Annotated in this window: 48 protein-coding genes, 4 tRNA genes and 3 pseudogenes (1 of these 55 running past the window's edge); 27 read left to right on the forward strand and 28 right to left on the reverse strand. The window is 59.0% G+C overall.

What is annotated here, in order from left to right; all coding sequences use genetic code 11:
- The first annotated feature begins 245 nt into the window (after positions 1-245).
- The 5 genes and pseudogenes from PMI34_RS08775 to PMI34_RS28340 form a co-directional block, all read left to right on the forward strand.
- Positions 246-1,154, forward strand: coding sequence for a peptidyl-prolyl cis-trans isomerase (locus PMI34_RS08775; RefSeq protein ID WP_008051951.1), 909 nt, complete (start codon positions 246-248; stop codon positions 1,152-1,154).
- Complete coding sequence (locus PMI34_RS08770; RefSeq protein ID WP_008051952.1) at positions 1,154-2,152, forward strand: HupE/UreJ family protein; 999 nt, start codon at positions 1,154-1,156, stop codon at positions 2,150-2,152. The genes PMI34_RS08775 and PMI34_RS08770 overlap by 1 nt, the downstream gene beginning before the upstream one ends.
- 39 nt (positions 2,153-2,191) lie before the next feature.
- Positions 2,192-4,408: a DUF3604 domain-containing protein gene (locus tag PMI34_RS08765; RefSeq protein ID WP_008051954.1), complete on the forward strand. Its 2,217-nt coding sequence runs from the start codon at positions 2,192-2,194 to the stop codon at positions 4,406-4,408.
- 407 nt (positions 4,409-4,815) lie between these two features.
- Entirely contained in the window at positions 4,816-6,291 is a 1,476-nt protein-coding gene (locus tag PMI34_RS08760; protein WP_008051956.1) for a DUF1254 domain-containing protein, read from the forward strand.
- Between the two features lie 52 nt (positions 6,292-6,343).
- A pseudogene (locus PMI34_RS28340) lies at positions 6,344-6,667 on the forward strand (tyrosine-type recombinase/integrase); the annotation flags it as partial.
- An 80-nt stretch (positions 6,668-6,747) separates the two neighbouring features.
- On the opposite strand, the gene PMI34_RS08755 reads toward PMI34_RS28340, so the two are convergent.
- The 8 genes from PMI34_RS08755 to PMI34_RS08730 form a co-directional block, all read right to left on the reverse strand.
- Positions 6,748-6,834 (reverse strand) — tRNA-Leu (locus PMI34_RS08755).
- 195 nt (positions 6,835-7,029) lie between these two features.
- Positions 7,030-7,129: transfer RNA gene (locus PMI34_RS28830), tRNA-OTHER, on the reverse strand.
- A gap of 352 nt (positions 7,130-7,481) precedes the next feature.
- Positions 7,482-9,383, reverse strand: a complete 1,902-nt coding sequence (locus tag PMI34_RS08750; RefSeq protein WP_032829776.1) for a potassium transporter Kup — start codon at positions 9,381-9,383, stop codon at positions 7,482-7,484.
- A gap of 162 nt (positions 9,384-9,545) precedes the next feature.
- Positions 9,546-9,827, reverse strand: coding sequence for an IS1182 family transposase (locus PMI34_RS08745; protein WP_008051960.1), 282 nt, complete (start codon positions 9,825-9,827; stop codon positions 9,546-9,548).
- 98 nt (positions 9,828-9,925) lie between these two features.
- Positions 9,926-10,318, reverse strand: a complete 393-nt coding sequence (locus tag PMI34_RS0127425) for a YkvA family protein (RefSeq protein WP_032829777.1) — start codon at positions 10,316-10,318, stop codon at positions 9,926-9,928.
- A 135-nt stretch (positions 10,319-10,453) separates the two neighbouring features.
- Positions 10,454-11,092: a LysE family translocator gene (locus tag PMI34_RS08740; RefSeq protein ID WP_008051962.1), complete on the reverse strand. Its 639-nt coding sequence runs from the start codon at positions 11,090-11,092 to the stop codon at positions 10,454-10,456.
- Positions 11,093-11,165: 73 nt separating this feature from the next.
- Positions 11,166-11,462 carry an AzlD family protein gene (locus PMI34_RS08735; RefSeq protein ID WP_008051964.1) on the reverse strand — a complete coding sequence of 99 codons (297 nt, stop codon included), beginning with the start codon at positions 11,460-11,462 and terminating at the stop codon, positions 11,166-11,168.
- On the reverse strand, positions 11,459-12,169 hold the full coding sequence (locus PMI34_RS08730) for an AzlC family ABC transporter permease (protein ID WP_008051966.1): 711 nt from the start codon (positions 12,167-12,169) through the stop codon (positions 11,459-11,461). The genes PMI34_RS08735 and PMI34_RS08730 overlap by 4 nt, the downstream gene beginning before the upstream one ends.
- Positions 12,170-12,291: 122 nt before the next feature.
- On the opposite strand from PMI34_RS08730, the gene PMI34_RS08725 reads away from it, so the two are divergent.
- The gene (locus tag PMI34_RS08725) at positions 12,292-13,203 is read left to right on the forward strand and encodes a LysR family transcriptional regulator (RefSeq protein ID WP_008051967.1); all 912 of its coding nucleotides are present in this window, start codon (positions 12,292-12,294) and stop codon (positions 13,201-13,203) included.
- A complete protein-coding gene (locus PMI34_RS08720) occupies positions 13,193-13,903 on the forward strand; it encodes an alpha/beta fold hydrolase (RefSeq protein ID WP_008051968.1) in 711 nt (236 codons plus the stop codon). The genes PMI34_RS08725 and PMI34_RS08720 overlap by 11 nt, the downstream gene beginning before the upstream one ends.
- Before the next feature lie 251 nt (positions 13,904-14,154).
- Here PMI34_RS08720 and PMI34_RS08715 read toward each other — a convergent pair whose 3' ends face one another.
- Positions 14,155-16,215 carry a TonB-dependent receptor gene (locus tag PMI34_RS08715; protein WP_008051969.1) on the reverse strand — a complete coding sequence of 687 codons (2,061 nt, stop codon included), beginning with the start codon at positions 16,213-16,215 and terminating at the stop codon, positions 14,155-14,157.
- Between the two features lie 306 nt (positions 16,216-16,521).
- Between PMI34_RS08715 and PMI34_RS08710 the strand changes: the two genes are divergently transcribed.
- Positions 16,522-18,174 carry a cyclic peptide export ABC transporter gene (locus tag PMI34_RS08710; RefSeq protein WP_008051970.1) on the forward strand — a complete coding sequence of 551 codons (1,653 nt, stop codon included), beginning with the start codon at positions 16,522-16,524 and terminating at the stop codon, positions 18,172-18,174.
- Positions 18,175-18,198: 24 nt separating this feature from the next.
- On the opposite strand, the gene fhuF is transcribed toward PMI34_RS08710, so the two are convergent.
- Entirely contained in the window at positions 18,199-18,879 is a 681-nt protein-coding gene (gene fhuF, locus PMI34_RS08705; protein ID WP_008051971.1) for a siderophore-iron reductase FhuF, read from the reverse strand.
- 208 nt (positions 18,880-19,087) lie between these two features.
- Between fhuF and PMI34_RS08700 the strand changes: the two genes are divergently transcribed.
- The 4 genes and pseudogenes from PMI34_RS08700 to PMI34_RS29370 all read left to right on the forward strand — a co-directional run.
- Positions 19,088-20,833 (forward strand): ABC transporter ATP-binding protein/permease, encoded by a 1,746-nt coding sequence (locus PMI34_RS08700; RefSeq protein WP_008051972.1) that lies wholly within the window; start codon positions 19,088-19,090, stop codon positions 20,831-20,833.
- Positions 20,834-21,087: 254 nt separating this feature from the next.
- Positions 21,088-22,221: an aminotransferase class V-fold PLP-dependent enzyme gene (locus tag PMI34_RS08695; RefSeq protein WP_008051973.1), complete on the forward strand. Its 1,134-nt coding sequence runs from the start codon at positions 21,088-21,090 to the stop codon at positions 22,219-22,221.
- A 544-nt stretch (positions 22,222-22,765) separates the two neighbouring features.
- Entirely contained in the window at positions 22,766-24,388 is a 1,623-nt protein-coding gene (locus tag PMI34_RS08690; RefSeq protein WP_008051974.1) for a DUF1254 domain-containing protein, read from the forward strand.
- A gap of 107 nt (positions 24,389-24,495) precedes the next feature.
- Positions 24,496-24,624: pseudogene (locus PMI34_RS29370) on the forward strand (transporter); the annotation flags it as partial.
- Between the two features lie 204 nt (positions 24,625-24,828).
- Here PMI34_RS29370 and PMI34_RS08685 read toward each other — a convergent pair.
- The 8 genes and pseudogenes from PMI34_RS08685 to PMI34_RS08650 all read right to left on the reverse strand — a co-directional run bounded on the left by PMI34_RS08685 (position 24,829) and on the right by PMI34_RS08650 (position 29,928).
- Positions 24,829-25,527 (reverse strand): ion channel, encoded by a 699-nt coding sequence (locus PMI34_RS08685; RefSeq protein ID WP_008051975.1) that lies wholly within the window; start codon positions 25,525-25,527, stop codon positions 24,829-24,831.
- A 146-nt stretch (positions 25,528-25,673) separates the two neighbouring features.
- Positions 25,674-25,826, reverse strand: a pseudogene (locus tag PMI34_RS08680) (VOC family protein); the annotation flags it as partial.
- Positions 25,827-26,037: 211 nt separating this feature from the next.
- Positions 26,038-26,111, reverse strand: a tRNA-Cys gene (locus PMI34_RS08675).
- 46 nt (positions 26,112-26,157) lie between these two features.
- Positions 26,158-26,233, reverse strand: a tRNA-Gly gene (locus PMI34_RS08670).
- 63 nt (positions 26,234-26,296) lie between these two features.
- Positions 26,297-26,857: a CDP-diacylglycerol--glycerol-3-phosphate 3-phosphatidyltransferase gene (gene pgsA, locus PMI34_RS08665; RefSeq protein ID WP_008051977.1), complete on the reverse strand. Its 561-nt coding sequence runs from the start codon at positions 26,855-26,857 to the stop codon at positions 26,297-26,299.
- A 32-nt stretch (positions 26,858-26,889) separates the two neighbouring features.
- Entirely contained in the window at positions 26,890-28,713 is a 1,824-nt protein-coding gene (gene uvrC, locus PMI34_RS08660; protein ID WP_008051978.1) for an excinuclease ABC subunit UvrC, read from the reverse strand.
- Between the two features lie 2 nt (positions 28,714-28,715).
- Positions 28,716-29,357, reverse strand: coding sequence for a response regulator transcription factor GacA (gene gacA, locus PMI34_RS08655; RefSeq protein ID WP_032829778.1), 642 nt, complete (start codon positions 29,355-29,357; stop codon positions 28,716-28,718).
- A 97-nt stretch (positions 29,358-29,454) separates the two neighbouring features.
- Positions 29,455-29,928: a GNAT family N-acetyltransferase gene (locus tag PMI34_RS08650; protein WP_032829779.1), complete on the reverse strand. Its 474-nt coding sequence runs from the start codon at positions 29,926-29,928 to the stop codon at positions 29,455-29,457.
- A gap of 654 nt (positions 29,929-30,582) precedes the next feature.
- On the opposite strand from PMI34_RS08650, the gene PMI34_RS08645 reads away from it, so the two are divergent.
- Complete coding sequence (locus PMI34_RS08645) at positions 30,583-31,662, forward strand: 3-deoxy-7-phosphoheptulonate synthase (protein ID WP_008051982.1); 1,080 nt, start codon at positions 30,583-30,585, stop codon at positions 31,660-31,662.
- Between the two features lie 57 nt (positions 31,663-31,719).
- Here PMI34_RS08645 and PMI34_RS08640 read toward each other — a convergent pair whose 3' ends face one another.
- Positions 31,720-32,784, reverse strand: a complete 1,065-nt coding sequence (locus PMI34_RS08640) for a hypothetical protein (RefSeq protein WP_008051983.1) — start codon at positions 32,782-32,784, stop codon at positions 31,720-31,722.
- 335 nt (positions 32,785-33,119) lie between these two features.
- Here PMI34_RS08640 and PMI34_RS08635 point away from each other — a divergent pair, with 335 nt between their 5' ends.
- The 12 genes from PMI34_RS08635 (at position 33,120) to PMI34_RS08580 (ending at position 49,248) form a co-directional block, all read left to right on the forward strand.
- On the forward strand, positions 33,120-34,001 hold the full coding sequence (locus tag PMI34_RS08635) for an esterase/lipase family protein (protein ID WP_008051984.1): 882 nt from the start codon (positions 33,120-33,122) through the stop codon (positions 33,999-34,001).
- A 107-nt stretch (positions 34,002-34,108) separates the two neighbouring features.
- Positions 34,109-34,390 (forward strand): peptidylprolyl isomerase, encoded by a 282-nt coding sequence (locus tag PMI34_RS08630; RefSeq protein ID WP_008051985.1) that lies wholly within the window; start codon positions 34,109-34,111, stop codon positions 34,388-34,390.
- A gap of 135 nt (positions 34,391-34,525) precedes the next feature.
- Positions 34,526-36,394 (forward strand): extracellular solute-binding protein, encoded by a 1,869-nt coding sequence (locus PMI34_RS08625; protein WP_008051986.1) that lies wholly within the window; start codon positions 34,526-34,528, stop codon positions 36,392-36,394.
- Positions 36,394-37,455 (forward strand): microcin C ABC transporter permease YejB, encoded by a 1,062-nt coding sequence (locus tag PMI34_RS08620; protein ID WP_008051987.1) that lies wholly within the window; start codon positions 36,394-36,396, stop codon positions 37,453-37,455. Before PMI34_RS08625 ends, PMI34_RS08620 begins: the two co-directional genes overlap by 1 nt.
- Positions 37,455-38,477: an ABC transporter permease gene (locus tag PMI34_RS08615; protein WP_008051988.1), complete on the forward strand. Its 1,023-nt coding sequence runs from the start codon at positions 37,455-37,457 to the stop codon at positions 38,475-38,477. Before PMI34_RS08620 ends, PMI34_RS08615 begins: the two co-directional genes overlap by 1 nt.
- Positions 38,478-38,490: 13 nt before the next feature.
- Positions 38,491-40,068 carry an ABC transporter ATP-binding protein gene (locus PMI34_RS08610; RefSeq protein ID WP_008051989.1) on the forward strand — a complete coding sequence of 526 codons (1,578 nt, stop codon included), beginning with the start codon at positions 38,491-38,493 and terminating at the stop codon, positions 40,066-40,068.
- A 139-nt stretch (positions 40,069-40,207) separates the two neighbouring features.
- Positions 40,208-41,623, forward strand: a complete 1,416-nt coding sequence (locus tag PMI34_RS08605) for a sigma-54 interaction domain-containing protein (protein ID WP_008051990.1) — start codon at positions 40,208-40,210, stop codon at positions 41,621-41,623.
- Between the two features lie 285 nt (positions 41,624-41,908).
- Positions 41,909-43,300 (forward strand): GntP family permease, encoded by a 1,392-nt coding sequence (locus tag PMI34_RS08600; RefSeq protein ID WP_008051991.1) that lies wholly within the window; start codon positions 41,909-41,911, stop codon positions 43,298-43,300.
- A gap of 7 nt (positions 43,301-43,307) precedes the next feature.
- Complete coding sequence (gene hbdH / locus PMI34_RS08595; protein WP_008051992.1) at positions 43,308-44,081, forward strand: 3-hydroxybutyrate dehydrogenase; 774 nt, start codon at positions 43,308-43,310, stop codon at positions 44,079-44,081.
- Between the two features lie 120 nt (positions 44,082-44,201).
- Complete coding sequence (locus PMI34_RS08590; RefSeq protein ID WP_008051993.1) at positions 44,202-46,157, forward strand: acetoacetate--CoA ligase; 1,956 nt, start codon at positions 44,202-44,204, stop codon at positions 46,155-46,157.
- Positions 46,158-46,366: 209 nt separating this feature from the next.
- Complete coding sequence (locus tag PMI34_RS08585; RefSeq protein WP_008051994.1) at positions 46,367-48,904, forward strand: PAS domain-containing hybrid sensor histidine kinase/response regulator; 2,538 nt, start codon at positions 46,367-46,369, stop codon at positions 48,902-48,904.
- Positions 48,905-48,972: 68 nt separating this feature from the next.
- Positions 48,973-49,248, forward strand: a complete 276-nt coding sequence (locus PMI34_RS08580) for a peptidylprolyl isomerase (protein ID WP_008051995.1) — start codon at positions 48,973-48,975, stop codon at positions 49,246-49,248.
- A gap of 140 nt (positions 49,249-49,388) precedes the next feature.
- Here PMI34_RS08580 and PMI34_RS08575 read toward each other — a convergent pair whose 3' ends face one another.
- From PMI34_RS08575 to PMI34_RS08540, 8 genes are all read right to left on the reverse strand, one after another.
- Positions 49,389-50,321, reverse strand: a complete 933-nt coding sequence (locus PMI34_RS08575) for a sugar kinase (protein ID WP_008051996.1) — start codon at positions 50,319-50,321, stop codon at positions 49,389-49,391.
- Between the two features lie 138 nt (positions 50,322-50,459).
- The gene (locus PMI34_RS08570) at positions 50,460-51,677 is read right to left on the reverse strand and encodes an amino acid deaminase (RefSeq protein ID WP_008051998.1); all 1,218 of its coding nucleotides are present in this window, start codon (positions 51,675-51,677) and stop codon (positions 50,460-50,462) included.
- Positions 51,678-51,716: 39 nt separating this feature from the next.
- The gene (locus PMI34_RS08565) at positions 51,717-52,481 is read right to left on the reverse strand and encodes an IclR family transcriptional regulator (protein WP_008051999.1); all 765 of its coding nucleotides are present in this window, start codon (positions 52,479-52,481) and stop codon (positions 51,717-51,719) included.
- A 187-nt stretch (positions 52,482-52,668) separates the two neighbouring features.
- Entirely contained in the window at positions 52,669-53,058 is a 390-nt protein-coding gene (locus tag PMI34_RS08560; RefSeq protein WP_008052000.1) for a RidA family protein, read from the reverse strand.
- Between the two features lie 30 nt (positions 53,059-53,088).
- Positions 53,089-53,883 carry an amino acid ABC transporter ATP-binding protein gene (locus tag PMI34_RS08555; protein ID WP_008052001.1) on the reverse strand — a complete coding sequence of 265 codons (795 nt, stop codon included), beginning with the start codon at positions 53,881-53,883 and terminating at the stop codon, positions 53,089-53,091.
- Positions 53,880-54,542 carry an amino acid ABC transporter permease gene (locus tag PMI34_RS08550; protein ID WP_008052002.1) on the reverse strand — a complete coding sequence of 221 codons (663 nt, stop codon included), beginning with the start codon at positions 54,540-54,542 and terminating at the stop codon, positions 53,880-53,882. Before PMI34_RS08550 ends, PMI34_RS08555 begins: the two co-directional genes overlap by 4 nt.
- A 9-nt stretch (positions 54,543-54,551) precedes the next feature.
- Positions 54,552-55,214 (reverse strand): amino acid ABC transporter permease, encoded by a 663-nt coding sequence (locus PMI34_RS08545; protein WP_032829783.1) that lies wholly within the window; start codon positions 55,212-55,214, stop codon positions 54,552-54,554.
- Between the two features lie 51 nt (positions 55,215-55,265).
- Positions 55,266-56,114 carry a transporter substrate-binding domain-containing protein gene (locus PMI34_RS08540; RefSeq protein ID WP_008052004.1) on the reverse strand — a complete coding sequence of 283 codons (849 nt, stop codon included), beginning with the start codon at positions 56,112-56,114 and terminating at the stop codon, positions 55,266-55,268.
- A 134-nt stretch (positions 56,115-56,248) separates the two neighbouring features.
- On the opposite strand from PMI34_RS08540, the gene PMI34_RS28835 reads away from it, so the two are divergent.
- Positions 56,249-56,455 carry a hypothetical protein gene (locus tag PMI34_RS28835; protein ID WP_157222732.1) on the forward strand — a complete coding sequence of 69 codons (207 nt, stop codon included), beginning with the start codon at positions 56,249-56,251 and terminating at the stop codon, positions 56,453-56,455.
- Here the strand turns inward: PMI34_RS28835 and PMI34_RS08535 are convergent.
- Positions 56,441-56,845 carry a MerR family transcriptional regulator gene (locus tag PMI34_RS08535; RefSeq protein ID WP_008052005.1) on the reverse strand — a complete coding sequence of 135 codons (405 nt, stop codon included), beginning with the start codon at positions 56,843-56,845 and terminating at the stop codon, positions 56,441-56,443. The two genes, PMI34_RS28835 and PMI34_RS08535, sit on opposite strands and share 15 nt — an antisense overlap.
- 76 nt (positions 56,846-56,921) lie before the next feature.
- Between PMI34_RS08535 and PMI34_RS08530 the strand changes: the two genes are divergently transcribed.
- On the forward strand, positions 56,922-57,671 hold the 5' portion of the coding sequence (locus PMI34_RS08530) for an NADH:flavin oxidoreductase/NADH oxidase family protein (protein ID WP_008052006.1). The gene runs 474 nt beyond the window's last position; 750 of the gene's 1,224 nt are visible here — the first part of the coding sequence; its start codon is at positions 56,922-56,924; its stop codon lies off the right edge, out of view.

Consider the following 57,671-nt stretch of genomic DNA (forward strand, 5'->3'; position numbering starts at 1 on the left):
TCGGCCCACTTTGGACAAGTGGCTGCCTCGATGATCGCGGCGAAAACCGGCAGTCCTTTCATTACTTGGACGCTCCGTCCCGGGCTGTATAGGTGAAAGACTGCACGGGCTCGGGGAATGGGTTAATCCGATTGCGACTAATGCTTAGTGCTTATGGTGATTAACCTCGGTGGAAAGTTCCGGCCCAGCAGCAATACTCCACTCTGTTTCGAAAACCATTCGAGAATAGCGTGGGGCAATAAGTCATGAACTTAAGCGTCTGCGAAGCGAAAGAATCTCGACTTTCGTTAATCAAGCGATGCCTTCGCCAGCCGTTACTGCACTTTTTAATCGCCGGTTTCGCACTCTTCGTGCTGTACGGAGGTTTGCACCGTTCAACGATCAATCAAGATCCTCAACGCATCGAAATTACTCCTGAAGTTGTTCAGCGGATCGCGATTTCCTGGCTGGCACGATGGCAACGCCCCGCCTCGGAGCAACAGTTGCAGGGCCTGATTGATGACTATGTGAAAGAGGAAATCCTCTATCGCGAAGCACTGAAACTTGGCCTGGATAAAGACGACACCATCATTCGCCGCCGACTGGCGCAAAAAATGGATTTCCTCGCCGAGGATTTAGCGTCACTTCGCGAACCGGCACCCGGTGTACTTGAGGCCTGGTACAAGCAGCATCAGGACCAATATGCCCCGCCCCCCCTGGCAACCTTCCATCATGTGTTCTTCGCCCTGGACAAACGCGGTGCGGATGCGCAGGCCCAGGCTCAGGCCGTGCTGAGAGGGCTGACTGACAAGAACAGCGGTGAAGGCGATGCGTTCATGTTTAAAAGCGCCTACACAGAGCAATCACAGGATCAAGTGGCGCGGGTCTTTGGTTCAACGTTCGCCATTTCATTGTTCCAGCAAACGCCGGGTAGTTGGGTGGGGCCTGTGGAGTCCGGTTTTGGCTGGCATCTGGTGTGGATTGATGCGCTGGCCAAGCCACCGGCACCGCCCTTCGAAACCGTGGCCCAGCAGGTCAAGTCCGATTGGTTGTCCGAGCAACGCAGCGAATCGAAACGCGCGAATTTCGATGCACTCAAAGCACGCTATGAAGTCGTGGTGATGATGCCTGCTTCCGCCGGTGGAATTACCGCCATACAAACGGAGCGGCCTTAATGAGGCGCAGGGTCTGGCTGCTGTTGTTTCTCGGGTTCATGGGGCTGAGCGCCATGGCCCATGAGTCGCGCCCCGCTTATCTGGAACTCAACGAAACGGCTGCCGGGCGCTATGACGTACTGTGGCGCACGCCGGTGCTTTCAGGCATGCGATTGCCGATTGCGCTGCGGTTTGCCGAAGGTGTGCGCACTGTCGTTGACCCGGTGGAAAGCGAACTGAACGACTCTCTGATCGAGCGCCGGGTCATTGATGCCGGTCCCGCCGGTCTGGTCAGGCAGCGCATCGAGTTTATCGGCCTGCAAGCGAGCATCACCGATGTGCTGGTGCGTATCTCGCGCCTGGACGGCAGCCTGACGACCACCCTCGTCCACCCTACGCAACCCTGGATAGAAATCGCTGCCACGCCGGGAGCGTTCTCGGTGGCCGGTGCGTTTCTGGTCCATGGCATCCAGCACATTCTGGGCGGCTTTGATCACCTGCTGTTCGTCTTCGGTCTCCTGCTGCTGGTGGGTAATGGCTGGATGCTGGTGAAGACCATCACCGCGTTTACCCTCGCCCACTCCATCACCCTGGCGCTCGCAGCATTGGGTGCGGTGCGGCTGCCCGGACCGCCTGTGGAAGCGACGATTGCGCTGAGTATTCTGTTGCTGGCGGTGGAAATCGCCCGCAAGAACCGCGGTGACGTCAGCTTCACCCTCCAATGGCCGTGGGTGGTGGCGTTCTGTTTTGGCTTGTTGCATGGCTTTGGTTTTGCCGGTGCGCTGGCGCAAATCGGCTTGCCCCAGCGCGACCTGCCGCTGGCGCTGTTCACTTTCAATGTCGGCGTCGAAATCGGCCAGTTGATGTTTGTCGCTGCCGTGCTGTGCCTGCGAGCGCTGTTGCTGCGTTGTCGGCTGCCACGGCCCGCGCTCTTATACGCCCGACCGATTGCTTCTTACGGGTTGGGAGCGCTGGCTGCCTTCTGGTTTTTCGAACGAGTCTCGAGTTTCTGGGCCTGAACTTCACCCTGTCACTGCCGTATTCCGGAGACGTGGAATATGAAACCCCTTACACACTTCACCACGCCGTCACTGCTCGGTTGCGCCGTGCTGACTGTCAGCACATTGGCATTGGCGGAAGGCAACCCGGACCGCGAGGTTTACTTTGGCCAGACGCACTCGCACAGCTCCTGGTCGATTGATGCTTACCTGATCGGCAACCATCAGGTCGATCCCGAACAGGCCTACCAATACTCGCTTGGAATGCCGGTCAAGCATCCGATGGGGTTTGAAGTGCAGCTCAAAGGCCGACCGCTGGATTTCCATGGCGTGACCGATCATTCGGAGTACGTGGGCGTGATCGCCCTGGCCAACGATCCGAAGTCAGACTTCAGCAAACTGCCCATCGCGCAAAAGCTGATTGCCAAGACTCCGGAGGATTTCAACCGGGTGTTCAAATGGATCGCCGGCAGCTTGAACAATCCCATCAAGGAGCTGATTGATCCGAAGGTGGCCGGCAACATCTGGCAGCAGAACATCGCCATCGCCGACAAGTACTACAAGCCCGGCAAGTTCACCACCTTCGTCGCCTATGAATGGACCTCGGCGCCCAACAATCAAAACATGCACCGCAACGTGTTTTTCCGTGACTCGAAGAAGGTGCCGGACCTGCCCTTCACGGCCCTCGACTCAAGCAAACCCGAGGACTTGTGGAGCTGGATGGACGATCAGCGGAAAAAGGGCAACGAAATACTGGCGATCTCCCACAACGCCAACCTCAGCAACGGCCTGATGTTTCCGGTGGACGTCGATGACCGTGGCCGCCCGATCGATGCGGCGTGGGCCGAAACGCGGATGCGCAATGAATCCCTCACCGAAATTCACCAGGTCAAGGGCACTTCCGAAACCCACCCGGAACTGTCGCCAACCGACGAATTTGCCAATTATGAAATCATGAGTTTCCTGATCGGCATCGACAACAGCACCTCGAAACTCAATGGCAGTTACATCAGGCAAGCCTGGCAAAACGGCATGGCCTTGCAGGAAGCCCGCGGCTACAACCCATACAAAATGGGCGTGGTCGGCGCCAGCGACTCGCACAACGGGGTGATTCCCTATGCGCAAAGCAACAACTTCGGCTCCCACGGTTTCACCGACAGCACCCCGGCGGCGCGACTTTCCGGCAAACAGAACTCGGGCATGATGGCCCTGCAAACCAGCACCTCCGGTCTGGCCGGTGTCTGGGCGGAAGAAAACACCCGTGAATCGATCTTCGATGCCATGAAGCGTAAAGAGGTCTACGGCACCAGCGGCGTGCGCATCCCCGTACGCATGTTTGGTGGCTGGGGCTTCGACGGCAGTCTGTGGAACGAAAAAGACTGGGTACATGCCGCCTACGCCAAGGGGGTTCCCATGGGCGGCGACTTGCCGGCAAAACAGGGCAAACAGGCACCGTCCTTCGTGGTATGGGCGGTCAAGGATGCCGACGATGGCAACCTCGACCGGATCCAGATCATCAAGGGCTGGACCAAAAACGGCCAGACCTTCGAGAAGGTCTACGACGTCGCCTGGGCCGGTGATCGCCAACCGGATCCGGTCACCGGCAAAGTCCCTGCGGTGGGCTCGACGGTCGATGTTTCCAAGGCGACCTACACCAATACCATCGGTGCCACCGAGCTGAAAAAAGTCTGGGTCGATCCGGACTTCGATCCGGCCCGGCACGCGTTCTACTACGCCCGCGCGCTACAGATCCCGACACCGCGCTGGAGCACCTATGACGCGGCCAAGCTGCAAGTACCGCCACCGGCCGACGTCTCGCCCACCGTCCAGGAGCGCGCGTGGACCTCACCGATCTGGTACACGCCGACAGCCGAGGACAGCAAGACTGTCGCTGGCGGCAAAACCATTGATCAACTGAAAACCGAAGGCGCCAAAGCGCTCACCAACGAGCAGTTGCAAACCTTCGTGGTGGGTAAAACCATCAAGGTGCGCAATACCGTCACCGGCCAGACATTCGAAATCGTCTATGGCACCGACGGCCAACGCCTGGTCGCCAGCGTCGATGGCAAACCGCCCGCAGAGGGGGAATACCTGAACATGCTGCATGGCGGTCAGTTCGGCGTGCCGGCCAAGTATGAAATCAAGGACGGGCATCTGCTGACAACACTCGGCGGCACGCCCTTCGAGGCCACGGTATTCGAGCAGAACGGCAAGTACGTGGCGGCTCGCAGCAACGAATTCGGTTATGTGAATTATGAGGTTGAAGAGGTCAAGTAGCGCCGAGGCCAGCACCAATGTTCTGCATACATCGGTACCGGCAGATTGTCGCGCAACGACAGATGTTTGCGCAGCTCAAATAGAAAGCTGTTCGCGAATCGGCCCTAATGAACATTGATGACAGAAAGGACAATTTTTTCGAAAGCAGGCATCGATGGACCGCATTGGGCTTTCTGTCCTTCACGACGGGCAGAAATCGGCCGATTCTGTTGAATTCGCTTCAGCAGTCTGTTTGTCCCAAAGAAAAAGTTTACCTCCGCTGTTGGCTGCCCCCCCCCAGTCAATAGCGGAGGTTTGCTTCATGGCCTACGCTCAGATTCGGCAGTAAACCAGCTGGAGTCTCGGCGTGTTCAAACGCTGATCAAGACGTCCAGGGCAGAGAGGATCTTGGTCGGGAGCGAAAAAGGATGAAACCGGAATATTCATGCATGAAATGGATCGCCATCGCTGCCGTTTCGGTGGCGCTTGTATCAGGCTGTGCCAGCAAGAACGACCCCGTGGCCCAGGCCGAAAAAGCCGACGCAGCCAAGGGCATCGCCGCGCCCAGTCTCACGGAAACCAAGGCCATCGCCGAAGAGGCCTTCATCTACGGACTGCCGATCGTCATGAACTATGCGGTGATGTATGAGTACGCCGTGGACAAAAGCGGCCCGCAGTTCAAAGCTCCGTTCAATCAGATCAAGAACGAACCCCGTGTCTTCACTTACCAGGATACGGCCATCGTCACGCCCAACAGCGATACCCCCTACTCCTTCCTCTGGATGGATCTGCGCACCGAGCCCATGGTGCTCACGGTACCCGCAGTGGAAAAGAAACGTTATTACTCGGTGCAACTGATCGACGGCAACACCTACAACTACGGCTACATCGGCAGCCGCACCACGGGCAACGGCCCGGGTAACTACATGGTGGTCGGGCCTGACTGGAAAGGTTCCATGCCACCAGGCATTAGCCAAGTCTTCTATTCGACAACGCCCTTCACGGTGGCCGGCTACCGAACCCAGCTTTTCAATCCCAAGGACATGCCGAATGTGATCAAGGTGCAGTCCGGCTACAAAGTCCAGCCGCTGTCGGCGTTTTTGAAGCAACCGGCGCCGCCTGCTTCGCCGGTTATCAATTTCCCTCCAACCACCGCCGCGGGGATCAAGGAGAACTTCTTCGAGTATCTTGATGCCGCGCTCCAGTATGTTCCGCCAACACCGGAAGACAGGGAAATTCGCGCTCGAATCGCGAAAATTGGCATTGGACCAGGCAAGAGCTTCGAGTTCAAAGACCTCTCGCTCGAACACAAGGCCGCTGTCCTGCTGGGCATGAAGGAAGGTGACGAGAAGGTGGACAAGTGGTTGTCCGGCGGACTCAAGAATGTCAATGGCTGGGGCATCGGTTCGTACTTTGGCGACCGCCATTTCTATAATGGCGACTGGTTGAAGCGCGCGGGCGCGGCCAAAGGCGGTATATACGGCAACGATGCCGTGGAAGCCACTTATCCCATCACCCGCACGACCGCGACCGGCGAGCCACTGGATGGCAGCAAGCATAACTACACACTCTCCTTCCCGGCGGGGCAACTACCTCCAGTCAACGCCTTCTGGTCGGTGACCATGTACGACGGCAAAACACAGCTCCTGATCAAGAACCCGATCAACCGCTATCTACTGAACTCGCCCATGCTGCCCGGCATGAAGAAGAATGCCGACGGGTCGCTGACCCTGTACATCCAACGGACCTCGCCTGGCAAGGCGCTGGAAGGCAACTGGCTGCCCGCACCCGACGGCCCGATTTATTTGGTGATGCGCCTCTATTGGCCCAAGGAGACGCCTCCTTCAGTCCTGCCGGCTGGCGAAGGAACCTGGAAGCCGGCAGGCATCGTGGTATCGAAATAGACCTCGCGCAATTCCCCCGGCATTTGCCGGGGGGCTCCTTTCTTCAGGATGGCAAAATGCGATGGACCTAGCCTATCGAACCGGTCAGCGCGTGACCGATACCCGATTACTGGACGAACGGGATGTCCGAGACGACCAAATCCGGGTCCTGCAAGGCAAGACGAATGCAAAACGTCGGATTGAAATAACTGGCGAACTGAAAGTTTTGATTGATCGAATCATGTCCCGAAAAAAAGAACATAGGGTCCGCTCGACACGGCTGATCGTTTCGGAGACTGGCACACCAATGACGGTGGCAATTGGGCATACTACCGTTGTCATGACCGAGCAATACATCCGCAATCGCATAGGTAAGAAAGTCTCGCCTACCAAGTGAATTGCGACCCAAAGCCAGAATTGCGACTCAGAAACAAACAAGGGCTTGCTTAGCTTTCGCCCGCAAACCCTTGATTTATATGGTGCCCGAAGCCGGAATCGAACCGGCACGCCCTTACGAGCGGGGGATTTTAAGTCCCATGCGTCTACCAGTTTCGCCATTCGGGCGGTAGCGCGGTGAAGCGTCCAGGTTTTGCCAAATAACGATCTGGCAGTTCTGACGCTTGTGCAGCAGAGGTGGAAATATATACATCCCGCCCCGGTGAAGCAAGTTCGCAAATACCCTTTTCAAGACTAAATCTTGCAGGCTAGTGCAAATAAAAAAGCTCCGTAAATCATAGATCTACGGAGCTTTTTTATTAGTGGAGGCCGCGGTCGGAATCGAACCGGCGTAGGCGGATTTGCAATCCACCCACAAAGCTAAGTAGATCAATAGGTTAGCACGTCACCCATTCCGCAAGCCACTGATTTTAAACAAGCTGTGCCCAGCGGTTTGGAAGGGTCGGATTCTGAGTTGTGGAACCATTTTCTGGCGCCAGGCGCACTCAACCTCGTCAAGATTTTCCTTGGGACGATGACAGAAAACAGCGAGCTACTGGCAAAGCATCCGCTTTGGGGTCTGATCGCGCGGCCCCCAAGGAGTTTGCACGGAGGATTTGCGGCGCCTGACTCAAACCTGCTCCCTTCCCTGCTCTTCAAGATCAATGCAAACCAACTTGCCCTCGAAGCGGTCATTCTGGAACTGCCAAACCGGGTTGAAGCACGCGGATCAGGCGATGTCGCTGACAATGTACGGACGCCTTGACCGCAATTCCTTACATCTCAACCTGTGTACCCAGTTCTATCACCCGATTCAAAGGCAACTTGAAGTATTTCAGGTTGCTGTTGGCGTTCTTGAGCAAAAAGGCGAACAGGCTTTCTCGCCAACGGGCCATACCAATGCGCTTGGTCGGGATCACCGTTTCCCGGCTCAGGAAATAAGTGGTGCGCATCGGACTGAAGTCCAGCTCAGCCAAATGACAGAGACTCAACGCCAAGGGGACATCGGGTTCCTCAATAAAGCCAAAGTGCAGACTGACCCGGAAGAACCCTTCGCCATACGTTTCAACCTCAAACCGGCGGCCAGAACTCACACGAGGACTGTCCTCAGACACCACTGTGAGCAACACCACTTGCTCATGCAAAACCTGGTTATGCAGCAGGTTGTGCAACAACGCATGCGGAACGGCATCGGACCTGGCTGTCAGAAATACCGCCGTACCTTGTACGCGATGAGGAGGCTGCGTACGAATGCTAGCGATGAACAGTGGTAGAGGCAGCGCGGTTTCGTCCAGCCGCTCAACAATGATCTTGCGGCCCCGCTTCCAAGTGGTCATCAAAATGAACAGGCCAATACCAGCAATCACCGGGAACGCCCCCCCCTGGAAGATCTTCGGCGCATTGGCCGCGAAGTACAGGCTGTCTACCAGGAGAAAACCGAGCAGCACCGGAATGGCCAACCAGCGCGGGGTTTTCCATAGCAGCAGGACGACCGCCGAGGACAGGATGGTGGTGATCAACATGGTGCCCGTCACAGCGACCCCATAAGCAGCGGCCAAAGCACTGGACGACTCAAAACCAAGTACCAGCAGCACAACACCGACCATCAACGCCCAGTTAACCGTGCCGATGTAAATCTGTCCCTGCTCCTGGCTGGAGGTGTGCTGGATAAACATACGAGGGACATACCCCAGCTGGATGGCCTGGCGCGTCAGGGAAAATGCGCCGGAGATCACGGCTTGAGAAGCGATGATGGTCGCCAGTGTGGAGAGCGCGACCATCGGCAGAAGTGCCCAGCCAGGCGCGAGCAAATAAAATGGATTACGCACCGCCTCAGGGTTCTCCAGGATCAAGGCACCTTGGCCAAAATAATTGAGCACCAGCCCTGGCAACACCAGAATGAACCACGCGCGGGCAATGGGCTTACGACCAAAGTGACCCATGTCGGCATACAGTGCCTCAGCACCGGTCAAAGCCAGCACCACGGCACCCAAAATCGCAACGCCGATGCCTGGATGAACCATGAAAAACTGCACGCCCCAAGCAGGGTTGAGCGCTTGCAGCACTTCCGGCCGCTGGAAAATGCCATAGATCCCCAGCGCACCCAACACGACAAACCACAGCACCATCACTGGGCCGAACAGGATACCGATGCGAGCCGTGCCGTGTTTCTGGATCAGGAACAGCGCCACCAGCACGACCACTGACAAAGGCACAACCCAGTGTTCAATTCCGTCAAACGCAAGCTGTAGCCCTTCAACCGCAGAGAGCACCGAAATAGCCGGGGTGATCATGCTGTCCCCGTAAAACAGTGCCGCACCGAAGAGGCCAAGCAGAACCAGCACCTTACTCATGCGCGGAAATGGCGCTGCCGCACGGCGGGCCAAAGCCGTCAACGCCATGATGCCGCCTTCGCCCTGGTTGTCGGCACGCAGGATGAACAACACGTATTTGATCGAGACGACCCAAATCAGTGACCAGAAGACCAACGACAGAATGCCCAACACGCCGTCATGGTTGACCTGAACTCCGTAGTGGCCAGAAAAGACTTCTTTCAGCGTGTAGAGAGGGCTGGTGCCAATATCCCCGTAAACCACTCCGACCGCGGCGACGAGCAAGCCCAGACCTGACGTTTTGGATTGCGGATTTTCATGTGCACCGGTCGCTGCTTCACTCAAGGGTCGCTTCTCTCTAATTGCGGGGGGAAGGGAGTGCATGCCGTCCTTGGGCAAAACGATATGCCCAGGCCACTGGAGTCACAAGGCGCATGGACGATCTAAAAAATCGCGGCCAGTATCTTTGAGGGCGGAATCAGCAGTCGTAAAGAAAGCGTAAAAAATTTACGGCAGATACGAACAATCCATTCGAATCATCAGATCTAGCGTCGACTGGATGCGGTTGAGATAGCCGTAGATGTAGATCTTCAGCAAGATCGCGGGGTGGTAAGCAGGCCGGCCAGTATCGGCTGGAACGGCACCTTCAAAACCCGGATTGACCAGGTCAAGTTCGTCGACAAAGACGCCGACTACGCGCGCTGGACTGGTATCGCTGACATAGTCGTCGAGGCTCTCGGGAAGCAAGGTGCTTTGGCCTCGATGCTCACCTTGAATAAAGCGTTTCATGGGCGATCCTTGCGATGAAGCCCTCAGAAATCATAGCAAGGGTTCGCAGAGGCGTTTTTACACACTCCGGGCCAGAAGAGGTCATGAGGACGCGACTTCTATTCAAAGAAAGTACCCCCCCCCCAAATCCCCGCAGCAACGAACCAGATCAATACAACGATTACCGCAGCAAATCTGTTCTCTGGCCGCTTCGAACGGCTGTTCTCCCACTCATTCGCTTTGACCTGACACTCCTCGAGCACCTGCGCAGGCATCAAGCGAATAGCGAGCACAATGCCAATAGGCAAAATAATCACATCGTCCAGATATCCAAGCACAGGAATGAAATCAGGAATGAGGTCGATTGGACTCAGCGCATACGCCACGACAAATACCGAAATCCACTTGGGCAACCAAGGTGTTTGCGGATGTCGGTAGCGAAACCAGAGAACCATCGTTTGCCGTTTCAGGTTTCTGGCCCAGCCACGTAAACGATCAAATATGTGTTTCATATCGGAATTGTCTGTACCCAAAGGAGCGTGCCTACGAGCGTAGCGCCTTAGGTGATTGACTGCTATGGGGGCAGATGCAGCCCTTGGCGACAGACAGAAATCGGCCAAAAACGGTCATTCTTCAACACTCATTTCTTAGGCCGTTTGCCTACGTATAGCGAGAATCGCAGCACCAAATCCGATGAACGTTACCCCAACCACCCGGCTAACCCAGCGGGACAGTTCGGGTCGTACCAGCACGCCTTTGGCGCGCGAGGCCAGCGCGGCATACAGGCTCAACGACGACACCGAGAGCGTCATGAAAATCGCGGTCAGGATCAGAAATTGCGGGAACAGCGCTGCGCCTTGATCGATGAACTGCGGGAATAACGCCGTAAAAAACAGCGTCGCCTTGGGGTTGGAGAGCGCGGTAAAAAACGCCGATCTGTAAAGTTTTAGCCGTGTGGGCCGCAGGCGCTGCCCCTCCTGAATGCCATCAGCCAGCAGCGGCGTCTTGTTGAGCAGCTGCCGCACCCCCAGGTAGAACAGATACCCGGCGCCGACGATCTTTACCATGTTGAACAACCCTTCGGAGCTGGCAAGCAGCGCCCCCAACCCCAGCATCGCAGCCGCCGACAGGCAGAACAGGCCACTGGCATTGCCCAGCGAGGACCACATTGCGCTGCGTTGGCCATGGGCGAGGCTGTTGTTGATCGCCATCAATGTTGCAGGCCCCGGGCTGGCGATGGCAATCGCAGCGACCAGGGTAAAAGCCAGCATCGTGTTCGGGTCCATGGTTCCAGGCTCGTAGAAAATTGAGGGCATACTACCGAAAACTTGTTACCTGATGATGCAAATTACTCATCACCTATAGGAGCAACCGGAGCCCCGCCAGCGACCCCACGGCAATCGCGACGGTGAACAGCATCGGCAAGCGCCACGCGGCAACCAGCGTGATGCCCAATGCGATCAACTCTTCAGGATGAGGCGAGACGAAGTGTGGAGCGATCACCGAGATCAGCACGCACCCCGGCGCTGCCTCCATTACTGCGCGGGCACGCGGCCCGAGCTTGCGTTTACGCAGCAGCAGATACCCCCCCAGGCGAGTCGCATAGGTGGCTGACGCCATGCCCAGTATCGTCAGCAACGCCGCCATGCTGATCATGAGTCCATCGCCCGCAGATAAGTGAACAGCATGCCGGCGATGACGCCGGCAAATACGAACCAGGCGCCGGGCACCGTGAGGTAGACCAGGATCGCGACCAGCAGGCTGATCAACCAGGAACAAGCCAACCGCGGGCCTTTCCACATGCCCCTGAGCAGCACGATGAAGACCGCCGGAAACGCCATGGCAAAGCCATAGGCTTCGATGTTGCCCAGTGCCGGTCCGATCGCTGCGCCGATCAAGGCAAAACCAACCCAGACCGGGTAGAAAGGCAAGCAAACACCCCAGTAGTAGGGCCAACTGAAGGCCATTGACTGCTGTGCCGAAGACCGTCGCAAGGTGTCGGCATAGCTGATCGCCCAGCCCTCGTCCGCCATGAAGAACAAGGCCGGGATCACCTTGCGTTTGGGTAAGTGCTGGAGATAAGGCGCCAGCGCTGCGCCCATCACGATATGGCGGCTGTTGATCAGCAGTGTGATGAGCACGATCGTCAACATCGGTGGCACCGCAGCCCACAGCTTGATGGCGGCGAACTCCGAACCGCCGGCGAAGTTGAGGCCGGTCATCGCCCCCACTTCAACCAGCGACAGGCCGACCTGGGAGGCTTGCGCACCGAGGACCATGGCATAGGGGGCGACCGCGAACATGACCGGGAGTGCGTCCCTCGTCCCTCGCAGGATCTCGCTTCTCGTGTAGGGGTGGGTCATTGGCGGCTTCTCACTGCGTCGCTATTGCTGTCGTTGTGGCGACAAGTGTGAATGCCCATCCATCGCCAAGAAAAGCGAATATCTGTTATACAAGGCATTCGATTATCGAATGTCTGGACACGATGATTCATTCCAAGGATTTACAGATCGACTGGTTGCGCACGTTTTTGGCAATCGTGGATACCGGTTCCATGACCGCGGCGGCGCGTCAGGTCGCCCGCTCCCAGTCCGCGGTGAGCATGCAGCTGAAGAAGCTGGAGGACAGCCTCGGTCGGCCGCTGTTCAAGCGCGAGCCGAGACAACTGACGTTGACCCCTGCCGGGTATGACCTGCTCGGCCACGCCCGCAAGCTGCTCGAAGCCCACTCGACGATGGTTGATGCGATGCACGGGGGCGCGGTCTCCGGGCGCGTCACCCTGGGTGCGCCGGATGACTATGCCCTGACCTACCTGATGCCGGCCCTGCGCGGCTTCATGACCCGCTTCGGCGAGGTCGAGGTCACACTGGTCTGCGAAGACTCCGCAAGCCTCTGGACAAAGGTCGACCGTGGCCAGATCGACCTCGCCCTGGTCACCCGCGACGGCCCTTCACGGGGCGAGTTGCTGTTCAGGGAAGCGTTGGTATGGGGCGGCGCCGAGCAGCATGAAGCCTGGAAGCGCAGCCCGTTGCCGATCGCCGTGCACGGGCTCAGCGAATGTTTGCGCACGGCAATACTTGCCGCTATCTCTGGGTTGGGCCGTGAGTACCGAGTGGTCTACAACAGCCCCAATGTCAGCGGCCAGTTGGCGGCGATGGAAAGTGGCCTGGCGGTGGCCGTGGTAACGCGTTGCAGCCTGCCGGCGCATCTCAAGGTGCTGGATGCTCGGCACGGTCTGCCAGAATTGCCGGTAGCGGAAGTCGTGTTGACCCGAAGCCGGGACTCGACAGGCTCACGCGCTGTAGATGCGCTGTACGCACATGTTGCAGGGGCGTTGCGCGACCCGCTCTGTGATGCACCAACCCACGTCTCCGGGGGTGACAAACATGTCCTCTGAAAGTGCTCTGCCATGGGTACTGATTCCCGGCTTCATGCTCGACGAATCGCTTTGGGATGACGTGATTGAACACCTACCATCCACTCAAGCCATTCACCTTGCCAACCTGCTTGAAGGACAGACGATCCCGCAGATCGCGCAGCACATTGCATCATCTGCACCGCCAAGGTTTGTCCTCGTAGGGTTTTCCCTCGGTGGCTATGTAGCAAGATCGCTCGTGCAGCAGTTCCCTGATCGCGTGGCTGCCTTGGTCCTGATCGCCACCTCGTTACGTGCGGATTCACCCGAGCAGCGGCGAATCAAGCAAGCCTCTATCGATGCCTCGGCACAAGGACAATTTCGCGGTTTGAGTTTCACGACTATCGCGAAGTCGGTGCATCCGCAACGAGCTAATGACATGGCCCTGATTGGTAGAATTCGAGAGATGGGCGCCCGCATGGGGCATTCGGTATTTGCCACTCAGTCCTTGCTGGATAGAGCGGATGTGCCATCAGGCCAGATTCAGTGCCCGACGCTCATCATTGCAGCTGTACAGGACAGGCTGAGGCAGGCAGAAGAGGCACAGGAGTTGTGTGTGCAGATCCCGGCAGCACGGCTGGAGGTGATTGAAGGATCGGGGCATATGGTCCCGCTGGAGCAACCCGAAACGCTGGCACGGTTGATGTCGCAGTGGCTGGCTGCAAACGGGGTGACGAAGTAGTCGTACCAATTTACGAACTGCCCCAGAGTGAGATGGGTATCGAAACCCGTTTGATGACTTCGTTGGGACGGACTATCTATATTGGGTTGTTTACAGCCCATTGCGACAGGCAACAATCGGCCATTAGCAGCCGATCAAGAGAATGCTTACCCACTCACAGATTGTTCGCGTCACTGCACCCGTCTTTCTCTTTTGAGGGTGACGACCGCCTTGAAACCGGAAGCGGGGATTCCTTCCCCGCTTCCATGGGTTTACATGTCGTAGCGCAGGATCAGGCCCAGCGTGCGCGGGGCGCCAACATCAATGATGTCGCCGCTGCGGTTGTTAGTGATGTATTCCTTGTCAAAGGCGTTTTTCACGTAACCGGATACGGCGACGTTCTTGGTGATCTTGTACTCGGCGTTGAAGTTGGTCAGCCAGTAGGCGTCGGACTTGCGCTCATCAATGACCTGACCCGCTTCATCGAATTCATACTCCGACGGTGAGGTGCTCTGGTAAATGACGTCGGTGTTCAGGGTCAGACGGTCATTCCAGCGATAGGTACCGCCCAGCGCCATCTTGTACTTGGGCGAATAGAGGAAGTCCTCGCCGCTCATGTCCCGGCCATCGCTCGCGACGAAGTCCTTGTACTTGCCATCGGTAACGGAGGCACCGGCCGTCAGGGTCAACTGTTGGGTGAAGTCCTTCTCGACGGAGACTTCCAGGCCCTTGATGTCACTGCGACCGGCGTTGAACACGTGAAGGAACTCGGTGTTCGGGTCCAGCACACTGACCTGCTGGTCTTTCCAGTCGGTGTAGTACAGGTTGGCGCGGGTTCGCAGGGTCTGGTCGAAGAACGAGCCACGGTAGGACAGCTCGTAGTTGGTGGTGTATTCCGGATTGTAAGCTTCGTGACCGGAGCCGGAACGAACGTTGACGCCACCGCCGCGATAGCCTTTCTGCACCATGAAGCCGACGTACTGATTCGCAGCCAGTTCATAGTCGATACCCAGCTTCGGCAGCACGGCATCGAACGACTTGCTGGTTTTGCCCGAGGTGGAGAAGTCGTCCTGCTCGATGTCGGTGTCGTTCTTCTCGTGGTCGTAGCGCAGCCCGGTGATCAGTGTCCAGCGCGGGGCGAACGTCCAGTTGATTTCACCGAACACCGCCTTGTTTTCTATCGTCGTATCGCCCTTGACGGTGCCGACCAGTTCGTTGTCAAACAACAATTGGTCGTGGAAGTTGTTGGTGTTGTGGCCGTAATAGACACCCGCGAAGCTCTTCACCGTGTCGCCGGTGTAGTTCAGGCGCAGTTCCTGACTGAACAGGTCGCCATCCTGCTTGCGCAGAACGACTTCGTTGGCATCGGCGGTCTGGTCGAAATCCAGGCGGGCGTCATAGTCCGAGCGGGTGTTGGCGGTGAGGCTGGTAATGGACCAGTTGTCGTCCAGGCGGTAATCCACCTTGGCGCTGACGGTGTCTTGTTCGAGTTTGTCGAAAGCCTTGGTGTCGGACGACACGTCGTAGTAACGGACCTTGCCGTTTTCGCGCATGACCGAGTTGTCGCCCTTGCGGCTTTCACCATGGGCGTAAGTCAGCAGCACATCGAGATCGTCGTTGGGCAGGATCAGCAACTTGCCGCGGGCATTGGCGGTGCGGGTCGGGTTGGCGTCGTCATCAAGTGCGACGTTGTCGATGTAACCGTCACCTTCCTGGTAATCCACGGCGATGCGGCCGGCAATCTTGTTATCGACGATCGAGCCGCCACCGGCAATCGCCCCGCCGCTTTCACCGTAGTTACCCACGTTGGTCTGTGCCGAAAGGCTCGGTACGAAAGTCGGGTTTTTAGTCTGGATGACCACGGCACCGGCCAGGGAGTTACGGCCCTGGGTGGTGGACTGCGGACCGAGGAACACTTCGACCTGCTCGACGTCCCACAGCGGCATCGGGCTGAGGGTCAGGGCGCGGTTGGGTTGCACAGCGCCGTCGACGAACACCGAAACCGCACCGTTGAGCGTGGCCGGGCCCTGGTCTTCGAAACCGGACACCGGGACGCCACGGATGCCCCAGTTCTCGTTACCGGACTGGTTGTAGACACCCGGCGTACGGGCGAATACATCGACCAGGTCATGGTCTTCCTTCTCGCGCAATTGCTTGTCAGTCACCACGACGACACTGGACTGGGTCTGCTCCAGGGTGCGGTTGATTTTTTCGCCCGTCACCGTGATCGGAGCGATCTCCATCGTGTTCGACTGTTCAGCTGCCCATGCGCTGTTCGACAGGCAGACCGCCGCCCCCACAGCCAACGCAATTGTATTCTTTTTGAAATTCACGCCCCGCTCCCCTGCGACAGATATTTTGTGATTTTTCTTACGTCGATAACGCCACTTTCCTACGGCTGGCGGGAGTCTAATCTAAAGAAATGCTTATTTAAACGCTTTTGATAACTCATCTCATTTGTATTTATCGTGCCGACATGTATCAGACCGAATACAATCCGTGTCAGTATTTTGAGGCGTTTTCTGCCGTACTCTCAGCGTTGGTCGCTTTCCACTCGCAGTGGTTAAGCTGATCGGTAGCTTTGCAGCGGCAACGGGTTGCGCGCCTTGCGGCCATCATCACTTGCGGAGCGGCTTGAAATGGATTTGCTGATACTCATGGCCAAACGCTCATGGCTCGCGCTTTTGATCGCGAGCCTGACGGGCCTGATTTGTGGGCTGGCGGCAGCGGGCCTGATTGCCTTGATCAACCACAGCCTGGAAGTGTTTGATCAGTTGCGTCCCGCGGATGGTCTGTATTTTGTCGCACTGGTGGGGTTGGCAGTCGTGTCACGGGGGGCATCAGATGTAAGCCTGCTGCGACTGGGACAGGGTGCCGTCCACGATATGCGTCTGCACCTGAGTGCCAAGCTGATCGATACGCCTTACGCGCAGTTGCAACGCCTGGGCAAACACCGTCTTCTGACCATGCTGACCGACGACACACAGACCATCAGCCAAGCGGTTGAGCTGGTTCCAATCTTGCTGGTCAACACCGGGATCATCACCGCTTGCCTGGCCTATCTGGGTTGGCTCAGTTTGCCGCTACTCGGTTTGACGCTATCGCTGATCGTCCTGGGCAGCCTCAGTTTCAATTGGCCGCAGCGTCAGGCACTGACGTCGATCGCGCGCGCTCGTGAGCTCAAGGATCAGTTGTTCGATCAATACCGCCTGCTTACCGACGGCAGCAAGGAATTGCAGCTCAACCACCCGCGTCGACAACACTTCTTCACTCGCCTGCTGCTACCTGTAAGCCAGCAATACCGTCGGGATTTCGTGCGTGGCATGAGCATTTACGCTGTCGTGCTCAACTGGGGAAATGCGGTGTTCTACTTGCTGATCGGCGGGGTGCTGTTCGCTGCGCCGCGCTTCATCGACATGAATGCCAGTCTGGCCACCGGCTATATCCTGACCATCCTCTACATGATTACTCCGCTATCTGAGCTGATGCATGCCTTGCCCATTCTGGGCCGTGCCAGCATCGCACTGAACAAGATCCGCGCCCTGGAAGGCGAACTGCGAACCGTCAGCGATACCGCGCAGAGGCCCTCCCAGCCCCAGGTTCGCAGCCTGGTCTGCCGGCAAGTCACCCATACCTATTATCGCGAACGCGAGGACGGTCATTTCACCCTTGGCCCCATAGACCTCACCCTCAATGCCGGCGAAGTAGTGTTCATCACCGGCGGCAATGGCAGCGGAAAAACCACCCTGGCCTTGTTGCTGACCGGCCTTTACCGGCCGGAAAGCGGTGACATCGAGCTCGACGAACAAGTGTCTTCAGCCAGCAGCAATCATCATTACCGGCAGCACTTCTCGGCGATTTTTACCGACTTTTGCCTGTTCGAAGATCTGTTGAACGGCGATGACCCACAGCGGGTGCAGCAGGCTCGGGAATACCTGATTGACCTGCAACTGGACCATAAGGTGCGGATCGAGAATGGACAGTTGACGACCTTGGCGCTGTCCACCGGACAACGCAAACGCCTGGCCTTGCTCAGCGCCTGGCTGGAGGACCGTCCTTGCTACCTGTTCGATGAGTGGGCGGCCGACCAAGACCCGGTGTTCAAGCACTTCTTCTACAACAGGATCCTGTCGGACCTGCGAGAGCGTCAAAAACTGGTGATCGTTATCTCCCATGACGATACTTACTTTGGCCTGGCAGACCGACTGATCCGCATCGAAAACGGGATGCTCAGTGACATCACACCGAGCAACGATGCGGACGCACCGGCACTGGCCAAGGTCTGTCCATAAAGAAAGGATCGCACGGTGAGTCGTTCAATCGTCCGCATAGATGTAGTGCAGGTAACTCACCTGTTCTGCCACCGGCAATCGATGCAGCTTGGGGCACGACTCGCATAGCACGGGTGGCTCACTTTCAATGGGCTCGTGCAACTGGTAGTGCAGGCAGCAATGTCGACGCAATGGAAGTTGGGCACAAATGTCCGGCGCAGGTGACTCGACCATGCGCTGCAGGCTCCGCAACTTCAGGCGCCCGTCATTCACCGTGGCCGACTCCAGCCACTGATGCGCCTCGGCGAATCCATCCCTGGACAAATTGGCATCCATTCTCGCAAAGGCACCGTCCCAGATGGCGACCATATTGCCCCACAATACTTTCGGGGCCAGGCCACCGGCGGCAGCCAGGGTGGTGAAAACCGGTGCCAGATGCTCGTGGGTCAACCGCGACCAGTAGGCTGCTCGGTCTTCGGGGGGCAGGGTCGGTAAATGGGCGGCCAGCCCCAGTGCCTGTGGTTGACCGTCATCGTGAAACAGCACGGTCTCCTCGCCCCAGAAATCGATCGCGTGATGACGCGTGAGCACACAGGCCAGGGCGGCGGGCAGGACGATGCTCATATAGTTCATCGACCACTGTGAAACTACGGCTGCGCGGTTCACTCCGGGATAAAGCAGGGCGAATCGGGTCAGCAGTGGTTGCAGCACGACGGGGTCGGCCATTCGGCTCAAGCGTATGAAAGGCGGGTCACCATGATCACTACGGATTACCCGCTGTATCGGCGGCCAGGTCTGGTTAAGCCATTCTGGGAATTCGATAACGGCTCTCCCGCGACTTTCCCTAATTATTGCAAACGATTAGCATTGGCGAATCCTACCTCCCCGCCCTTTCAAACTCAACGTCGCCAGCGACCTGGCTCCCCAGGACCACATGCACACACTCCGCAATTTCTGGCGTCTCGCTCGACCTTTCTGGTTATCCGAACAAAAGTATCCGGCCCTGCTGCTGCTTGTCGCTACGGTGCTGATGACACTGTGCCTGGTGGGTATCAATATCCTCACCAACTTCTGGAACCTGCACTTTTACAATGCCTTGCAGGACAAGGACTACCAAGGTTTTATCCTCGGCGGCCTCCAGTTCATCCTGCTGCAAATCGGTACCGCCACCTTCACCGTGGCTGCGTTTCACTTCCAGCAGAAGCTGACATTGCGCTGGCGCCGCTGGGCCACACGGAACATGCTCGATCAATGGCTGGATAGCCAGCGTTACCAGAAAATGAAGCTGACCGGGGCCGACGTCGACAACCCCGATCAGCGGATCGCCGAGGACATCGATCTATTCATTGTCAAATCGCTCAAATTGAGTTTGGGACTGTTGACATCCGTGGTCTCGCTGTTTTCCTTCCTGCATATCCTCTGGCAGGCTTCCGGCCTGGTCAGTATTCCGTTCGCCGGCCAATCCGTGGTCATTCCGGGGTTGCTGGTATGGATCGCCCTGGTTTACGCGCTATTGGGCACGGGCTTCGCGTTCTGGCTGGGACGCGCATTGCCACGACTCAATTTCATGCAACAGCGGCGCGAAGCGGATTTCCGGTTTTCGCTGATGCGTCTGAGAGAAAATGCCGATTCGGTCGCTCAATACCGAGGCGAAACCGTGGAAAACCTCCGTTTCAATCAACGGCTGGAGGCGGCCCTGGAAAACTTCTGGGCGCTGGTAAAAAAACAGAAATTGGTCATGGGCTATTCGACGTTCTACTTGCGCAGTGCCACCGTCATACCGATGTTCATCATGGCGCCACAGTTTTTTGCCGGCGCATTCTCACTCGGCCGCCTGACCCAGATAAGCGCCGCCTTCGGCGAAGTGCATGCGGCCATCGCTTATCTGGTTGAAGTGTTCCCGGAACTGTCCGAGTGGAAATCGGTGATCGACCGGCTGGTCGGTTTCCAGGAGCGACTGGATAGCGTCGAGGTCGAGTCGAAGGTCATCGTTGGTCAACAGTCCAAAGGCTTCCATATCAAGGACCTGGACATCTGGTTGCCGAATGGCCGGCGCTTGCTCACAGGCTTTAATCTTTCACTCCAACCCGGCGACAGTCTGTTGATCAATGCCCCGTCCGGCTACGGCAAGTCGACGCTGATTCGTGCGATCACAGGGCTTTGGCCTCATGCCAGCGGTTCAACCGCTTTCGACCGAGAGCGGACCCTGACACTCTCGCAAAAACCCTATCTGCCGCTGGGCAGCCTTCGAGAGGCTCTCTGGTATCCCCATCCGCCCCATCACGAAAAAGACACTGCCCTGCGCTTGGCCATGCAGCAAGTCGGCCTGCAACACCTGAGCGAACACCTGGATCAGGAACTTGACTGGGCTCAGACCCTGAGCATTGGCGAATTGCAGCGTTGTGCCTTTGTACGGGCGTTGATGACCCGCCCCGAGCTGCTGTTCCTCGACGAGAGTAGTTCGGCGCTCGATTCAGTGAACGAGGCGCGCTGTTATCAGTTGCTTAAACAAACACTACCGGAGTCGATCCTGATCAGCGTCGGTCACAATGCCTCTCTGGAGCACTTCCATTGGCAAGTCCTGGAACTGCAAAGCGAGTCTCAGTGGGAGTATCGAAAGGCAAACGTTGGCGACGCCGCATGCCAGTCCCGAGGGGATTACAGTGCGATCGAAGACTGAGCGACCATAGAGAATCGGATACAGCCCTTGGTGACAGGCAGAAAACGGCCATAAGCTGTCAGTAGACAGACTAGGTGTAACCTGATTGCCCGTTGCGCCATCGTTGTCGACCAACCGGACTGGGGGCAGTTGCCGCCCACAGGTGATGCCAGCCGCTCGACAGAAGTCGCAATTCAATCCCGAGCAATCTTGTCATTTGCCAAGGCTTAGGGCAGGGTCGGTACCACTGAGATCTCTGCCAAAGGAGTCACCCCATGTCAAAGCTATATCCCGGTATCGATCCCGAGGGGCTGGTCGAGTACTCAGTGGTCTACACCGACCGCTCGCTCAACCACATGTCGCTGTCATTTCAAGGCGTGATGAAGAACATTTCCAGGACCCTCAAACAGGTCTACAACGCCCAGGCTGTTGCGGTGGTCCCGGGCAGCGGCACATTCGGCATGGAAGCGGTGGCGCGACAGTTTGCCACCGACCAGCAATGCCTGGTGATACGCAACGGCTGGTTCAGTTATCGCTGGAGCCAGATCCTTGAGATGGGCAAGATCCCGGCGGCCACTACGGTGCTGAAAGCCCGACCGGTCGACACTGGTCGCCAGGCTGCCTACGCCCCACCCCCTCTGGACGAAGTGCTGGCAGCCATTCAGGCGCAGAAGCCGCAGATTGTCTTCGCCCCCCACGTTGAAACCTCATCAGGGATTATCCTGCCCGACGAATACCTGCGGGCCGTCGGCGACGCCGTGCATGCGGTGGGTGGCCTGTTCGTGCTGGACTGCATCGCCTCAGGCACGATTTGGGTTGATATGCAGAAATGCGCAGTCGACCTGCTGATCAGCGCACCGCAGAAAGGCTGGAGCGCCTCCCCTTGCTGCGCCCTGGTGATGCTCAGTTCCTTGGCCCTCGAGCGCATCGAACAGACGCATAGCAGCAGCTTCGCCTGCGACCTGAAAAAGTGGCTGCAGATCATGCAGGCCTACGAACAGGGCGGACATGCCTACCATGCGACCATGCCCAGCGATTCCCTCGCGCGGTTTAACGAAGTGATGAAAGAGACGCAAGCCTACGGTTTCGACAAGGTCCGCGGAGAACAACAGGCTCTGGGCGATCGGGTGCGCGCAATGTTGACCGGCAAAGGCATCAAAAGCGTGGCCGCAGCCGGCTTTCAGGCCCCTGGCGTAGTGGTGAGCTACACCGATGATGCCGACATCAAGAGCGGCAAGAAATTTGCCGACCACGGCCTACAGATCGCCGCCGGAGTGCCGTTGCAATGCGACGAACCGGCCGACTTCCAGACCTTCCGCATCGGTCTGTTCGGACTCGAAAAGCTGCACAATATCGAGCGCACGGTCAGCATCCTCGAGCAGGCACTGGACGAGGTGATGGTTGACTAAGCCCTCATCTTGCCCGCAGCACATACCGAACTTGTGAACGCCAGGAAGGCATCCTGCCCTGGGCACTGCCGGCCCATGGCGCTGATCTTCGACGAATATGACGCTGGTCGTCCGGACGTCATGTTAGAACCATAAGGGAAAGCCCGTGCACGCGTCGTACTGACACGTGCGCCCTTCAGCGCTATCAGAAAAGGGTTCCAACGAAGCCTTTCACGGGGGCGGATGATTGGCGACTGTATGACTTGGATCGACCCAAGGCTGACTGTGGCGACAGGCAGAAATCGACCAATAGTTGACGGTGGCTGGAGCGATGGCAAATGTGCACCTATGCTTGGGTCTGCTGGAAGAACTGATCGAGCATTCCGCGCTGCTCCGTCACCTGTGCGCAATATCCGTCAAAGGTCATCCGGGCGTATCAGTTTCAGCACACCTTCGATGATCCTGGAACCAGGTTTGTAGTTTGCCTGACTTTCGAAAATCCTTTGCGCAATGCCCTTCCTCAGTTTGAGTAGTCAATGCTTCAAACTTCCCCTGGGAGAAAACCATGGCGCACATTCTCAAACCAATCGCCGTATTGACGTCCTTTTTTACCCTGATGCTGCCGGTGCTGACCTCGACGCAGGCGGCTACCGACATTCCACCCGCCGTCAAGACGCCGGATCGTATCGAGACCCGAATCGGCGTGCTGGAATTCAGGGATGGCGCTCCAAGCGCCAAAACCGCTCAGAATGTTTATGACACACTGGCGTTCACACGCGGTGTTGATGCATTTGTGAACAGTTTTTCGGGCGCCTCGGCCTATGCGATTCGCGAGGGCTTCCACAGCATTGGCGCTGAAGACAACTCGGTGGTCATCTTCTCCGAGTTGATGGACTCCAACTCGCTCTTTCTCACGGCCAACGCCGATACTATCTACACGGTGGCGACGCTCGACTTGACGAAAGGACCGTTGGTGGTTGAAGTGCCACCGAAGGCTCTCGGCACGCTTAATGACATGTGGTTTGGCTGGATCATCGACATCGGCGCACCCGGGCCTGATCGGGGTGAAGGCGGTAAATACCTGATTCTACCGCCGGACTACGATGGGCCTGTTCCTGATGGCGGTTACTTTATTGGCCGCTCGAAAACCAACCATGTGCTCTACGCCGTTCGCGCCTTTATGGAGAACAACGACCCGAAACCTGCTGTTGATCTCATCAAGGACAAGCTGAAGATCTACCCCTACACACCGGGTGGCTACGGCACCAGCATTGCCACGGCACTCGACGGCAAAGTCCGGTTGGAGCCCATCCCCCCGATACCGCCCACGAAGTTCATCGAGGGCAGTGGCAAATCCTTCAACACCATCCCGCCTAACGATTTTTCTTACTTCGAGATGCTCGACAAGCTCGTACAGCTGGAACCCGCCACCTCGTTCAGCCCGGAACTCATGGGCGAATTGGCGGCCATTGGTATCGTGAAGGGCAAACCCTTTGCTCCGGACGAGCGGATGAAGAAGATCCTCAGCGACGCGGCAGCCGTGGGCAACGCCGCTGGACGAGCGCTGAACTGGCGTGCCGCCGAGTATCCCGGCTGGGCCTATTACCCGAACTCGATGTGGGCCAACATGCTGTGGCAGGGCGGCTTCAATTTTGAAACTCCGCCGCCGTTGATTACCAAGGAAGGCCTGTTCAAGGCATTACCGCCGACTGGCGCGCGCACGCTTGATTCTCGCACGGCCTTCTACTACGGCTACACAATGGATTCGCCGGGCATGATCATGCGGCTGCCCAACGTTGGCTCGCAGTACCTCATGGGTTTCTCTGACGCCGACAAGAATCCCTTCGATGGCGCAAAGACCTACAAGGTGACCCTGCCACCAAAGATCCCTGCCGCGAAATTCTGGTCCTTCACCGTCTACGATAACCAGACGCGCTCCATGCTCCAGACACCACAGCGCTACCCGCGTGCCGGCAGTCAAACCTACCCTTCACCGGCGGCCGTCGAAAACGCGGATGGTTCCATGACCATCTACTTCGGCCCTTCCAAACCAGCGGACGCCAAAGCCGGCAACTGGATACAAACCATGCCCGACAAGGGCTGGTTCATGCTCCTGCGCCTCTACAGCCCCCTTGAGTCGTTCTTCACGAAAGAGTGGCGCCCGAGCGAGGTCGAACTGGTTCGGTGAGACCAGGTCACGGTCAGCACAACCTCCCGGGCGGTGCTGACCGCGGTGTTGGCTTCCGCCGAAAGGAGGGAACATTTTACGGGTACAACGGCCACTAATGCTGCTGTCAATTACTGAAGATCGACGGTCAACCTCTGACGGTACAAGCCGGGCCGCAATACTGGCTCGACAGTCCGGAAGATGACGCACAAGGTAAAGGCTTTCGCGTGGCGGTGACGTTACTGTTTCCACGCTGATGGGTAGATCAACACGAATGCGATACATAGGCGAAATCCACAGGTCGATATTGACACTTTCTGATTGGTACGAACGCCCCCTATGGACCGATTTCGGTCGGTCGTGACAGGCAGAAATCGGCCATTAGCAGTCGCTCGCAAGTGTCTACTCAATCAGGGAGGGTCATTCACTAATGCCCGGAGGTGGCTCAGGCAAATCGAAAGTCACTTAGTCTGATTCGATGGATAAAGACCGGCAAACCTCGCTATCACAACACCAACGTAAAAGACTCCTGAAAACTCTTCGACCATCACAAGTGAGCGGGCATGGTTGGTCATAGGAATAACATCACCGTAACCGGTAGTTGTGAGCGTCGTGAGGCTGAAATAGATCAGCTTGAAGAAAGTGCCGGGCTGTACGAAGTCGAGTTGGCCAGGGCCGAATGAGCCAGCTCTGGACATCTCGACCAGGGCATATACGAACGACCAGACGAAGGCCAGCATGATGTAACCCGCAAGCGCACCATGCAGCTTGTCCGCTGTAATCGGCCCGTGCTTGAGAATATAGCGAAGCACACCACTGAACGAGACGGCAAGAGACGCCACATAAGCTATCCCGGCAAGCCGGAGAATCGCCGTACTCTCAGCCCACAACGCTCCCCATTGAAGGCCAACCCCAAGCAACGCCAGGCTCAGCTTGAGGATGAGCCCCCGCCGAGTCTGCCTGGTGGCGAAAGCCCCCACGAGCAGAACGATTGAAAAAAGAATGCCAAGCAACGTGCGAGCAAATATACCTTCCTCAAGAAAGGGAAACAGAAGGATCAATCCTAGTAAGAGCAGCAATAGATAGGTGTAGGGACCTTTCCCCATAATCATCTGAGCTAAATCTTCGTCGGATTCGGTTTTATCTTGCGGATTTGTCATAACGGTTTCCCAGAGACGCTCGAGACCAGATGTTGCACGGTTGAATCTGACCGGGCTTTAGATTAGTCGGCAGTGAAACTCTAGTCGCGAATGCATGTGAGAGGATTCAGCTAGACGGACAGCTAAGGGTCGACTTCTGCCCTTCGTGACATGCGTCCGTCGCTGAACCCGGTATAAGTCGGGCCGTAGTCAACGAAGCTCCAGCCGAATATGCTTCCGTAGAAGGTCTTGCTTCGGTCGATGTCAACGACATTGAACTCAATGTTGTCGATCTGACGGTCTTTTCCTTGCATGCCCATTGACGCTTCCTTGGTTGATTGGGAGCAAGCGAGTCTAGGGCATTTGGCCAATCTGTTGCATCGACCGGTTGAATCCACAGTCGATTGCAGCCCGTCGCGACAGTCAACTATCGGCCAGTTGCGGAACACTTGCAAAAAAATGCGGAACACTTCACTTTTTTGAAGACAATAAAAAACCCCGTAGATCACTGATCTACGGGGTTGTTTATAGTGGAGGCCGAGGTCGGAATCGAACCGGCGTAGGCGGATTTGCAATCCGCTGCATAACCATTTTGCTACTCGGCCTCAAAACATTTGCTGTCAGTAGCGCGACATCAAATGCGTACAAACTTGGAGCGGGAAACGAGACTCGAACTCGCGACCCCGACCTTGGCAAGGTCGTGCTCTACCAACTGAGCTATTCCCGCGTCTTGGTGTGGCGCATTCTATAGAATCCAGAAGCCCCGTCAACCCTTTGATTCAAAAAAGTTTTATTTCTTTTCAACGTCGGTCTTCAGATGTGGCCAGGCAGCCCGCAAGTACTGGACCATCGACCACAAAGTCAGGCCAGCCGACACCATCAGCAAGGTGTAGCCCAGCAAGACCCAGAAACTGAAATCCTTGGGATTGGCCAGCAGGATCACCAGCGCCAGCATTTGCGCGGCGGTTTTCCATTTGCCAAGGTTCGACACGGCGACGTGGGCACGAGCGCCCAGTTCGGCCATCCATTCGCGCAGTGCCGAGACGACAATCTCGCGACCAATGATCACGGCAGCCGGCAGCGTGAGCCACAGGTTTCCGTGTTCCTGCACCAACAGGACCAATGCAACCGCAACCATCAGCTTGTCGGCAACAGGATCGAGGAAAGCCCCGAACGGTGTGCTTTGCTCCAGACGGCGGGCCAGGTACCCGTCCAGCCAGTCGGTCGCGGCAGCGAACGCGAAGACCGAGGCGGAGGCCATGTAGCTCCACTGGTAAGGCAGGTAGAACAGCAAAATGAAGATCGGTATGAGCAGAACGCGTAGAACGGTAATCAGATTAGGGATATTCATCGGCACAACTGGCTACGAGGTGAGGGGGCATTCTACTCGCTGTGCAGATTTGCATAAATCAACTCTGCGAGCTTTTTACTGATCCCGGGGGCTTTGGCAATTTCTTCGATGCTTGCACGAGACAGCTCCTGCAATCCACCAAAATGTTTCAACAAATCACGCCGACGTGTGGGTCCGACGCCGGCGACGCCTTCCAGTGTAGACGTCCGACGGGTTTTTCCACGTCGGGCGCGGTGCCCGGTAATGGCAAACCGGTGGGCTTCGTCGCGAATCTGCTGGATCAGGTGCAGCGCGGGAGAATCGCCGCGCAAGGTGAACTCATGTGCAGCGTCGTTCAGGTACAGGGTTTCGAAACCGGCCTTGCGCGTCGCGCCTTTTGCCACGCCCAGCAGAATCAGGTCAGGCACGGCCAGTTCATCGAGCACGTCGCGGGCCATGGACAACTGACCTTTACCGCCGTCCACGAGCAGGATATCCGGCAGCTTGCCCTCCCCGTCCTTCAGTTTGCTGAAACGTCGGGTCAGCGCCTGATGCATCGCCGCATAATCATCGCCGGCCGTAACGCCCTCGATGTTGTACCGGCGGTAATCGGCCTTGATCGGACCTTCGGGGCCGAAGACCACGCAGGACGCCACCGTCGCCTCGCCGCTGGAGTGACTGATGTCGTAGCACTCAAGGCGCTGTGGAGGTTCATCCAGCTTCAGCACCTCGGCCAGCGCATCGAAGCGCGCCGTAATGTGCTGACGATTCGCCAGGCGCGCACTCAATGCCTGCTCGGCATTGGTCACCGCCAATTGTTGCCAGCGCGCCCGAGTACCCCGCACGCGATGGCTGATGGTCAGTTCACGACCGCGCAACTCGTCGATGGCGGCGATCAGCGTGGGAAAATCATCGTGGACCACATTGACGATCAACTCGCTGGGCAAGTCGCGTTCAGGACTGCTGATGAAGTACTGGCCGAGAAACGCGGCCATGACTTCGCTGACGTCTTCCTCGATACCGACCTGAGGGAAGAAGTTCTTGCTTCCCAGTACCCGCCCGCCCCGCACACTGATCAAGTGAACACAGGCGCCGCCCGGGTTGACGAAGGCGGCAATCACATCGACGTCCCCGGTCCCGCCCTCCATGCTCTGTTGATCCTGGACCCGGCGCAGTAACGCAATCTGGTCCCGCAACTCGGCTGCCCGTTCGAATTCGAGATTGATCGCCGCCTCTTCCATCCCGGCGGACAACTCGTCAGTCAGCGCATTGCTGCGCCCTTCAAGAAACATCACCGAATGGCGCACATCCTCGGCGTACACCTGGGGCTCCACCAGCCCGACGCAGGGCGCCTTGCAGCGTTTGATCTGGTATTGCAGGCAAGGGCGCGTGCGGTTCTTGTAGTAACTGTCTTCGCATTGGCGAACGAAAAACGTCTTTTGCAGCAGGCTCAGGCTTTCGCGGATCGCACCGGCGCTCGGGTAAGGCCCGAAATATTTGCCCTTGGCCTTTTTCGCGCCGCGATGAATGCTCAGGCGCGGAAACTCTCCGTCGGAGAGAAAGACGTAGGGATAGGATTTATCGTCGCGCAGCAGGATGTTGTAGGGCGGGCGCCATTCCTTGATCAGCGTCTGCTCAAGTAGCAAGGCTTCGGTTTCGTTGGCGGTGATCGTCGTCTCGACCTGGGCGATACGAGCTACCAGTGCGGCGGTCTTGGGGGCAAGCCCGGTCTTGCGAAAGTAACTCGACAGGCGATTCTTGAGGTTCTTCGCCTTGCCGACGTAGAGCAACCGCCCTTCGTTGTCGAACATGCGGTACACGCCGGGGCGCCCGCTAACGGTCGACAGAAAGGCGCTCGGATCAAAGGTTTCGTTCATTTTCAGAGGCTGGCGTCGACCATGCCATGACGAACCGCCAACAGCGTCAACTCGACATCACTGCTGATCGAAAGCTTTTCGAAGATGCGGTAACGGTAGGTGTTCACGGTTTTCGGGGACAGGCACAATTTGTCGGAAATGATCTGTACTTTCTGGCAGCCGACGATCATCAGCGCGATCTGGATTTCCCGCTCCGACAAGGCATCGAAAGGCGAATCATTGGTGGGCTGGAAAGACTTGATCGCCAGTTGCTGGGCAATTTGCGGGCTGATATAGCGTTGCCCGGCGAATACCAGGCGAATGGCCTGGACCATTTCCGGCAAACCTGCGCCCTTGGTCAGGTAACCTGCCGCTCCGGCCTGCAACAGCCGCGTAGGAAACGGGTCCTCTTCACACACGGTCACCGCGACGACCTTGATATCCGGATGACTGCGCAATAATTTGCGAGTGGCCTCGAGACCGCCGATACCCGGCATCTTGACGTCCATCAACACCACGTCGGGCTTCAGCTCACGCGCCTTGATCAGGGATTCCTCACCCGACTCGGCCTGGCCGACTACTTGCAGGCCATCGATGTCAGCCAGCATTCGTGTAATGCCTGTACGAACGAGATCATGGTCATCGACTACTAGCACCCTAATCAAGCAGACACCTCGCGATATGGTCTTATTGGGTTGCCTGACACCTTAGCAAAAAGCATCTGGCAGACCTAGCGGAAAGCATCAGATTAAAAGTTTCAATTCATCTTGAAAGGCTTGTCGCAAGCGTGTCGCAGCGATTCAGGCCGGGAATATCCAGCTGCATCTTCAGGAAACACTCGTCCTTGCCCACCACCCTCAATCCCTTGCGCTCGTACAACGCTTGCGCCGGGTTGTTTTCGAAAACCGTCAGGCGCAACGCCGGGCGCCGCTCCTGGCGTGCCAGAGCCAGTACCTGATCGATCGCCCAGGATCCAGCGCCCTGCCCCCGAAACGCTTCGACGATATGCAATTCGCGGATATACAAGGCTCTGGCATCACGGCTCAGGCTGACATAACCCAGCACTGCGTCGCCCCATGTAATCAAACGGTTGTCCCGCCCGGCCCAGGCCGCGTCAAACGCTTCGTCCTGCCACAACAGGTCATGCTCAATGTAGTAACGCAGCATGCTTGTGCAGGTCAGTTCGCGGGCGAATTCCAGGTCATCCGGTGTTGCCGGGCGCCATTGGCGTTCCATCATTCCAATTCCACAGCGAGGGTCATGTGCGTCCTTGTGACGATAGGTTTGTTGTTGCAGCGCAAAGTGTGTCACAACCGTGAGGGCGCTCAAGCGATAGAAAGTGACGTCGTTTGCCGATAGCATTTTCTGATTGAAACTGCGTACCGGCCTCTAGTAAGCTCGGTCCATCCATCGGAGACAGACCATGTTCAACGCCCTCTTACAGCTTCGTACCGCCAGCGCCCCGCGCTCGGTTGCGGCTGCCCGGGTGAACGACGGTTGTGCTCCGGTCAGCTTTTATTTTGGGTATTGGTTTAGCCACTGGCGCGCCTGATACCCACACGGCGCCCATTTTAAACGGGTCGCCACCAGAGAATTCTCAACCCCCGGTCGGCCTCCCGACCGGGGGTTTTGTTTTTTCAGCCTCCAACACTTTTAGCGACACACCAGACATTCAGAGGATTCAGAACATGAACTACGCCACTTATTACCGTTACGACAGTTTTACCACCTGGCGATTTACCACCCTCCGCTCGGGACAGCCTGCCGCCTCCGATCGGTCACCCACAGGTGGCAAGCACACACACGCAGCCAATCCGGCCAATTGTCGAACACCCCAGTAGGGCCGAGCGCGCGGGCACGAACCCGCCACCAGCCCAGGAAGCCTTGAATATGAACTCGTCCGTCTCTGCACTGCCGCTGTCCACTTTGAGCCCTGCCAATGAAGCGCTGACCCTGCGCCTGCCCAGCTCATTGCAACTCAAACAGCAATTGCCCCTCAGCAACGCCCTCACCCGGCAAGTCACCGCCCACCGCCAGGCGGTTCGCGCGATCCTCAACGGTGAAGATTCCCGCCTGCTGGTCGTCGTCGGCCCCTGCTCGATACACGATCCGAAATCAGCCCTCGAATACGCCGGTAACCTTGCCCGACTCGCCGCTGAAGTCAGCGACGAAATGCTGCTGGTGATGCGTGCCTACGTCGAAAAACCCCGTACCACGGTTGGCTGGAAAGGCCTGGCCTACGACCCGCACCTCGATGGCAGCGATGACATGGCCGCCGGCCTGACCCTGTCCCGCGAGCTGATGCGCGAAATGCTCCGCCTGGGCCTGCCCGTTGCCACTGAACTGCTGCAACCGATGGCGGCCGGTTACTTCGATGATCTGTTGAGCTGGGTGGCGATTGGCGCCCGGACCACGGAGTCGCAGATCCACCGGGAAATGGCCAGCGGCCTGGGCATGCCTGTAGGGTTCAAGAACGGTACAGACGGCGGTGTCGGTGTCGCCAGCGACGCCATGCGTTCCGCCGTTCACCCTCATCGCCATTTCGGTGTCGATAGCCAGGGACATCCGGCGATCATTCAAACCCCGGGCAATGCAGACACGCACCTGGTATTGCGCGGCGGCCATCGCGGGCCGAACTTCGACAGTGCCAGCGTCGCCCAGGTGAACAGCGAGCTGACCAGGCTCAGGATTCCGGCTCGAATCATGGTCGATTGCAGCCACGCCAACAGCGGCAAGGACCCGTTGCGCCAACCAGCCGTGTTCAACGATGTACTTGAGCAACGCCTGCAAGGTGATCGCTCACTGATCGGCATGATGATCGAAAGCCATTTGTTCGAGGGCTGCCAGCCGTTGAGTTCGTCATTGAAATACGGTGTTTCGGTGACCGATGGTTGCCTCGGTTGGTCCGGTACAGAGCAACTGTTGCTTGAAGCGGCAGATCGGCTGCGGGCGTCAAACAACGCCCGATAATCAGCATCCTCCGTGCGCCCTCCGGCCTTCATGGGAAGACTGGAGGGCAAATGGCAATCAATGTCCCATCAGGGACTGCACCTGAACCAGTGTCACCCCCGATTGCTGGCGGGTGCCGTCAAGGTGCTCGACTGAACAGGAAACACGGATCGCGGTATCTCGATGTTCCCTCCAGAACGGGTAGGGAACGATGAACACCAACGGCTCGCCTGCGGTGTCGCTGGTTACTTCGCGCTCGTCACCGTAATTGAATTTCTCCCCGTCACATGTCAGGTAAACCCGTTCTCCTTTTTCAGCCTTGGGGTTTTCGATGACGACGGACAAGCCATCCTGCACATCTTGCAGATCCACCCAACCTTCGTCGGCTTCCAGCACAGTGGGTGCTCGCAGTGGACGCCGCTCCAGGATGCCAACCATCAGTGCCGTTACTTCAGAATAGCGAGGCCCCTGCCCTGCCTGCTTGACGCAATAGTCGACGGACACCGAAGAGCCCAGATTGAGCGTAATGCACTCCGGACTGACCCAAAACGACAGTTCTTCCCCCACAGCGAAGGACTCTACCTTGAGTGCATCACTGAAACTTGCTTCGACCGAAACGCCCGCCCAGGTCAGTAACACCCAGTCGCCCGCCGCCATGCGCGCATAGGGTTTGATCGTAACGATCGCTCCTTCCTTCACCCGATCCGGATCAAGCGTTCTACCCACCGCATCGTTCACCGTCGCGGGCAACAGGTCGCATTGCACATCACCAACCCTCAGTTGCAACCTTTGGGAGTGCACGGGTTCGGCAAATCCGGTGCTCGTGAGTGAGTAACCTATTTCCAGCGAACCACCCTCAAGCACCTCGATATGCGCGCTACCGACGGCAAAGATAATGTCCTCGCCAACCCGGCCCTCACTGACAAAACGCGCCACCTGGTGATTGTAGGCGAGGCCTTCGGCATCCAGCCCCGCCCAACTCAATAGCAATTTGTCGCCGCAGGTCATGCCTGGATAAGGCTGGACCCTGATGACGACTTTTTTTTCAGAGGGGTTCAGAACGCCGTTTTGCGCCTGTTCAAGCATGGGAGGTGGTAATGGTTGCTGTGCGAGATTCAAGGTGTCGGGTTCATAAACAGTCATTCATTCGCTCCATTCCCTGGAATAGACACCGGACAGGTGGCCGGCTCTGAATGGCTATTTAACCTCATGACGAACAGTCGTGATGTCGGCCTCTCCCTCCGGCCCGCTCGGAAAATCGATACATGCAAAGTAGGTCATTGATCAGCAGCAACCTGATTGCCGCGAGAAGTCCTCGAACTATTCCGACTAAGGCTTCAGTCACTCTTGAGCATTCGCACTTGTTCTATTCCGTTTTCCGCAAATTTCGGCGGACTTTTCATACATCACGCCACCCTCGAGTGTTTTAGAGTGAAGCGCCATGCAGTCCCAATGAACTTCTGCGTAAAGGTATGAACATGCAAAGGAATGCAAGCACTTGTTACCCAATACTGCTGGTCCATGGCCTTTTCGGCTTCGAAAGAATCGGCAAGTTCGAGCTCTTTCACGACATCAGGCAGGCGCTGAGGAACGCCGGAGCCAGAGTGTTCGTGCCCCACTTGTCGGCCGTCCATGACAACGAGATACGCGGCGACCAATTGCTCGCACAGATCGAGCGGGTACTGGAAGGAACCGGTGCAAGCAGAGTCAACCTCATAGGCCATAGCCAGGGCGCACTGACCGCACGTTATGCCGCAGCGATTGCGCCACACAGCGTGGCGTCGGTCACCTCCGTCAGCGGGCCGAACCATGGTTCGGAACTGGCCGACTTCCTGCGCAAGGCCTTGACACCGGGCAGCCTGCCGGAACATGTGGCCGAGACGGTGGTGACCCTGTTCGCCGACTTCCTCGCGACATTAAGCGACCATCAGTATCAACCGCGCAGCGCCATTGCCGCCCTCAATGCGCTGACCACCGAAGGCGTAGGCGCATTCAACGACAAATACCCGCAAGGACTGCCCACCACCTGGGGTGGCAAGGGCTGCGAACAGGTCAACGGTGTTCGTTACTACTCGTGGAGCGGCGTGCTGTCGTCGAATGTTCTCGAAAAAGGGCTCTATGCGCTCGATCCGCTCAACACCTTCTGCCGGTCCCTTTCCGGTTATTTCGTCACGGAAAGCGAGCAGAACGACGGTTTGGTCGGTCGCTTCAGTTCGCACCTGGGCACGGTTATCCGGTCCGACTATGCGCTGGATCATCTGGACACCATTGGCCAGCCGACCGGCCAGCTGCGCACAGGTGTCGACCCGGTTGACCTGTATGTCGAGCATGCCAGTCGCTTGAGGGACGCCGGCCTTTGAGGTCCCGCCTGCCGTGGATCCCTCGCGGAACGGAACTTTGAGGAGAAATAGCTCACTGAATCCGGTAGGCTCAGCACTTTATCGAGTATTGAAAGGAGTATTTTTCCATGGCTAAAGCCACTGCCCGTCACATCCTTGTTGCCTCCGAAGCCAAGTGCAACGAACTCAAGGCCCAAATCGAGGCTGGCGCCGATTTCGCCGAAGTTGCCAAGGCAAACTCCACTTGCCCATCCAGCCGCCAGGGCGGTGACCTGGGTTCGTTCGGCCCGGGCCAGATGGTCAAGGAATTCGACACCGTGGTGTTCAGCGCACCGCTCAACGTGGTCCAGGGCCCGGTCAAGACCCAGTTCGGTTTCCACCTGCTGGAAGTGACCAGCCGTCAGGACTGATCGACACCTGAGCTATTCACACAACGGCCCGCCTATTGGTGGGCCGTCGTGTTTGTGATGCGCAATACGGCTGGCGAGGGACGCGCCGCTAGCGTACAAATTGTCGTTAACGACCACCCGGCTCTAAGGCTGACAATGCGACTGGCTTTCCCTACCTTGCTGTTCACGGCCGTGGCCCTGCTGATGTGTGCCCCGGGTGTGAATGCGGCACCGCAACCGTCAATGACCGTGTACGGCGAACCGGCGAAGTACCCTGCCGGCTTCAGTCATTTCGCCTACACCAACCCCCAGGCCCCCAAAGGCGGCACGATGCGGCGCTCGGCGATCGAAATCGGTCAGTTCGACCATGTCTTGCCTTATATCGACAAAGGCATCGGCGTTACACAGATCGACGGTTTGCTCTATTCACCGCTGGCCCAGCGTTCGCTTGACGAGCCGTACACCGTGTACGGCCTGGTAGCGGAGAAGATGGAGCGCTCCGAGGACGGCCTGTCCCTGCGCTTTTACCTCAACCCCAGGGCGCGTTTTGCCGATGGCAAACCGATTACCGCCCAGGACGTACGCTACACCTTCGACCTGCTGATGACCCAGGGCAGCCTGCGTTACCGTACCCAGTTCGCCGACGTCAAAAGCGTCGAAGTGGAATCGCCACTGACCGTGCGCTTTGATTTCAAGAACAACGAAAATCGCACCCTGCCCCTGGATATCGCGACCTTGCCGGTGTTTCCCGAACACTGGTGGAAGAGCCGCGATTTCGCCGGTGGCGGCGGCTATGAAGCGCCGTTGGGCAGCGGCCCCTATAAAGTCGGCAAGATCGATTCGGGGCGCAGCATCACCTTCGAGCGCAATCCCGACTGGTGGGGCAAGGACCTGCCAGTCAGCCGTGGCCTGTACAACTTCGATCACTTCAGCATCGAGTACTTCGGCGATACCGACGTGGCACGCCAGGTCCTGCGCGGTGGTGCCTATGACTACAATCGCGAATTTTCCGCCACCGGCTATTCCATCGGCTACGACAGCCCGGCACTGAGCGACGGTCGCCTGCAAAAGGCCCACCTCGCCACCGAGGCGCCGCAGCCAGCCCAGGGTTTTGTGTTCAATCTGCAAAAGCCCATGTTCCAGGACCGCCGCGTGCGCCAGGCGCTGGTGATGCTGTGGGACTTCGAGTGGAGCAACCGGCAGATGATGCGTGACATGTACATCCGCCAGCAGAGCTTTTTCTCCAATACCGATCTCGCGGCCCGGCAACTGCCGGATGCCGGTGAGCTGGCAATTCTCGAACCGCTGCGCGGGCAGATTCCCGACGAAGTCTTCACCCGGGTCTTCGAGGCGCCGAAGACCGACGGCAGCGGCGTGATTCGCGACAAGCAGTTGCAAGCCCTGGACCTGCTCGAACAGGCCGGCTGGAAACCCGATGGCGATCAATTGGTCAATGCCGATGGCGAGCCGTTGAGCTTCACCTTCCTGGTCAGCCAGAACGGCATGGACCGCCTGCTGCTGCCCTATAAACGCACGTTGAAACAGATCGGCATCGACCTGAACATCCGCCGCATCGACTCCTCCCAGTACGTCAATCGCCTGATGAGCCGCGACTACGACATGATCGTCACCGGCTACCCGGTCACCACCTCTCCGGGGGGCGAACTGGTCAATTATTTTGGCTCGGCGGCGGCCACCGACCCTGGTTCCAACAACTACATGGTGTTGAAGAACCCCGCGGTGGACACCCTGATCACCGGGCTGATCCACGCCAATACCCAGGCTGACATGCTGCATTACGCCCATGCCCTGGACCGGGTGCTGCAATGGAATTACTACTGGATTCCCAACTATTACCCGCCAGGCACCTCGACGGTGTGGTGGAACCGCTTCGGCATCCCGAACGTGCAGGCGAGCAATGACGAAGCCATCGAGAGCTGGTGGGAAATGAGCACCACGCCATTGACCAACCAACAGATGACGGCCGAGCGTATCAACCGTGGCAAACCCGGAGGGCCGCACTGATGTGGGCTTACATATTGCGGCGTCTGCTGCTGATCATTCCGACGCTGGTGATCATTCTCCTGGTCAACTTCGTCATCGTCCAGGCCGCACCGGGCGGGCCGGTCGAACAGGCCATCGCGCACCTGCAAGGCATTGGCGGCGCCGCGGTCGGCGGCGGTTCCGGCGAAGCCATGAGCGGCAAGTCCCGGTCCAGTCGCGGGCTCGATCCGCAGCTGATCAAGGACATTGAAAAACAGTACGGCTTCGACAAACCGGCTCACGAACGCCTCTGGCTGATGCTCACCAGCTACGCGCGCCTGGACTTCGGCAAGAGCTTTTTCCGCGGCGCCACCGTCACCGACCTGATTCTCGAAAAAATGCCCGTGACCATATCCCTCGGGCTCTGGGCGACGCTGATCACTTATCTGGTGTCGATTCCCCTGGGCATCCGCAAGGCCGTGCACCATGGCAGCCATTTCGACATTTGGAGCAGCACCGCGATCATCATCGGCTATGCCATGCCGGCGTTCCTGTTTGCGATGTTCCTGATCGTGGTCTTTGCCGGCGGCACTTCGCTGAACTGGTTTCCGGTTCGCGGCCTGGTCTCGGACAACTTCGAATCACTGTCGACCCTTGGCAAGGTGGCCGACTACTTCTGGCACCTGGTGTTGCCGGTGACCTCGCTGGTAATCGGCGGCTTCGCCACACTGACCATCCTGACCAAGAACTCGTTCCTCAATGAAATCACCCGCCAGTACGTGGTCACCGCCCGGGCCAAGGGCTTGAGTGAACGACGGGTGCTCTATGGACACGTGTTCCGCAACGCCATGCTGTTGGTGGTGTCGGGCATTCCCCAGGCGTTCATCAGTGTGTTTTTTGCCGGTTCCCTGCTGATCGAGGTGATCTTCTCCCTCGACGGCCTGGGCCGCATGAGCTACGAAGCGGCGGTATCCCGGGACTATCCGGTGGTGTTCGGCTCGCTGTTCATCTTCACCCTGTTCGGCCTGCTGATAAAACTGGTCGGCGACCTCTGCTACACCCTGGTCGACCCGCGTATCGACTTCGCCGCGAGGAACGCCTGATGCTCAAGCTTTCACCGCTGGCGCGCCGGCGCTTCGAGCGTTTCAAGAAAAACCGTCGGGGCTGGTGGTCGCTCTGGCTGTTTATCGGCCTGTTCGCATTGACCCTGGGTGGTGAGCTGATCGCCAACGACAAACCGCTGATGGTCAGCTATCAAGGCCAGTGGTACTTCCCGGTCTTCAAGCGTCACACCGAACAGGCGTTCGGCGGGCAACTGCCGTTCCAGGCCGACTACCGCAGCGACTACGTGCAGAAACTGATCAAGAAGGAGGGTGGCTGGCTGCTGTTTCCTCCGATTCCGTTCAGTGACGACACGCCCAACTACGACCTGAACACACCCGCCCCCAGCCCACCCTCCAGCGTCAACTGGCTGGGCACCGACGACCAGGCGCGGGACGTTCTGGCCCGTGTAATCTTCGGTGCCCGGGTGTCGATCCTGTTTGCCTTGATACTGACCCTTGTCAGTGCCCTGATCGGCATCGCGGCCGGGGCCCTGCAAGGCTATTACGGCGGCTGGGTGGACTTGCTCGGCCAGCGTCTGCTGGAGGTGTGGTCCGGATTGCCGGTGCTGTACCTGCTGATCATCCTGTCGGGCTTCGTCGAGCCGAACTTCTGGTGGCTGCTGGGGATCATGGCACTGTTTTCATGGCTGGCGCTGGTGGACGTGGTGCGCGCCGAGTTCCTGCGCGGACGCAACCTGGAATACGTCAAGGCCGCCCGTGCGCTGGGTCTGACCGACCGCAAGGTCATCGTGCGGCACATTCTGCCCAACGCCATGAACGCGACCTTGAGCTACTTGCCGTTCATTCTGACCGGGGCGATTTCCACCCTGACGGCGCTGGACTTCCTCGGCTTCGGCATGCCAGCGGGCAGCGCTTCCCTGGGCGAACTGATCGGCCAGGGCAAGCAGAACCTGCAAGCGCCGTGGCTGGGCCTGACGGCATTTTTCACCCTGGCGCTGATTCTTTCTTTACTGGTGTTCATTGGCGAAGCCTTGCGCGACGCGTTTGATCCCCGCTCTTGATGCGGATGCTGACATGACCAACCTGATCGAAATCCGTGACCTCAGCGTGGCCTTCAGTGGCCAGACCGTGGTGCGCAATCTGTGCCTGGACATCCGCCCCGGCGAATGCCTGGCGCTGGTGGGCGAATCGGGCTCGGGCAAGTCGGTGACGGCCCACTCGATCCTGCAATTGCTGCCGCAAACCGATACCGAGACGACGGGCAGCATCCGCTATCGCGGCCAGGAACTGGTAGGCGCCGACGCCGGCAAGTTGCGACAACTGCGCGGCAATCGCATCGCGATGATCTTCCAGGAGCCGATGACGTCCCTCAATCCGCTGCACAGCATCGAAAAACAGATCGGTGAAACCTTGCTGGTGCATAAAGGCCTGGCGGGCAGTGCGGCGCAAGCGCGGACCCTGGAATTGCTGCACCTGGTCGGCATCCAGAAACCCGAGGAACGCCTGAAGGCCTATCCCCATCAATTGTCCGGCGGCCAGCGTCAGCGGGTGATGATCGCCATGGCCCTGGCGTGCGAACCGGAACTGCTGATTGCCGACGAGCCGACCACCGCACTGGATGTGACGGTGCAGCGCAAGATCCTGCTGCTGCTCAAATCCCTGCAACAGCGGCTTGGCATGTCGCTGCTGCTGATCAGCCATGACCTCAATCTGGTGCGCAGCATCGCTCAGCGGGTGTGCGTGATGAAGGCTGGGGAAATCGTCGAGCAGGCGCCTTGCGAAACACTGTTCACCGAACCCAAACACCCTTACAGCTGCGTATTGCTGCACGCCGAACCCGAGGGCGAAGCCTTGCCCCGGGACGAGCGCGAAAACGTACTGGAGGTGGACAACCTGCAGGTGCGGTTTCCCGTCGGTGGCGGCCTGTTTCAGCGCAAGACCTGGCTGCGGGCCGTGGATGGCATCAGCCTGAACATTCAACGTGGCAAGACCCTGGGCATCGTCGGCGAGTCCGGTTCGGGCAAGTCCACGCTCGGCCAGGCGATCCTGCGCTTGCTCGACTCCGAAGGCAGCATCCGCTTTCAGGGCCAAGCGCTGGATGGCCTGACGCAAAAACAGCTACGGCCGTGGCGCAAGAAAATGCAGGTGGTGTTCCAGGACCCCTTCGGCAGCCTCAGCCCGCGAATGTCCGTGGCGCAGATCATCAGCGAAGGCCTGGAGGTGCACAGCCAGTTGAGCACTGAAGAGTGCAATGCCGAAGTGATCCGGGCACTGAGCGAAGTCGGCCTCGACCCGCAAAGTCGCCATCGCTATCCCCACGAGTTCTCCGGCGGCCAGCGCCAGCGCATCGCCATCGCCCGGACGCTGGTGCTGAAACCGGCGCTGATCCTGCTGGACGAACCGACTTCGGCGCTGGACCGCACGGTGCAAAAACAAGTGGTCGCCCTGCTTCGCCAGCTTCAGGAAAAATACGGGCTGACCTATCTGTTCATCAGCCATGACCTGGCAGTGGTGCGCGCCCTGGCCCACGACATGATCGTGATCAAGGACGGCAAAGTGGTGGAACGCGGCGCCAGCCATCAAGTGTTTGATTCGCCGCAGCATCCGTACACCAAGGAGCTGTTGGCGGCGGCGTTGCTTGGGCAGGCATAATCTTGCCGTTGGACCGCGGCGCGCCCTTCGCGGGCAAGCCCGCTCCCACACTCGATCTGTGTCGCTCACAAATCCCCTGTGGGAGCGGGCTTGCCCGCGAAGGGGCCAGTACAGGCAATAAATCATCAGGATCAAACCCATGAACACCACCGAAAGCCTCAAGGACTACCAGCGCGTTCGCCTGCTGGCGATCCGTTCGTTGTTCGAAATCATCGAGCAATCGAGTGAGGGCACGGTGATTGTCGACCGCGATGCCAACATCGTCTGGATGAATGAACGCTATGCCCGGCGCTTCGGCCTGCAATCGGCCGAAGTTGCGATCGGCAAGCCCTGCGAAAGCGTGATCCCCGGCAGCCTGTTGCGTGAGGTGGTGCGCACCGGCCGGCCGATTCTGCTGGATATGCAGGACACCCCCAAAGAGCCGCTGGTGGTCATGCGCCTGCCGATTCACGACGATGCCGGCGTGGTGATCGGCGCCATCGGTTTTGCCCTGTTCGACGAGTTGCGCAGCCTGTCGCCGATGCTCAAGCGTTACATGAGCATGCAGGAAGAACTGGCCTCAACCCGCTCGCTGCTGCGAGCGCGGCAGACCAAATACAACTTCGCCCACTTCATCGGCACCAGCGCCGCCAGCCTGGAAGTCAAGCGCCGCGCCCGGCGCAGTGCGAGCACCGAATCGCCAGTGTTGCTGCTCGGCGAAACCGGCACCGGCAAGGAACTGCTGGCCCAGGCGATCCACAATGCCTCGCCCCGCGCGCACAAGGCATTTGTCAGTATCAACAGCGCGGCAATTCCTGAATCCTTGCTGGAAGCCGAATTCTTCGGCACCGCGCCCGGCGCATTTACCGGTGCCGACCGCAAAGGCCGCGCCGGCAAATTGCAGATCGCCCAGGGCGGCACGCTGTTCCTCGACGAAATCGGCGACATGCCGCTGCCCCTGCAAAGCAAACTGCTGCGGGTGTTGCAGGAAAAGGAATTCGAGCCGGTGGGCTCCAACGAAGTGATCCAGAGCGATGTGCGAGTGATCGCCGCGACCTCTACGGACCTCGAAGCAGCCATCAAACGCGGCGAGTTCCGCGCCGACTTGTACTACCGGCTCAACGTGCTGCCGATCCAGGTTCCGCCCCTGCGCGACCGCCTGGATGATGTGCCGGCCCTCAGCGAAGCCATTCTCGAAGAACTGCGCAGCCAGCATGAATTGCACCACGAAGCCCTGGAACTGCTGGGCCAACACGCCTGGCCGGGGAACATCCGGGAACTGCGCAACGTGCTGGAGCGGGCCGCGCTGCTCAGTGATGACTTGCGCCTGACGGTGGCGGACATCCGCGCGGCGATTGGTACGTTCACACCGGTGGAGCGCGTGGCGCCCTTGACCATCGAACCGCTTGCCCATGAGACGTTCAGCGCGGCGCGGGAGCGGTTTGACCGGCAATTGATCGAAACCACCCTCGCGCAATGCGGGGGCAAGGTGGTTGATGCGGCGGCGCGGCTGGGGCTGGGTCGGTCGACGTTGTACAAGAAGATGGTGGCGCTGGGGATTGCAGAGTCTCAATAAGGAGACATTAATCTCCATTGTTAGAACGTCCTTCGCGAGCAAGCCCGCTCCCACAGGAGACCTTGCTCTCCTGACCAACTCGGTCAACTGTGGGAGCGGGCTTGCCCGCGAAGAGGCCAGCACTGTCAAAGCAAGTCTCAAACCAGAGACAAAACCATCTGACAAGCTCATCATATTGAAAATATATCCTTATATTTCAACAACTTAACAAGATGGCACAAAACTCGCTATACGCCTCTCCTACCAGGCTTCACCCAACAAAAATAACAACCCAGGAGACACACCATGAGTGTGATCATTGCCTTGGCAGCCCTCGCGCTGCTGATGCTGGCTGCCTACCGTGGCTATAGCGTTATCCTCTTTGCCCCGATTGCCGCCCTCGGCGCTGTCCTGCTGACCGACCCGTCTGCCGTCGCCCCCGCTTTCACCGGGGTGTTCATGGATAAAATGGTCGGCTTCATCAAGCTGTATTTCCCGGTGTTCCTGCTCGGCGCGGTGTTCGGCAAGCTGATCGAACTGTCCGGCTTCTCGCGCTCCATCGTCGCGGCGGCAATTCGCCTGCTCGGCACCCGCCAGGCGATGCTGGTGATCGTGCTGGTCTGCGCCCTGCTGACCTACGGCGGCGTATCGCTGTTTGTGGTGGTGTTCGCGGTCTACCCGTTTGCCGCTGAAATGTTCCGCCAGAGCAACATCCCCAAGCGCCTGATCCCGGCGACGATTGCCCTGGGCGCGTTCTCGTTCACCATGGACGCCCTGCCCGGCACCCCGCAGATCCAGAACATCATCCCCAGCACCTTCTTCAACACCACCGCCTGGGCGGCGCCGTGGCTGGGCGTGATCGGCACGATCTTCGTGTTCTGTGCCGGCATGCTGTTTCTCCAGCGCCAACGCAACAAGGCTCAACGCGCCGGTGAAGGTTATGGTTCGGATCTGCGCAACGAGCCGGAAACCGCCGCCGACCTCAAGCTGCCCAACCCGTTACTGGCGCTCTCGCCACTGCTGGCGGTGGGCATCATGAACTTGCTGTTCACCCAATGGATTCCACAGGTGTACGGCAAGACCCACAGCCTCGCGCTGCCGGGCATGGCCGCGCCGGTGACCACGGACATCGCCAAGCTCACGGCGATCTGGGCGGTCCAGGCCGCGCTGTTGGTAGGCATCCTCATGGTGTTGGCGTTCGGCTACAAGGCGATCAGCCGCAAGCTGGCCGAAGGCAGCAAAAGCGCGGTCAGCGGTGCGTTGCTGGCGGCAATGAACACCGCCTCTGAATATGGCTTCGGTGCCGTGATCGCGTCCTTGCCCGGCTTTCTGGTGCTGGCCGATTGGCTCAAGAGCATTCCCAATCCGCTAGTCAACGAAGCGATTACCGTGACCCTGCTGGCCGGCATCACCGGTTCCGCCTCCGGCGGCATGAGCATCGCGCTGGCGGCGATGTCCGAGCAGTTCATCAGTGCCGCCCATGCGGCGAACATTCCCCTGGAAGTGCTGCACCGGGTCGCCGCGATGGCCAGCGGCGGCATGGACACCCTGCCGCACAACGGCGCGGTGATTACCTTGCTGGCGGTCACCGGCCTGACCCACCGCGAGGCTTACAAAGACATTTTCTGTATTACGCTGATCAAGACCCTGGCGGTTTTCGTGGTGATCGGCACTTTCTACGCCACTGGCATTGTGTGAGGTATTCATGACGACTCTTTCGGGCAAGACCGCACTGGTCACCGGTTCCACCAGCGGCATCGGCCTGGGGATCGCCCTCAGCCTGGCCAAGGCTGGGGCCAACCTGATCCTCAATGGTTTCGGCGATGCCTCCAAGGTGATTGCCGAAGTCGAACAGCTTGGCGGCAAGGTCGGCCATCACCCGGCCGATGTCAGTGATCCGGCACAAATCGCCGACATGATCGCCTACGCCGAGCGCGAGTTCGGCGGCGTTGACATTCTGGTCAACAACGCAGGCATTCAGCACGTGGCGGCGGTGGATGAGTTCCCGGTGGAGCGCTGGGATTCGATCATTGCCATCAACCTGTCGTCGGTGTTCCACAGCACCCGTTTGAGCCTGCCGGGCATGCGCGCCAAAGGCTGGGGCCGGGTGATCAACATTGCCTCGGTGCATGGCCTGGTCGGATCGGTAGGCAAGGCCGCCTATGTCGCCGCCAAGCACGGGGTGATCGGCTTGACCAAAGTGGTCGCGCTGGAGACCGCGACCACCCAGGTCACCTGCAACGCGATCTGCCCAGGCTGGGTATTGACGCCGCTGGTGCAAAAGCAGATTGATGATCGTGCCGCCAGTGGAGTTGACCCGCAGCAGGCGCAACACGATTTGCTCGCTGAAAAGCAGCCATCGCTGGAGTTCGTGACACCGCCGCAACTGGGTGAACTGGTGCTGTTCCTGTGCAGTGAAGCCGGCAGCCAGGTGCGCGGTGCGGCGTGGAATGTTGATGGTGGGTGGTTGGCGCAGTGATCATCTGCCAGACCGCGTGATCGTTCATCGCGAGCAAGCTCGCTCCCACATGGAAATGCGATCCCCTGTGGGAGCGGGCTTGCCCGCGAATGGATCTAAAGACATAAGAAGAGGCAAACCATGTCCGACATCCTCTGGCAACCCGACGCCAAGCGCATTGGCAAAACCCGCATGGAGGCCTTCCGGCGCTTCGTCAATCAGCGGCATCACCTCAAGATCGACGACTACCCTGCCCTGCACCAGTGGTCCATCGATCAACGCCCGGACTTCTGGCAGGCCATCGTCGACTTCTTCGACATCCGCTTCCACGAGCAACCCGACGCCGTGCTGCTCGAAGGCCCCCGGATGCCCAGCGCCCAGTGGTTCCCCGGCGCAACCCTGAACTTCGCCGAGCACCTGCTACAACGTCGTGACGATGCGATCGCCGTGGTAGCCGTCGGCGAAAACGGTCAACGTGAACACTTGACCTGGGCCGAACTGGCCGAACAGGTCGCCGGTTTTCAGAATGGCTTGATCGCCGCCGGCGTCGGTGTGGGTGACCGTGTCGCCGCCTGCATGCCCAACACCTGGCAGACCCTGGTGGCCATGCTCGCCACCACCAGCCTTGGCGCTATCTGGTCCTGCTCTTCGCCGGACTTCGGCACCCAGGGGGTGGTTGACCGTTTCGGCCAGATCGAACCGAAAGTGCTGGTGACCTGCGCCGGCTACCGCTATGCCGGCAAGGAGATCGACCAGACCGCCAAGGTCAACGAGATCCTTGAGCGCTTGCCTTCGCTGCAACAGCTGATCGTCGTGCCTTACGCACGTCCACACGCACACATCGAAGAATTCCACACCCAGGCCAACGTGACGCTTTGGGACGATTTCTACGAATCCGGCGGCGAACCGGATTTCGTCCCGGTGCCTTTCGCCCATCCGCTGTACATCCTCTATTCCAGCGGCACCACCGGCGTGCCCAAATGCATCATCCACAGCACCGGCGGCGTGTTACTGCAACACGTCAAGGAACACGGTCTGCATGGTGATCTCGGCCCCGGTGAACGGCTGTTCTACTACACCACCTGTGGCTGGATGATGTGGAACTGGCTGGTGTCGGCGCTGGCGACAGGCAGCTCCGTGGTGCTGTACGACGGCTCGCCGTTCCACCCCGAACCGCAACGCTTGATCGACCTGATCGACGACGAACGCATCAGCGTCTTCGGCACCAGCCCCAAATACCTCGCGACCCTGGAAAGCAGCGGTATCAAGCCCCGTGAAAGTCATGACCTGAGCAGCCTCAAGATGTTGCTTTGCACCGGCTCGGCACTGTCGCCCCACAGTTACGATTACGTCTATCGCGACTTCAAGGCTGACGCGTGCCTGGCCTCGATGTCCGGCGGCACCGACATCGTCTCGTGCTTCGTCAACGGCAACCCGATGTCGCCCGTGCGGCGCGGCGAAATCATGGGCAAGAGCCTGGGCATGGCCGTGGAAGTGTGGAACGACGAGGGCCACCCGGTGATCGGCGAAAAAGGCGAACTGGTCTGCACCCGGCACTTCCCGGCGATGCCCATTGGCCTGTGGAACGATCCCGATGGTGAAAAACTGCGCAAATCCTATTTCAGCCTGTTCCCTGGCGTCTGGGCCCAAGGTGATTACGCCGAACAACGGCCCCATGGCGGGATGATGATCCACGGTCGCTCCGATGCCGTGCTCAACCCCGGCGGCGTACGCATCGGCACGGCGGAAATCTATCGTCAGGTGGAGAAAGTCCCCCAGGTGCTCGACAGCGTGGCCATCGGTCAGCAGTGGCAGGATGACGTGCGAGTAGTGCTGTTCGTACGCTTGCGCGACGGGCTCGAACTGGACGTAGCACTGCAACAGCAGATCCGCGAGACAATTCGCGCCAACACCACGCCCCGCCATGTGCCGGCGAAAATTGTCGCGGTGACGGACATTCCCCGGACCATCAGCGGAAAGGTCGTTGAGTTGGCGGTACGCAATGTGGTGCACGGGCAGAAAGTGAAAAACACCGATGCCCTGGCCAATCCCGAAGCGCTGGAGCAGTACCGAAACAGGCCCGAACTTCAGGATTGAAGCGCCGCAAAAACCGGTGGGAGCGGCGGTGCGACGATTCGACTTGCTCGCGAAGGCGGCAGGTCAGCCAACGAAGCTGTCGACTGACACGCCCTCTTCGCGAGCAAGCCCGCTCCCACAGTAACCGCTCAAGCCTTCGAATCAACCGGCGTCTGTCACCTGTGCAAGAATAGAGGCCAGCTAAAGCGACTCAGGCGCAGGACTCCCGGATGAACGCAACACCAACCGCCAGCGATGCCCAGGCCTTGATCGCCCGCATCGACTGGGCAAGCAGCCCGCTGGGCGCTGCCAGCACTTGGCCACAAAGCCTGCGAACCGCCGTGGACATCGTCATTCACTCACCGATGCCGATGCTTCTTCTATGGGGCCCGCAACTGACGCAGATCTACAACGACGGCTTCGCCCTGCTCGCCGGAAGCAAGCATCCACATGCCTTTGGTCAACCGACCCACCTGATCTGGCCAGAGCTGCAAGACTTTACCGACCCGATCTACATCGCCGTCCTGCAAGGTCAGGTTCGAACCTACAGCGAGCAGCGCTTTACCCTGCAACGCGGGGGCCGGGAGTCTGACGTCTGGCTCGATCTGACCTACAGCCCGATCCGCGATGAAGGTGCCGAGGTGGCCGGGATTCTGGTCACCGCCATCGAAACCAACGAACGCCGGCGCATCGCCCTGGAACTTGAACAGCGCTCGGCGGCCAGCCTCAAGGCCCAGCGTGAAACCGAGGAGCGCCTGCAACTGGCCCTCGCCGCCACCGATGCGGTCGGCACCTGGGACTGGGACATCAGCGAGGACCGTTTCATCGCCGATGCGCATTTTGCCCAGTTGCACGGCATCGACCCGGTCATGGCCAGTCAGTTGCCTATCAGTGAATACCTGCACGGTGTACACCCCGAAGACCGCGCCCTGATCGCCCGCAGCATCAAGCATTGCATCACCCACGGCACCGAATACGCCGAGGAATATCGCCTGCTGCAAACCGACGGCCCGATGCGCTGGGTGTTTGCCCGCGGTCGCTGCTACAAGGACCACCACGGCCGGCCGATGCGCTTCCTCGGCGCCGCCCTGGACCTGACCGAACGCAAACACACCGAGCAGGCCCTGCGCCAGAGCCAGACCGAGCTGCAACTGATCATCAACGCCATGCCGGTCCTGATCAGCTACGTCGACCGCGAAGAACGCTTTCGCCTGAACAATGCGGCGTACCTGGACTGGTACGGGCTGACGCCGCAAGAGCTTTACGGGCGAACCATTCTTGAAGTGATTGGCGAAGAGGCTTACGCGCTGCGCGCCCCGTACATCACTGAGGCACTGTCCGGCCGGCCCTGCTGCTTCAGCATCAGTACGCCACACCGCGACGGCAGCGTCCGCCAGGCCTTGATGAACTACCTGCCACGCCACGGCGCGGATGGCGCGGTGAACGGTTTCTACATCTTCGTGATCGACGAAACCGAACGCAAAAAGACCGAAGAAGCCCTGCGCAACCTCAACGAAACCCTTGAAGAGCGGGTTGCCGCCCGCACCCACCAACTCGCCGAAGCCAACGAGCGCCTGCAAAACGAGATGTTCGAACGCGAACGTGCCGAAGACGCCCTGCGTCATGCACAGAAAATGGAAGCGGTCGGCCAGCTTACCGGCGGCATCGCCCATGACTTCAACAACATGCTCACCGGCATCATCGGCAGCCTTGACCTGATGCAACGCTATATTGCCGACGGCCGCACCAGCGAGATAGGCAGGTTCACCGAGGCGGCCGTGTCCTCGGCCAACCGTGCCGCCGCCCTCACCCATCGCTTGCTGGCGTTCTCCCGGCGTCAGTCGCTCAACCGCAAGCCGCTGAACCCCAACGAGTTGATTCATTCGCTCGAAGACTTGTTCAGGCGTACCAAGGGCGACCACATCGAACTCAAACTGCAACTGGCCGAGGACATCTGGCGGGTCAGTACCGATGTCAGCCAGCTGGAAAACGCCTTGCTCAACCTGGTGATCAATGCCCGGGACGCCATGCCCGATGGCGGCGAGCTGCAGATCGAAACCGCCAACCTGTACCTCGACGGTAGCGACATCACCACCCTGGAACCGGTCAAGGCCGGCGACTACGTGATGATTGCCGTCAGTGACAACGGCACCGGCATGACGCCCACAGTGTTGTCCAAGGCATTCGACCCGTTCTTCACCACCAAGCCCATCGGCCAGGGCACCGGTCTGGGCTTGTCGATGATTTACGGTTTTGCCCAGCAAACGGGGGGCCACGTCAGTCTGTTCAGCCTGCCCGGGAGGGGCACCAGCGTGCGCTTGTACCTGCCGCGCCTGCATTCGACCGAGCCGGAAAGAGTTCTCTCGCCCATAGTCGGCGAGGCACCGGCGGCGATTGCCGGCGAAACCGTGATGTTGGTGGAGGACGATGCGGCCGTGCGCATGCTGGTACTGGACCTGCTCAAGGAGCTCGGTTACCGCGCCCATGAAGCCGAAGATGCCAAGGGCGCCTTGCCGCTGCTGGAGTCGGACCTGCGGGTGGACCTGCTGGTGACCGACGTCGGCTTGCCGGGCATGAACGGCCGCCAACTGGCGGAAATCGCCCGTCAGCATCGTCCCGAACTGAAAGTGCTGTTCATGACCGGATACGCCGAGATCGCCGCCGAACGCCAGGGTTTCCTCGAAGAAGGCATGGATATGGTAGCCAAGCCGTTTTCCATTGACCTGCTGGCCAACAAGATTCGCACTATGATCGGTCAACCGGACTGAGTTGAGGCATAATCGCACGCCCCCCGCTGCCACCCACATAGCCAGCATCGTTGCAAGGTAACCGCCCCATGAAAGCTCAAGCCCGCCATATTCTGGTGAAAACCTCGGAAGAAGCCGAACAGCTCAAACAACGCATCGCCAAGGGTGAAGCGTTCGATGTGCTGGCCAAGAAGTATTCGACCTGCCCATCGGGCAAGCGCGGCGGTGACCTCGGTGAAGTGCGGCCGGGGCAGTTGGTGGGTGTGATCGATGCGGTGATCTTCAAGAAACCGCTGCGGGTGGTGCATGGCCCGATCAAGAGCAAGTTCGGGTATCACCTGGTGCAGGTGTTCTACCGGGATTGATACGGTTGGTTTTCGGGCCTCTTCGTCGGATCGCCGCCCGGAGCAAGCCCGCTCCCACAGGGGACCTGCGCCGTGCACAAATCAAATGTGGGAGCGGGCTTGCCCGCGAACCGATTGCGCAGCAAGCGGCCATTCAGCGCTTACTTCGGAATCAGTGCCCCCGGCACCTGAATCACCCGACTCGCCAACCGATGCCCGGCTTCGGCAGCTTCCCCCGGGCTGCCGCCCTTGAGCCGCGAGGCCAGATACGCCGCGCTGAACGAATCTCCCGCCGCCGTGGTGTCCACCACCCGCTCGACCTTCTGCGCCGGCACCTCGAATGACTCGCCATCACAACGAATCAGGCACGCTTGCGCGCCGCGCTTGAGCACGACTTCCGGCGTACCGATCTGCTCATACGCGGCAAACACTGCTTCGCAATCGGCATAACCGAACAACGCCTGCTCGTCATCCACCGTCAGCAACGCAAGATCAACCTGCGGCAGCACACGGCGATATGCCGCTCGAGCCTCCTCGAGCGATGCCCACAGCCGTGGCCGGTAGTTGTTGTCGAACACGATCCGCGCATCGCGCTGACGGGCTTCAATCAGGGTGTCCAGCAACTTTTCCCGGCCTTGAGCGCCGAGTACTGCCAAGGTGATGCCGCTGAAATACAGCACGTCGTAATCCGGCAGCGCGGCGAGGATCGGCGCGGCGGCCGGGGTGGTGAAGCAATCGCGTGCTGCGGCTTCGTTGCGCCAGTACAGAAAGCGGCGCTCACCGGCGGCGTCCGTCTGGATGCAATACAAACCCGGCAGGCGTCCGGGCAGGCGCTGGACCATGCCGAGCCCGATATTTTCCGCCGCCCAACTCTGACACATCGCGTCGCTGAAACTGTCATCGCCCAGGGCGGTGACGTAGTCCACGGAGCCGTCCCTTCCCAGTTCCCGGGACAAGTACACGGCCGTATTCAAGGTGTCGCCACCGAAGCTCTGTTGCAGGCTGCCGTCGGCGCGATGCTGCAACTCGATCATGCATTCGCCGATCAGGGCGATGCGTGGAATGTTGGGGCCCAGGGTGCTGATGGTGTTCATTGTTGTGGGGTCTCTGGTGTTTCTTTGTTGTCTGGGCGGGCCTCTTCGCGGGCAAGCCCGCTCCCACAAGGTTCTTCAGTGTTCATGAAACCTGTGGGAGCGGGCTTGCCCGCGATGGCAGCGCCTCGGTCTCAAGCCTTAGAAACAGGTTTCCATGGTTTCGATGACATTCAGTTGCTCATCCACCAGACAGCCGACACGCCACTTGTCGAACGTCAGGCACGGGTGCGAAGTACCAAACGAGATGATGTCGCCCACCCGCAGATCAACCCCCGGCGCCACGGACATGAACGCATGCTGGTCCATCACCGCGGTCACTTTGCAGGTGCTCACATCATCGCCTTTGGCTGGTACCGTGCCCGCCTTGTAACGCAGCAACGGCACCGGCAAACCGGCGTCGTAGGCCACGTCGCGCTTGCCCAGGGCAATCACCGCAAACCCTGGTTCCGGCAATGACTGCACGTGCGCCCACACTTCCAGCGCCGGACGCAGGCCTTCGTGCAGGTCGCTGCGACGGTCGAGCACGCAGCACTGCGCTTCCTTGTAGATGCCATGGTCATGGGCCACATAACTGCCGGGACGCAGCACGCTGAGGAAACGCCCGGCAGCGTTCTGCGCTTCGAAGGATTCGGCAATCAGGTCATACCAGGCCGAACCCGACGCGGTGATGATCGGCTTGGCTATGGCGAAGGCACCGCTGTCCTGCAACTGCACCGCCAGACGCACCAGTGACGCGGCGAAATCGCGAATGCCGGTCACGGCGTGATCGCCATGGATCACACCTTCGTAGCCCTCGATTCCGGTCAGGGCCAGGGCCGGTTGCGCGGCGATGGCCTTGGCCAGATCCAGCACTTGCTGCTCACTGCGGCAACCGCAGCGACCACCGACCACCCCGTACTCGATCATCACGTTCAAGCGCACGCCACGGGAGGCGAAATAGGCGCCGAGGTCGGCGACGTTGTCCGGGTGATCGACCATGCAATAGAAGTCGAACGTCGGGTCGGCCATCAGGTCGGCGATCAGCGCCATGTTCGGCATGCCGACCAACTGGTTGGCCATCAGCACCCGGCGCACGCCATGGGCGTAGGCCGCGCGGGTTTGGGTGGCGCTGGCCAGGGTGATGCCCCAGGCACCGGCGTCCAGTTGGCGACGGAACAACGCCGGGGTCATGCTGGTCTTGCCATGGGGCGCCAGTTCCGCGCCGCTGTTGCTGACGAACGCCTGCATCCAGCGGATGTTGTGTTCCAGCGCCTCGCGGTGCAGTACCAACGCGGGCAGGCTGACGTCACGCACCAGGCTGGCACCGATCGGGGCAGCGCCTTTGTCGACGTTGGCAGTATGGGGGGCAGAAGACATGGTCGAACTCCTCGTTCACGCGGCCGCAGACAGCCGCTGTTATTCGTTGATGCGACGGGCCAGGCTGTTGGCGCTTTGGATCAGCACCCGGCGGTAGTCGTTGTAGTTATTCTTGGCATCGGCCCGTGGGGCGACGATACACAGGGTCGCGATGGCCACGCCGTTGAGGTCTTTGACCGGCGCGGCGAAGCAATGGGTAAAGGTGTCGGCGACGCTATCGAAGGAAAAGAATCCATCGATACCGGCCTGACGGATTTCCTTGAGGAACTGCTCCAGAGGCAAGCGTTCGCCATCGGGCAGGATGAAGTCGTCGTGGTCGATCAGGTCGACGATTGCCTGGTCGCTCAGGTGCGCCAGCAACAGGCGCCCGGATGCGGTCCAGGGGATGGGCGCGTTTTCGCCGATGTCCGAGGAAATGCGAAAATGCCGCTCCCCCTCTTTCATCAGCGCAACGGTGTATTTGCGCCCGTTGAGCAGGCACATCTGCGCGGTTTCATGGGTCTGGCTGACGATTTCCTGCAAGGCGTGATCGGCCTCGCGGGTGAGGTCGAAATGGCGCAAATGCGCCTGGCCGAGAAAGTACAACTGACGACCGAGGTAGACGTGACCGTCCTTGCCCACCGGCTCCAGGATCCGTCGTTCCAGCAGCGAGGCCACCAGTTCGTAGACTGTGGATTTGGGGCTGCCGATGCCGTTGGCGATGTCGTTCGGGCGCAGGGGCTGGCCGATTTCCTTGAGGAAATCGAGGATATCGAACGCCCGGTCCAGACCGCGTGCCCGGCGCTTGATGGTGTCTTCGGTCATTTCAGTGGTTCCCATTCAAAGTCGCCGGGGAGTTTACCCAGAGCGCAATGCTGGCCGTAAGGTCGCCTTCGCTGGCAAGCCAGCTCCCACAGGTTCTGTGTGCTGCCACAGATTGCAAACACACCTTCAATTCCTGTGGGAGCGGCGGTGCGACGATTCGACTTGCCCGCGATGGGCGCGACTCGGTTCAAGCCTTTTTCTTATACGCGATGCAATCGATCTCGACCTTGCAGTCGACCATCATGTTCGCCTGCACACAGGCCCGCGCCGGGGCGTGCTCGGGCTTGAAGTACTCGGAAAAGACTTTGTTGAAACTGGTGAAATCCCGCGGATCCTCCAGCCATACACCAGCACGCACCACGTCTTCCAGGCCGAAACCTGCCTCTTGGAGAATCGCGATCAGGTTTTTCATGGTCTGGTGGGTCTGTTCGACAATACCGCCAGTAATGATCTCGCCGTCCACCGCCGGCACCTGCCCGGAAACGTGCAGCCAGCCATCGGCTTCAACAGCGCGGGCGAAAGGGCGAGGCTGACCGCCAGCGGCGGTGCTGCCGGTGCCGTAACGAGTAATGCTCATGAGTGTTTCTCCTGATTGAAAATTGAAGGATCAAAAACGGGTGCTTTTGAGAAATTCCGCCAGTCGTGGCGATTGCGGGCGTTCGAACAGGTCCTTGGGCGGCCCCTGCTCTTCGATACGCCCCTGATTCATGAAGACGATCTTGTCCGAAACCTCGAAGGCAAAGCGCATTTCGTGGGTCACCAGCAGCATGGTCATGCCGTCTTCGGCCAGGCCCTTGATCACGCTCAACACTTCGCCGACCAGTTCCGGGTCCAGCGCCGAGGTCACTTCGTCGAACAACATCAGGCTCGGGTTCATCGCAATCGCCCGGGCGATCGCCACGCGCTGCTGCTGACCGCCAGACAATTGACCGGGAAAGTGATCGCGCCGCTCCAGCAAGCCAACGCGCTCCAGCCATTTCTCGGCCAGGGCCACGGCCTCGTCCTTGTGCAGCTTCTTGACCTTGAGCAGGCCCAGGGTGACGTTCTGCAATGCGCTCAGGTGCGGAAACAGGTTGAACTGCTGGAACGCCATGCCGGTCATGGCGCGATGGCGGGCAATGACTTTTTCCGGGTGACGAATGCGTTTGCCGTTGACCTCGTCATAACCGATGGATTCACCGTCGAGCAGGATCTGCCCGCCCTGGAACTCTTCAAGCATGTTCACGCAGCGCAGCAGCGTGGTCTTGCCCGAACCACTGGAGCCGATCAGCGTCACCACGTTGCCGCGCTGCATGCTCAGGTCGACGCCCTTGAGCACTTCGAGCTGGTCGTAACGCTTGTGCAGGCCGCGAATGTCCAGCAGCGGTTGGCCGTTTTGTGCATTGGTTTGAGTCTGAGTCATGGCAAAGCCACCCGCTTTTCAATGTGCCGGCCGAGTAATTCGATGCCGTAGTTGATGACGAAGAACAGGAAACCGGCGAACAGGTAAAACTCCAGGGTCATGAACGTCCGGGCAATGATCTGCTGGGTGCTGAGGAGCAGCTCTGCCACACCAATCACCGACAACAGGGTCGAGGCCTTGACGATCTCGGTGGACGAGTTGACCCAGGTCGGCAGGATCTGCCGCAACGCCTGGGGCAACAGCACGTAACCGAGAGCCTGGTAGAACGTCAGGCCGATGGCCTTGCTCGCCTCCATCTGCCCGTTCGGCAATGCCTGCAACGCACCGCGCACGATCTCGGCAACGTGAGAGCCGCAGAACAGCGTCAAACCCAGCGCACCGGCCTGGAAGGCGCTGATCTGCCAGCCGAGTGCCGGCGCCATGTAGAAGCACGCCAGCACCAGCACGAACACCGGCGTGCCGCGTATCACATCGACATAAAAACGAAACGGTGCGCGCATCCAGAACTTGCCGTAGGTCAGTACCAGTCCGGCGACGACACCAACCAGCGTGCCAAGCAAAATCGCCAGCACCGACACCTGGACACTGGTCAGGAAGCCCTGCCACAGGGGTTCGCGCGCCACCCACAACTCATGCAACCAACTGGGGGATTCGTACATGGGAGCCTCCTATCGGCGAATCGCCAGACGCTGTTCGAGGTAACGCAGCATCATGGCAATGAGGTAACAGGCCGCCACATAGAGCGCCGTGGTCACCAGCCAGGTTTCAATCACCCGGTAGCTCTCGACATTGATCTTGCGCGCGTAATAGGTCAGCTCCGGTACGGCAATCGCGGCCGCCAGCGAGGTGTCCTTGAACAGCGAAATGAAGTTGTTCGACAGCGCCGGCAATACATTGCGCAGCATCACCGGCACGGTAACGTAGGCCTTGACCTGCCACTCGCCCAGGCCAATGGCCAAACCGGCTTCACGCAGGCCCTTGGGAATGCTCAGCAAACCGCCACGGAACACTTCGGTCAGGTAGGCCCCGGCATACAGCGACAGGGTGATGATGAACGACGGGATCTTGTCCAGCCGGATCCCCAGGCTCGGCAACGCAAAGTAGATCAACAGGATCAACACCAGGATCGGCGTGTTACGGATCACCGTGACATACACAGACGCCAGTACCCGCAATGCACGATGCTTCGACAGCAATGCAAACGCCATCATCAAGCCGATCACGCAGCCGATGGCGATCGACACCAGGGCCAGTTCAAGGCCCATGCCGAGCCCCGCCAGCAAGGTGTCGAAATCGCGCCAGACGGCGGCAAAGTTCAACTGATAGTTCATGGTCAGCAGTACCTGAACGGGGCGATTCATAACCGCCCCGCTCTCACGGGATCATTTGAATTCGACAGGGAAACCAATCGCGGGAGTCGGCAGGTCTACGCCGAACCATTGCTTGAACGATGCCGCGTAAGTCGGGAACTCAACGCCGGTCATGGCTTCATGCAGGGTGGTGTTGACGAAGTTTAGCCAGTCCTGATCGCCGCGCTTGACCGCGCAGGCGTAGGTTTGCGGGCTCCAGGCGTAAGCCGGGCTGCGATAGCGGCCGGCGTTCTGCACCATCAGGTATTTGACCGAAGACTGGTCGGTGGCCGCCGCGTCGGCACGACCGGAGTTCACGGCCTGATACATCAGGTCAACGCTGTCGTACTGATCGACCTTGGCCTTGGGCAGTGCCTGATGCACCAACTCTTCGGCATAGACGTTTTGCAGCACCGCCACGGTCAGGCCATCGCCGGCGGCTTTCATGTCGTCGATTTCCTTGTACTTGCTGTTGGCCGGCAACAGCAGGCCCACGCCTTCGCGGTAGTACGGCAGGGTGAACGCCACTTGCTGGGCACGGCTGGCGGTCACGGTGATGAACTGGCAACTCATGTCGACCTTGTCGGTCAGCAGGTTGGGGATACGCGCGTCGGACGACTGCACCACGAACTCGACCTTGCTCGGGTCGTTGAACAACCCTTTGGCGACCATTCGGGCGATATCGATATCGAAACCCTGCAACTTGCCATCCGCGCCCTGGAAGTGCCACGGCGCGTTGGTGCTGCCGGTGCCCACAATCAGTTTGCCGCGGGCCAGAACGCTATCGAGCTTGCTGTCCGCCGCCTGGGCCACGCCCATGGCAGCGGCAGAAGCCGCGAACAGAAGAACACATGCTTTGAACAAGGAAGGTCGGCGATGCATGGCAAGCACTCCAGGGTAATGTGCATTCCGCTATACCGGAACATGGTATGTAACAACGGAATAGACAGCAGAAAGTGTGCCACAGGATGTGGAGGGAATGTGAGGGGGAATGAAATTTGTTTTGAATCAGAGGGATGCGTACAAACAGTAAAAAACGTTACGAATCGCTCGGCACCGTAACCGCTACCGTTGGCTACAAAGGGCGGGTATCTGGTTCTCAAACGGGCTGCGCCAATGCACAGCCCTGCTCCATCGGCATCGGCATCGGCATCGGCATCGTCAGCGCTGCCGGGCAACCCTTGTGCGCTGAACCGATGTCCTCGCAATCAGTGCTTGAATGACGTCATCACCCGCTCGGCATTTTCATCGCAACTCATGCCTTCGGGCCGGGCCTGAATGGTGTCGATCCATTCCAGCAACTGCGCCTTGCTGTGGGCCAGGTGCCGTTGCATCTCTTCGATCTGCCCGATCTTGCGATGCAGGCCCGCCATCAACTCATCGTGCTTGAACGCGCCCGTCACATTATCCGGCAGCAATTGCTTGAGCTCCTCCAGACTGAAACCGGCCTGTTGCGCGCATTGGATCAGTTGCAGGGTTTGCAGCGCCTGTTGCGAGTAACGCCGATACCCGTTGGAAGAACGCTCGACCTGCCGGATCAATCCCTGAGACTCGTAAAAACGGATGCGCGATGCGGTCAGCCCGCTCAACTGCGCCAATTCGCCAATTTTCATTGCGGCCTCACTTTCCTGCTTGACATTAAAGTTAACTTTAAGCTTAGCCTCTACTCATCACTTCGAGGAGTCAAGCATGTCACCCTTCCAGATCTTGAATTTGCCCAACGGCCAGACCATCGGCAATCGCATTGCCAAAGCCGCCATGGAAGAGAACCTCGCCAACACCGATCAGGTGCCTGACCAGGCGCTGTTTCGCCTCTATCAGGCCTGGGCCGAAGGCGAAGCCGGTTTGTTGCTGACCGGCAATGTGATGATCGACCGCCGCGCCATGACCGGCCCCGGCGGCGTAGCGCTGGAGGACGAACGCCATCTGGAGCGCTTCCGCCAGTGGGCCAGCGTCGGCCGGGCTGGCGGTGCACATTTCTGGGTGCAGCTCAACCACCCTGGCCGCCAGACCATGGCCAACCTTGGCCAGCAAACTCTGGCGCCGTCGGCGGTTGCGCTGGATCTGGGCCAGTTCTCGAAGATGTTCGCCGAACCCAAGCCCATGAGCGAAGACGACATCCAGGAGGTGATCCGACGCTTCGCCACCAGCGCCGCACTGGCCGAGAAAGCCGGTTTTACCGGCGTGCAGATCCACGCCGCCCACGGCTACCTGATCAGCCAGTTTCTTTCGCCGCTCACCAATCGGCGCACCGATCAATGGGGCGGCACCCTGGAAAATCGTGCGCGCCTGCTGTTGTCCGTCGTCGAGGCGGTTCGCAAGGTTGTGTCGCCGCAGTTTTGTGTGTCGGTAAAGCTCAACTCGGCGGATTTCCAGCGCGGAGGTTTCGATGCCGATGATGCACGGCAAGTAATCCAGTGGCTCAACGAACTACCGCTC

The sequence above is a fragment of the Pseudomonas sp. GM74 genome (assembly GCF_000282455.1).
Taxonomy (GTDB): domain Bacteria; phylum Pseudomonadota; class Gammaproteobacteria; order Pseudomonadales; family Pseudomonadaceae; genus Aquipseudomonas.

Excerpts from the sequence above, each read along its gene's own strand:
- PMI34_RS08775 (WP_008051951.1), top strand. The coding sequence starts at position 246 with ATGAACTTAAGCGTCTGCGAAGCGAAAGAATCTCGACTTTCGTTAATC.
- PMI34_RS08770 (WP_008051952.1), top strand. The coding sequence starts at position 1,154 with ATGAGGCGCAGGGTCTGGCTGCTGTTGTTTCTCGGGTTCATGGGGCTG.
- PMI34_RS08765 (WP_008051954.1), top strand. The coding sequence starts at position 2,192 with ATGAAACCCCTTACACACTTCACCACGCCGTCACTGCTCGGTTGCGCC.
- PMI34_RS08760 (WP_008051956.1), top strand. The coding sequence starts at position 4,816 with ATGAAACCGGAATATTCATGCATGAAATGGATCGCCATCGCTGCCGTT.
- PMI34_RS08745 (WP_008051960.1), bottom strand. The coding sequence starts at position 9,827 with ATGAAACGCTTTATTCAAGGTGAGCATCGAGGCCAAAGCACCTTGCTT.
- PMI34_RS0127425 (WP_032829777.1), bottom strand. The coding sequence starts at position 10,318 with ATGAAACACATATTTGATCGTTTACGTGGCTGGGCCAGAAACCTGAAA.
- PMI34_RS08740 (WP_008051962.1), bottom strand. The coding sequence starts at position 11,092 with ATGGACCCGAACACGATGCTGGCTTTTACCCTGGTCGCTGCGATTGCC.
- PMI34_RS08735 (WP_008051964.1), bottom strand. The coding sequence starts at position 11,462 with ATGATCAGCATGGCGGCGTTGCTGACGATACTGGGCATGGCGTCAGCC.
- PMI34_RS08730 (WP_008051966.1), bottom strand. The coding sequence starts at position 12,169 with ATGACCCACCCCTACACGAGAAGCGAGATCCTGCGAGGGACGAGGGAC.
- PMI34_RS08725 (WP_008051967.1), top strand. The coding sequence starts at position 12,292 with ATGATTCATTCCAAGGATTTACAGATCGACTGGTTGCGCACGTTTTTG.
- PMI34_RS08720 (WP_008051968.1), top strand. The coding sequence starts at position 13,193 with ATGTCCTCTGAAAGTGCTCTGCCATGGGTACTGATTCCCGGCTTCATG.
- PMI34_RS08710 (WP_008051970.1), top strand. The coding sequence starts at position 16,522 with ATGGATTTGCTGATACTCATGGCCAAACGCTCATGGCTCGCGCTTTTG.
- fhuF (WP_008051971.1), bottom strand. The coding sequence starts at position 18,879 with ATGGCCGACCCCGTCGTGCTGCAACCACTGCTGACCCGATTCGCCCTG.
- PMI34_RS08700 (WP_008051972.1), top strand. The coding sequence starts at position 19,088 with ATGCACACACTCCGCAATTTCTGGCGTCTCGCTCGACCTTTCTGGTTA.
- PMI34_RS08695 (WP_008051973.1), top strand. The coding sequence starts at position 21,088 with ATGTCAAAGCTATATCCCGGTATCGATCCCGAGGGGCTGGTCGAGTAC.
- PMI34_RS08690 (WP_008051974.1), top strand. The coding sequence starts at position 22,766 with ATGGCGCACATTCTCAAACCAATCGCCGTATTGACGTCCTTTTTTACC.
- PMI34_RS08685 (WP_008051975.1), bottom strand. The coding sequence starts at position 25,527 with ATGACAAATCCGCAAGATAAAACCGAATCCGACGAAGATTTAGCTCAG.
- pgsA (WP_008051977.1), bottom strand. The coding sequence starts at position 26,857 with ATGAATATCCCTAATCTGATTACCGTTCTACGCGTTCTGCTCATACCG.
- uvrC (WP_008051978.1), bottom strand. The coding sequence starts at position 28,713 with ATGAACGAAACCTTTGATCCGAGCGCCTTTCTGTCGACCGTTAGCGGG.
- PMI34_RS08650 (WP_032829779.1), bottom strand. The coding sequence starts at position 29,928 with ATGGAACGCCAATGGCGCCCGGCAACACCGGATGACCTGGAATTCGCC.
- PMI34_RS08645 (WP_008051982.1), top strand. The coding sequence starts at position 30,583 with ATGAACTCGTCCGTCTCTGCACTGCCGCTGTCCACTTTGAGCCCTGCC.
- PMI34_RS08640 (WP_008051983.1), bottom strand. The coding sequence starts at position 32,784 with ATGACTGTTTATGAACCCGACACCTTGAATCTCGCACAGCAACCATTA.
- PMI34_RS08635 (WP_008051984.1), top strand. The coding sequence starts at position 33,120 with ATGCAAAGGAATGCAAGCACTTGTTACCCAATACTGCTGGTCCATGGC.
- PMI34_RS08630 (WP_008051985.1), top strand. The coding sequence starts at position 34,109 with ATGGCTAAAGCCACTGCCCGTCACATCCTTGTTGCCTCCGAAGCCAAG.
- PMI34_RS08625 (WP_008051986.1), top strand. The coding sequence starts at position 34,526 with ATGCGACTGGCTTTCCCTACCTTGCTGTTCACGGCCGTGGCCCTGCTG.
- PMI34_RS08620 (WP_008051987.1), top strand. The coding sequence starts at position 36,394 with ATGTGGGCTTACATATTGCGGCGTCTGCTGCTGATCATTCCGACGCTG.
- PMI34_RS08615 (WP_008051988.1), top strand. The coding sequence starts at position 37,455 with ATGCTCAAGCTTTCACCGCTGGCGCGCCGGCGCTTCGAGCGTTTCAAG.
- PMI34_RS08610 (WP_008051989.1), top strand. The coding sequence starts at position 38,491 with ATGACCAACCTGATCGAAATCCGTGACCTCAGCGTGGCCTTCAGTGGC.
- PMI34_RS08605 (WP_008051990.1), top strand. The coding sequence starts at position 40,208 with ATGAACACCACCGAAAGCCTCAAGGACTACCAGCGCGTTCGCCTGCTG.
- PMI34_RS08600 (WP_008051991.1), top strand. The coding sequence starts at position 41,909 with ATGAGTGTGATCATTGCCTTGGCAGCCCTCGCGCTGCTGATGCTGGCT.
- hbdH (WP_008051992.1), top strand. The coding sequence starts at position 43,308 with ATGACGACTCTTTCGGGCAAGACCGCACTGGTCACCGGTTCCACCAGC.
- PMI34_RS08590 (WP_008051993.1), top strand. The coding sequence starts at position 44,202 with ATGTCCGACATCCTCTGGCAACCCGACGCCAAGCGCATTGGCAAAACC.
- PMI34_RS08585 (WP_008051994.1), top strand. The coding sequence starts at position 46,367 with ATGAACGCAACACCAACCGCCAGCGATGCCCAGGCCTTGATCGCCCGC.
- PMI34_RS08580 (WP_008051995.1), top strand. The coding sequence starts at position 48,973 with ATGAAAGCTCAAGCCCGCCATATTCTGGTGAAAACCTCGGAAGAAGCC.
- PMI34_RS08575 (WP_008051996.1), bottom strand. The coding sequence starts at position 50,321 with ATGAACACCATCAGCACCCTGGGCCCCAACATTCCACGCATCGCCCTG.
- PMI34_RS08570 (WP_008051998.1), bottom strand. The coding sequence starts at position 51,677 with ATGTCTTCTGCCCCCCATACTGCCAACGTCGACAAAGGCGCTGCCCCG.
- PMI34_RS08565 (WP_008051999.1), bottom strand. The coding sequence starts at position 52,481 with ATGACCGAAGACACCATCAAGCGCCGGGCACGCGGTCTGGACCGGGCG.
- PMI34_RS08560 (WP_008052000.1), bottom strand. The coding sequence starts at position 53,058 with ATGAGCATTACTCGTTACGGCACCGGCAGCACCGCCGCTGGCGGTCAG.
- PMI34_RS08555 (WP_008052001.1), bottom strand. The coding sequence starts at position 53,883 with ATGACTCAGACTCAAACCAATGCACAAAACGGCCAACCGCTGCTGGAC.
- PMI34_RS08550 (WP_008052002.1), bottom strand. The coding sequence starts at position 54,542 with ATGTACGAATCCCCCAGTTGGTTGCATGAGTTGTGGGTGGCGCGCGAA.
- PMI34_RS08545 (WP_032829783.1), bottom strand. The coding sequence starts at position 55,214 with ATGAACTATCAGTTGAACTTTGCCGCCGTCTGGCGCGATTTCGACACC.
- PMI34_RS08540 (WP_008052004.1), bottom strand. The coding sequence starts at position 56,114 with ATGCATCGCCGACCTTCCTTGTTCAAAGCATGTGTTCTTCTGTTCGCG.
- PMI34_RS28835 (WP_157222732.1), top strand. The coding sequence starts at position 56,249 with ATGCGTACAAACAGTAAAAAACGTTACGAATCGCTCGGCACCGTAACC.
- PMI34_RS08535 (WP_008052005.1), bottom strand. The coding sequence starts at position 56,845 with ATGAAAATTGGCGAATTGGCGCAGTTGAGCGGGCTGACCGCATCGCGC.